Origin of the sequence: Pseudonocardia yuanmonensis (assembly GCF_039542425.1) — a bacterium.
In the GTDB taxonomy this organism is placed as follows: Bacteria; Actinomycetota; Actinomycetes; order Mycobacteriales; family Pseudonocardiaceae; genus Pseudonocardia; species Pseudonocardia yuanmonensis.
On record NZ_BAABIC010000033.1, the window covers coordinates 1 to 55,981 of the forward strand.

The window sequence follows — 55,981 nt, forward strand, 5'->3', positions numbered from 1 at the left end:
GGCCGGGGAGATCGTGCTGTTCGACCGGTCCTGGTACAACCGGGCCGTCGTCGAGCCGGTCATGGGGTTCTGTTCGGACCGGGAGTACGAGGAGTTCATGGCGCAGGCGCCGAACCTGGAGCAGTCGTTGGTCGACGACGGGATCCACCTGGTGAAGTTGTGGTTCTCGGTGTCCCGGGCGGAGCAGCGGACGCGCTTCCTGATCCGGGTGATCGATCCGTTGCGGCAGTGGAAGCTCAGCCCGGTGGATCTCGCCGCGTTGGAGAGGTGGGACGAGTACACCCGCGCCAAGGAGGCGATGTTCGAGCGCACGGACACGCCGGAAGCGCCGTGGACGGTGGTGCGCAGCAACGACAAGCGCCGCGGCCGGATCGCCGCGTTGAGCTGGGTGCTCTCGACGCTGGACTATCCGACGAAGGATCCCGAGGCGGTCGGGGAGCCCGATCCGCTCGTCGTCGGGCCGCCGTCGCAGGTCTACGAGGCCAGCGAACGCCTCTGAACGCGGGGCGGCCAGTGGCTGTCAGGAACGTCGGAGATGGGGACGGCGGGCCACGTAGGTCAGGGCCGGGGGGACGTTGCGCCAGATGGTGCGGCTGACGATCACCTCGTCGTAGGCGTCCCGGAGTTGTTCGTGTTGGCGTCGTGACGGCGTGGCCCAGCGGCTCCAGGTGTAGGTGAACTGGGTGAACGCGCCGGCCGGATGGAGGGTGGTGGCGATGGTGTCGATCAGGCGTCCTCCGGCACGCCCCGAGAAGGCCGCCCACGGCAGTCCGCTCACGACGGCGTCGGCTGTGGCAATGCCACGGTCGGCCAGGATCGCGGGGAGGTCGGCGGCGGCCGCGACGACGACCTCGACAGAGGGGAACCGCTCGGCCAGGACCTCGGCCAAGTGCGGGTTGAGGTCGACGGCGATGTGTCGGCCGCGGCTCCCGAGGCGTTGTTGTACGGCGGCGGTGAACGCTCCGGTGCCGGGGCCGAGTTCGACGACGATCGGTTCTCCGCTGCTCGGGACCGGTGCGGTCATGGTGGCGGCGAGGGCGGGGGAGCTCGGTGTCACCGAGGCCATTCGCAACGGGTTGCGGACGAACTCGCGCAGGACGAGGGCAGTGCTCATCTCGTGGGCTGCTTCCTGCCGGCGCGCCGGCCTGTCGAGGTCGCGGACCACGAGTGATCGTGCAGCGGGTTCAGGTCGGCGGCAACGGCGGCCGCTGTGGGGCACCTGAGAAGGGCCGGGACAACTGTGGCGGTGGTCGCCCGGCGGGCCGGGCACACGGCCGACGATCCCGGCGGGCCGCTCACCCGGCCCGGTGCACGGACTGGCGGTAGCGCCAGGCGCCGGTGATGTCAGGGAGCTCCTCGACGCGCTTGTAGACGGCACCGCGACCCGAGAAGGCTCGTCCACGTCGTGGCTGATCGGTGAAGGGCGTTCATCTTGACGTGCGGCCACCGCGTGACCGTCCGCCCGAACGGCGAGCTCGGGGCCTCGTCCGGACGGCGGACTCGTCGCCGGCTCGGCGCGCGGCGGGCGGAGCGTCACCGCAGGCGGCGGAGCTCCGGACCGTGCGACGACGGGCGGGGATCGGTTCGGGCCGCCGAGGCGGTCGGCTCGGTCCAGTCGGACTCGCGGTTCGGCACCTCGGGCACGTCTGCGGCTCGAGGGGCGTGCCGGTCACGCCCCCCGGTACCCGATGATCAGCGGTTCTCCACGCGGCCTCCGCGAGTGATCAGGAGTGCCGAGCCGAGGCGGCGAGTGCCCGTGCGGCCTCGGGGAGGCCGGTATAGCGGGGGAACGCGGTGACCGTCGCCCGGTCCTCGGGCGGCAGCACCTCGAACAACGTCCGGTGTCCGACCACGGCGAACGACGCGGACGTCCGGCTCGTGTCCCGCCCGGCCTGGATGACGGCTTCGAGGCCGAGGCTCGTCGCCCGGTCGACGAGGCCGAGGTCGATCACCAGACACCGAGTGACCTGGTCGCGGCCGCACCTGACAAGCGTCAGTCGTGCGTTGACGAGCCGTCTCAGGCGGAGACCGATATAGGCGTCGAGCGTGCCGTCGATCGTGACGGCGTGGATTCCGGGCTCCGCCTTGCTGATCAGCATCCGAGCGCGACGAGTGCGAGCCACCGAGCCTCCCGGGTGAATGGGGCCCGGACGGCGTGTGCCCCCCGCCGCCCGGGCCGGCGCCACTGGTGCACCATCGGCCACACGCCTCATCGACGTGTTGCCGGGGCCCAGCCCACCCGCCGAGAGCGAAGATCGGTAGGTCCTCAATCGATCTAGTAGCCGAGCGTTCAGCTCGCCGTCGCCTGCCGGAGGCTCTGTCGCGGGTGGACTGCCTCTCGCAGCCGATCGGGCCTCGTTCGTGTGGTCCACCGCGGTCGCGGTCCGGGCGGTGGTGACGGCCGCGGTGACGCCTTCGTCCGCAGCGCCGGGCTCGATGCGGCGGGTCTCGCGGACCTTGCCGTCGTGGCCCTGCACAACGACGAAGCCGCCCTCGTCGAGCGTGTCGCGACCCCGTTGCCGAACAATGGCTCCCAGCCGACCACCGCGGGATGCCGGATCAACGTCCGGTCGTCGCAGGGCCCGCAGGGGCGTGACGATGCCGGTCAGCGCGGCCCCGGGCTGATGTCGGCGTGCGGGACGCTGTCGCGGATCGCGTCCATGATCCGTTCCAGGTCGCCCTTCGGCAGGCCGGCATCGCTGCTCTGCGAGTCGAGCTGCCGGTGTGCGTACGCGATGAGGTCGAGTGAGACCGAGCCCGGCTCGTCCGCACCTGCGCCGTGGGTCGCGCGTACGCGCCAGCCGTCGAGCTCGAGCCGGGTGAGGTGCGGGTAGAGCAGGTCGTCGAGGTCCTCGGGCGCGTGGTGCTCGGTCACCCGGGCGAGTTCGGAGTCGAGCTCGTCGAGCCCCGCATCGAGTGCGGCCCGGTACTCGGACCAGCGCTTCGCGTCGGCACGTCACAGCGCTCGTGGATGCCGTGGAGCCGCGATCGCAGCCCGTCGAGCGCAGTCCTGGTCCGCACGCGGTGAGGACGGGCACCGGAGGTCACGCGAGCAAGGGCGCTGTCCACCTCGGAAAGGCGCTCGTCGCGCATGCTGTGCCCGAGGGCGGTCGCGCTCATGGCGTGACGGTAAGCGGGGCCGACGACGAGGAGACCTCGGTCCGGCCAACGGACGATGGCCGTTGCGCGTCGTCGACGAGGTCTGGTGGCGCTGTCACGCCTCGACGAAGATCAGCTCCTCGGCTGGGTGGGTCATGCGGACCTGTTACCCCCCTGAAGGGGCGGCGCCGACGATCCGGAAACCGCCCTTGATCAGCGTCAGTGGCACGGGGTTCCTCCCCGGTCCCTCGGGCCGGGCGAGTCTCGGAAGGAGTCCGTCACGGGCTGTTCATCCACTCGTCCCGCGCGCCGGTTGCTCACGGGGGCGACCGTGCGGGAGAACTGGAGGAGTGGAACGTGTACTGACTCCGGGGGAGACGCGGGCCGAGGCGGCCGCGATGTTGCTGGGCCGGCTCGAGGACCTCGTCGTCGCCTACGCCTCGTTGCCCGCCGACGAACGGTCGGAGGTGCTGAACCGGGACGCCGACCGGATCACCGGCGAGGTCGCCCGGTACCTCCAGGCCGCGCGGCACCAGATCACCGCCTCGCCGCGTCGCTGAGGCCGCCACCCCGACCCGAACCCCGGATCATCGGAGCCCTGAGCGCACGAAGCCGTCGACGAGGCGGCGCTGCAGGGCGAGGCAGAGGACCAGAACGGGCAGGCAGGCCGGCCCGGCGGTGGCCATGAGCGGGCCCCAGTCGTTGCCCTCGGTGCCCAGAAGCTGCGCAGGCCGAGCTGGAGCACCGCGTTGGTGCGCTGCAGGACGAGCGCGGGCCAGAAGTACTCGTTCCAGGCGTTGACGAACAGCAGGACGCCGAGGGCGGCGAGGGCAGGGCCGAGATTGGGCACGACGACGGTCCACAGGACGGCCCAGGCGCTGCGGCCGTCCATGCGTGCGGCTTCGAGCAGCTCGCGCGGGACGCTGCGGACGTGCGCCGCAGCATGATCACGGCGAGGGCGGAGCAGAGGGTGGGCAGCACGACCCCGGCGAGCAGTCCGGTGAGCAGCTGGCCGAGCGCGATCATCGCGGCCATCACGGTGGTGTTCACGAGCAGCCGCGGGATGTCGAGCGCGGTCCAGGCCGCGGTGTAGCCGGCGCCGGACAGCGGCCAGGGGAACGGCGTGAGCGCGTAGACGTCCTCGGGGGCTCGCAGCGAGGTGGCGTAGAGCACTGGCTGCAGGAGCCCGCGGACCCGGCGGGCCGGCCCCGCCTGTCGCGGTGGCGGTGACGCGGTCGGCGTAGGCGCCTTCCTTCCCGGTCGCGGCCGCGATCCTGCCGGCCGATGCCGGGTTGACGCCCAGGTGTCGCCGGCGCACCGCCCGGTCGAGGGCGGCGTGGAGGATGTGGTGGACCTTCCGGGTGGTGCTGCCCGCGAGCGGGCGGCAGGTGTGGCCGGCGCGCGGGCGCCCGTTGCACAGCTCGCGGAAACCCTGTAGCCGGGCGTAGAGACGCTCGAGCATCTCGGCGTCGAGTTTGGCCGCTCAGAGATCACCGAAGACGACCCGTGCCGTGGCCAGCGGGGTGGGCTCGGGTGGCCATGCCTCGATCATCTCGTCCGGCACTAGACCGGCGAGCCTGCTCGCCGACCGACCTCCTCGACGCCCGAGGACCTCGGGCTTGATCAGCCGCATCGCTAGGGAAACGGACCTGCGCGGTAGAGCTGTCCGGTGAGCTGTCTGCCGAGCGTCTTCTCCAGCCATTCGGCGACGCGGATGACCTCGTCGATGTCCACGCCGGTGTCGACGCCCTCCTTGTCGAGTAGGTAGAGCAGGTCCTCGGTGGCGATGTTGCCGGTGGCCCGCGGCGCGAACGGGCAGCCGCCGATTCCGCCGACGGAGGCATCGAGGACGGCGACACCTGACTCGATCGCGGTGTAGGCGTTGGCGTATCCGGTGTTGCGGGTGTTGTGCAGGTGCAGACCCAGGGGCTTCCCAAGTGGTCGGGCCCCGACCAGCAGTGCGCGGACCTGGCTGGGGACCCCGACGCCGATGGTGTCGGCGAAGACGATCTCGTCCGCGTCCGTCACCTGCTCCGCGAGCCGGAGGGCCACGCCGGGATCCACCTCTCCCTCGAACGGACACCCGAAGGAGGCCGCCAGGGTGACGGTGGCTCGGCGTCCGTCCGCGTGGGCAGCGGCGATGATGCCGCGGGCCTGCGCCAGGGACTCGGCGACCGGGCGGCCCTGGTTGCGCTGGTTGAAGGTCTCGGTCACGCAGAACGCGACGTGGACTTCCTCGCACGCGGTCGAGCGGAGCCGCTCGTAGCCGCGGTCGTTGAGCACCAGGGCCGCGCGGGTCAGGCCTGCCCTCGCCTCGACTGCGGCCAGCACGTCCTCGGCACCCGCCATCTGAGGAACACGCGCGGGATGGACGAAGCTCGCCGCTTCGACCCGCTGCACCCCGGTGCGTGCCATGCGGTTCGCGAGTTCGGCGCGGACGACAGGAGGGAGCACGTCCGGCTCGTTCTGCAGCCCGTCCCGAGGGCCGACCTCGCAGATCGTCAGGGGCGACATCAGTGGCGTAGCCCGGCCTGCTTCAGCAGCGGCAGGACGTTGTCGCCGAAGTAGTCGATCTCCTCGTGGTAGTCGAGCATTCCCATGATCATCCCGTCCATGCCGCCGAGGTCGTGGACACGCTGCATCTCCTCGACGACCTGCTCCGGGGTGCCGACGATCGGGTAGCCACCCCAGCCCGCGATGAAGCGCTCCTGATAGGAGGCGAGCTGGGAGGCGAATGACTCGCTCTGCATCCCGAGGACCTTCATGACGTTGTTCGCGCCGTCGCGGTCGCCCATGTCGACGATGTGCTGGAAGTCCCGCTTGGCCTCGTCCTCGGTGTCCCGGCAGACGACCAGGCCGTAGGTCATCGTCTGGATCTCGCGCTGGTGGGCCTCGCGCGCCTTGGCCTTGAGGTCCGAGGTGTAGCCGTTCATCGTCTCGACGGTGTCCATCGCGGCGAAGTTGACGTCGACGTTCCGGGCGGAGAAGTCGACGCCCGACTTGGAGTTCCCGGCGTTGATGAGCGCGGGGCGCGGGCCCTGGTAGGGCTTCGGGTAGGACTCGACGTCGAGGCTCTGGAAGTCCTGGGTGACGAAGTCGAAGGAACCCTCTTCCGTCCAGAGCTTGTTCACGAAGTCGATCCACTGTTGGCCGTACACGTAGCGCTGGTCGTGCTCGCGCTGCTCGGCGCCGAACATCTCCATCTCCGGGGTGAACCAGCCCATGACGAGGTTGAGACCGAAGCGGCCGTGGGAGACGTGGTCGGCCGTGGTCGCCATCTTGGCCGCGACGATCGGGTGCAGCGTGGGCAGGTGCGACGTCGCGAAGATGCCGATGTTCTCGGTCAGCGCGGCCAGACCGGTCGCCCACGTGTAGGTTTCGAAACAGGTGCCGTTGAAGTTCGTCGTGCTTCCGAAGCCGCGCCAGCGGGCGACCGGTACGAGCGCCTCGAACCCGAGCCGATCCGCCTTCTGCGCGATCTTGAGGGTGTGATCCCAGGTCGGTTCGTAGGTGGTCTCGGCGTGGCTGATGGTCAGCCCGTACGAGCAGTTGGTGCCGAACAGTCCGAGCTTGAGCGGCTGGTCGTTGAAGATCGGATGCGTGGTGCGGCCGTCGGCCACCGGCGTGCGCTGGCTCTCGGGTCGCGGGGTGGCGGGGACCAGACCCAGTCGCTCTGCTGCGCTGCTCACGAATGCTCCTCGGTACGTGTCGGGGATGGGGGGTCAGCGAGTGGAGTAGCCGCCGTCGATGTTGAGCACGGCGCCGGTCATGAACCCGGCGTCGTCGCTCGCGAGCCACAGCGCCAGCGAGACGACCTCCTCCGGACGACCGAGCCGACCGGTGAGGTGCTCGTGGTTCCAGCTCTCGAAGATCTGGTCGCGGTCGTCCATGTCCTTGGTGAAGTTCCGGGGCATCGGGGTGTCGACGACGCCGGGGCAGATCGCGTTGACCCGGATGTCGGGCGCGAACTCGACCGCCGCGACACGCGAGAAGTGTGCTGCCGCGGCCTTGGCCGCACCGTAGGCACCCATGTTCGCAAACGCCACGATCCCGCCGATGGAGGAGACGTTCACGATCGATCCCTTGCGGCCCGCCATGAGCGGGACGAACGCCTTCGTGGCGAGGAAGATGCTCTTGGAGTTGATCCGCTCGATGTGGGCCCACTCGTCCTCGGTGGTCTCGAGGATCGGCTTGCCCGCGATGATTCCGGCGTTGTTGTAGAGCACGTCCACACCGCCGAACTCGGCCTTCGCCCTGGCCGCCAGCTCCGCGACGCTCGCCGCCGAGGCCACGTCCACCTCCGCAAAGCGGAAGTCGAGACCTTCGTCCCGCAGGCGGGTCTCCAGTTCCTTGCCCGCCGTCCCGTCGAGATCGGCGCCCAGCACTCGCGCCCCCTCGGCACAGAACATGCGACACGCCACCTGCCCCATGCCACCTGCCGAGCCAGTGATCACCACGACCTTGCCGTCCAGCTTGCCCATCGTCGCCTCGAATCCTCATGCTCCGGCGTTCATGTCAGCTGCATCCGGCGCCCCGGTGCGGCCAAATGCATACAACAAGACCTCTTGGTGTGTGTCAAGCATCATGCCGAGCGAGCGATCCGGACGGGCTCCTCACTCCGGATGCACCACGCCACTGGTGCCCCAGGCGAGGGACAAGGTCACGTCTTGTGCGAGCTTCAGCGCTGCTCATGAGCATCATCAGAGCGATTGGCGCCAGAGGGAACCTCGGCGTGACGCTCCGGGCTCAGCTCTGCGCAGACAGCTGTCGGTCGAGGCGAGAGAGTTGACACTCCGCGCGCAGGTGCGCTTGCATGTATGCAAATTGGCACGAGCTCATCCCAACGACGCGAAGGAGACCCGTCTCATGGCCGGCACCTACAACCGCCCCTCCATCACCCTCGAGTTGGCTCAGCAGATCGTGCGCGGGGCAGTGGCGAAGGCCGAGGCGGACGGCGGCGCCTTCGTCGTGTCCGTCGTCGACGAGTCGGGAGTCCAGAAGGCGTTCGCGCGGATGGACGGCGCGCCGCTGCTCTCTGTGCAGGTCGCCCAGGACAAGGCCTACACGGCTGCCGGGTTCCAGATGCCGACCGACGGCTGGTTCGACTTCATCAAGGGCGACGAGCCGCTTCGCGTCGGCGCCCCGACCGGCATCGACCGACTCGTGGTGTTCGGCGGCGGCTACCCGATCACCGTGGACGGCGCGGTCGTCGGAGGCATCGGCGTCAGCGGCGGGCACTACACACAGGACATGGAGGTGGCCCAGGCCGGCCTGAGCGCCGTGGACGGCCTTTCCGGGGGCTGATCACCAGAACGGATGGCCGTGCCGGAGCTCGTGGATGCTGGGGTCCGGATCAGGCGACCGGCGCCGGCCATCCGTGGCCGGCGCCGAGGGGCACACCATCTGACGGGGAGAGACATGGCCGCCGCCACAGAACAGACCGTGACGCAGCTTCGCCGACTGATCATGGAGGGCGAGCTGGCGCCGGGGAGCCGGCTGCAGGAGGTCGAGCTCGCGACCCAGCTCGGGGTGAGCCGCACCCCCGTGCGCGAAGCCTTGCGGACGCTGTCGTCGGAAGGCCTCGTCGAGGTCCTGGCCAATCGCGGCGCGCGCGTCGCCCGGTGGTCGGTGGAGGACCTCCACGAGATCTACGACCTGCGGATCATGCTCGAGGCCCACGCCGCGGAGCGGGCCGCGGGCCGGATGCACGCCGCCGAGACCGACCGGCTCACCGAGCTGTGCGAGCAGATGGAGGCCTGTGCACAGCGCAGCGACGCCCACGACCTCCTCGCGCTCGGCGACCTCAACACCCGCTTCCACCGCCTGATCATCGACGCCGCGGACAGCCCGAGGCTGGCCACCATGCTCGGCTCTGTGGTGCACGTCCCCTCGGTCATGCGCACCTTCTCCCGCTACACACCCGACGCACTCGCCCGCAGCATGGGCCACCACCGCGAGCTGACCGCGGCCATCCGGGCAGGCTCCCCGGAGTGGGCGGGGTCGGTCATGCGTTCTCACATCATCGCCGCTCGCGCCGCCCTGCTGGGGGCGGATCTCAACGCAGACGGCACAGCGAACTCCGAAAGAGGAACGTGATGACCACCGAAGCGCCCCGGGGTGCGCTGACCGGCATCCGCGTCGTCGAGATGGGCCAGCTCATCGCCGGGCCGTTCTGCGGCCAGCTCCTCGGCGACCTGGGGGCCGACGTCGTCAAGGTCGAGTCACCCGGCGTCGGTGACCCCATGCGCCAGTGGGGACAGACCACGTCCGAGGGCGACTCCCTGACCTGGCCGGTGATCGCCCGCAACAAACGCTCGATCACCCTCGACCTTCGCGTCGACGCAGGCCAGGACGTCGCCCGACGGCTCCTGGACCAGTCCGACATCCTCGTCGAGAATTTCCGACCGGGAACCCTCGAACGCTGGAACCTCTCCCCCGAACGACTCTGGCAGACCAACCCCGGCCTGATCATCGTGCGCGTCACCGGGTTCGGGCAGACCGGCCCCTACGCCCCCCGTGCGGGCTACGGATCGATCGGGGAGGCGATGGGCGGGCTGCGCTACCTCACCGGCGAACCCGACCGACCTCCGTCCCGCGCCGGGATCAGCATCGGCGATTCCCTCGCCGGCACCTATGCCGCACTCGGCGCCCTCGCCGCGCTCCACGCGCGGACCGTCACCGGCCGCGGCCAGATCGTCGACTCGGCGATTTACGAAGCGGTCCTGGCGATGATGGAGGCCGCGGTCACCGAGTGGGACACCCTCGGACACCAGCGCGAGCGCACCGGAGCCATCCTGCCCAAGATCGCCCCCAGCAACGTCTACCCCACCGAGGATGCCGCGAGCATCCTCATCGCCGCGAACCAGGACACCGTCTTCCGGCGACTCGCCGCATCGATGGGCCGCCCCGAACTCGGCGTCGACCCGCGCTACGCCACCCACCACGCCCGGGGCGAACGCCAGGAGGAGCTCGACGAGCTCATCGAGAGCTGGTCGAAGGGCTACGCGGCCGACGAACTCCTGGAACTGCTGCACGCAGGCGGCGTACCTGCAGGCCGCGTCTACCGGACCGAGGACATGGTCGCCGACGAACACTTCGCCGCCCGCAACGCGATCATCCGAACGCGCAACACCGCGGGCCAGGAGTTCGCCATGCAGAACGTCGCGCCCCAGTTGTCCGCCACTCCCGGCGCGGTCCGCTGGGCAGGCCCCGGGCTCGGCGAGCACACCGACGAGGTCCTCACCGAACTCGGCTACGACGCCGTCGAGATCGAGAAGCTCCACGACGGCGCCATCGCCTAGCTCCCGCACCTGACAAGGGCACAGACGGTCTGCGCATCCAAATACGCCCGACTACCTCGAGTTCAAGCAACCGCAGGTGTCGCGCGGGCGGAGGCCGACGGTTCTGGCACGCCCGCTGATCGACACAACACCTGAGCTGAAGACCCGGCGCCAGCGCCCTGGTCAGGCGCTCCGTTCACCCCTCGTTCCTGCCCGGCGTGGTCACCTAGACCCTCACCGTGCCGCTGCTGGTCGCGGTGCTGCTCAAGGTGGTGCTCAAGGCAGTCTTGTTGCTCAAGAAGCGGGTGGTCGGCCGGTTCCGGGCCGCCTCCGGCGTGCCAGGCAAGATCGGCGCCGGGCTGCTGCTCTGGCTCGTCCTGTTCGACAGCGAGTTTGCCGTGCTGGAACTCGTCGACCTGGTGTTCGGCGACCGGGCGAGTCTGAGTGGATTTCTCTCGGTGACGTCGCTGATCGTCGTTCTGATGTTGTCCCGGGCGCTCGTCAGGCGGGTACTGCGCGTGGATCGCGAAGACGACGGCGCTTGCTCCACGACCTGGATGGCCTGGTCGTGGATGACGGGCAGACCCGCGAACCGGCAGGCGTGCGCCGTCGGTCAAGGCGACCGGGTCTCCTTGTCGGGCGTCCAGACAGTGACGTCGAATACCAGATTCGCTCCCATCCGGCTCCCACGCTGGCTGACAAGATCGACCGCACCCACGCTGACCTGTGCCCCCGGCAGGATCCGAACCTGCGACACCCGCTTTCAGGAGCGTTTTCCTATCCGTCCACCGCGTCATCTAGCTGTGCATTCCTCGTCATTCCTGGAACAGTGAGGGCGTCGGTAGCTCCCCAGCATCAGCGATTCGCTCCCATGATGGCTCCCAGGGAGAGACCGTCGGCCGAGCGGCCGCTTAAAGGCTGGCATCCAGCTTGTCAGCGCGTTCGACTAACCTAATACTGCAACGGCAGTTGATCGGTCCGGTAGTCGCTCGTCGCGGCGTCGGTAGTGACGCTCCTATGGTTCGTCAAGCCGTTGCTGGTGGGTGTTCGAGCTGGCGGTGGAGCTGGCGGGTGATGTAGCGCTTGAGGCAGCGGCCGATTTCGGGGTCGCTCTTGCCTTGGGTGCGGCGGCGTTGCACGTAGGCGCGGGTGTCGGGATGGAACCGCATCCTGGACACGGCGATGGTGTGGATGGCGCTGTTGAGGCGCCGGTCCCCGGAGCGGTTGAGCCGGTGCGGCCTCGTGGGTGTCGGCCTCGTCCTGCAGCACCATGATCCGGCGGGCGATGGCGCGTAGCGCCGACAGCGCGGTGAACAGGTGCACGTCCCCGGCGTGGCGGGCGGGCCGCAACGTGGCCGCCTTGGCGAGCAATGCCGCGGTCTTGAGCCCACGGAACCTGGCCCGGACCTGTTCCGGAGCGCTGATGGCCAGGGCGTGGAGCTGGTTCTTGGTCTCGGTCACCCCGTCGACCGCGGCCTGGCGGGTCGACAATCGGATCCGCAGCGCGGCCCGCTCACCATCCGCGCGGGGGCGCCGACCCGGGCCCGGCCCAGCGCGTTCCGGGCGGCGCGGACCGCGTCGATCGGATGGCCTTCGCCCCCGCCCGCCGCGCCGGACGGGTCGGGCGGTCGAGCTCGACGACCAACTCCCCAGCCCCGGCCAGGTGACGGGCCAGGCCCGCCCCATAGCCACCCGAGCCCTCGACCGCCCACCCCCACAACACCCATGGGCCCGGCCGAGGTCGAGCAGCTCGGCGTAGCCGTCTGGATCCGCGGCCACGGTGATCTCGGCCAGCACCGCCCCGGTGCTGTCGACCACCAACCCACCATCACCGAGTCGGCTCCGCCAGCTTCACAGTCAGCCGCGGGTTCGTTGTTGGCGTTTCGCGCCGCCATGTCGGCCAGCGCATGATTTCATCGGGATCGTCCGCGACCGTAGGCTCAACAGCTCCTGCGCCCCGACGCCGAGCGGGCCCGCGATGACACGCAGTCGGCGAAGCTGGGCGCGGCGGCGGTCGCAGCCCCGGCTTGGCACCCGCCGCCGCCAAGCCCCAGCCGAGCAGGCCGGTCGGCGTCGGGCCGTCCGCTGCCACGCGGTCGGGCCGTCGAGCGACCCGGTCGGCTCCCGCACCAGCCACGTGGAGGCCTACCCCGTACCGGCTCCCGCATCATCTGCGGAGGCGAGTTCGGTGAGCCGCGCGCGCGCGGTCTCGATCACCACCTGCACCGCACCCGACGGCGTTCGTCCGGTCGGCGTGACGCCGACCAGTTCGCGTCGAAGCGGCGGTGCGAACGACGCAGCGATCAGCCGACCGGCCGCCAGGTCCTCCCGGATGTAGGTGACCGGCAAGACCGAACACACCTCGCCGCGCAGGACCATGTCCCTGACCGTGTGCACCGAATCGATCTCCGAGGTCAGCGGGCTGAGCATCTCGGTGAGGTCGCGCCGCTCCTCAAGCAGGAGGAGGAAGCCCGGGGTCGTCACCAGGGGCAACTCCTGCAGGATCCCAGCACACCGAGCGTAGTCGGGAACCCCGTTCCACCGGGACCGGGTCGCCGCGGCGCCCGCCGCCGTCAGGACCACGCGCTCCACGCCGATCCGCCGGTAGGTCAGCTTGGGGACCGGGTCCGTCCCGGGCGCCGGCCATCGGGTGAACAGCCCGACGTCGAGCCGGTACGACTCGAGCCACTCGTTGAGGAACATCGGGAGCGCTTCCACGATCCGTACCGACAGAGCCGGATGGCGCTTCTCCAACTCCGCGGACAGCGGCGCCGCCAGCGCCGGCATCAACGTCGGTGATATCCCCACCGAGACCGTGCCGGAGATCCCCCCGGCGGCCGCCTCGCGAACCGCGTCCTTGATTCCGGAGACGTGCACGAAGATGTCACTCAGTATTCCCTCGAGTCGCCGCCCGGCGGGCGTAGGGACGACGCCGTCCGGACCCCGGAAGAGCAGATCCACACGCAGTTCCCGTTCCAGGTTCCGGACCTGCTTGCTCAAGGCAGGCTGACCGACGTGCAGCGTGCGGGCGGCCCGGCTGAATCCACCTTCACGCACGACGGCCAGGAAGTATTCGAACTGCCTCAATTCCATCGCACTGTCCGTCCCCGCTGATGTGACCATCTCTCGGTGACCACGAAACCACCCTATTCTTCCATAGAATAGGGGTAATGACAAGATGGAACTTCGGGTGGGGCCCGCGAACTGTTAGGCTGCCACTGTTCGCCGCCGGGAGAAGCAATCGTCCGCTTTCACCGACGAATCGGCGCACAGACCCCACGGCAGAGCGGCACGACGAGGAGCAGCGTGGTCGAGATTGAGAACACAGTGGACACCGCGCCCGTCCGGAGCCGCGGAGTCGACCCGACGGCGACGCTCGCCCGGGAGGGCGGACACGACAGCCGACTGCTCATCAAGGGCGGGTCCGTCGTGAGCATGGACGACTCCGTCGGCGATCTCGGGCGTGGCGACGTCCTCATCGTCGGCGACACGATCGCCGCCGTGGCGGAGCGCATCGACGCGCCCGGGGCGGTCGTCATCGACGCGCGGGATCACATCGTCATTCCGGGCTTCTGCGATCCGCACATCCACTGCTGGGAGGGCGCACTTGGTCGGCTGCTCCCCACGAACATCCCCCAGACGTCGATCGACGCGGTCGAGGGGGCCCCGCGGGAGAGTCGCAGCTACATGTACGCGGCCCACCGCCTGCTCGGGCCCGCGTGCCGTCCCGAGGACGTCTACGCCGGCACGCTGGTGACCTTGCTCACCGCCCTCGAGGGCGGTATCACGACCGTGGTCGACAACATGCACAACGCCCGCTCACCGGAGCACTCCGACGCCGCGATCGCGGCGATGGCCGACGCGGGGGTGCGGGGCACGCACGCCGTGGGACGCCCCCGCCACGGCGCCTGGGCACACACGTTCCCGCAGGACGTGAAGCGCTTGCGGGAGCGGCACTTCAGCAGTGACGACCAGTTGTGCGATCTGCGACTGTATGCGGCCGGAAACGACGATCTGGACGATCTGCTGCGCCTTCGCAAGGATCTCGACCTCTGGTTCTCGTTCGACAGTGGGATCGAGCACCAGCCACTCGACCGTCTCTATTCGACCGGCTGGTTCGACGGACGCGAGGCGATCAACCACGCCAACCATCTCACCCTGGAACAGCGTCAGACGATTGTCGACGGCGGCAGCCAGGTGAACGTCTGTCCTCGTATCGAGACACAGTTCCGATACGGCGTCGTCCCGTATTCCGAGTGGGTCGAGCTGGGTCTGAGGCCGGGAATCAGCAATGACAACCCGATGACCTACGGGATCGACATGTTCAGCGAGATGCGGGCCCTCTATCTCGTCCAGCGTCTCGACGAGCACCGGTCGGGGGTACCGTCCGCCTCGCTTCGCGACATCCTGCGGTCGGCGACCCAGAAGGGCGCCGACAACTGCGGCCGCGGCGAGACCGTCGGCTCGCTGACGCCGGGGAAGCAGGCGGACGTCGTGCTGCTCGACACCCAGAAGCTGCAGCTCACCCCCCGGAACAACGTGATCTGCTCGATCGTCCAGGCCGCCGACATCGGCTGTGTCGACACCGTTCTCGTCGCGGGCCGCGTCGTCAAGAGCGGCGGGCGGCTCGTCGGGGTCGACCACGGACGGGTCCGCCGACTCGTCGAGGAGTCCCAGCAGTACCTGCTCGGCGCCGTCGGATGGCCGCACGAGCTCGTCGACTTCGACGACTAAGCGCACCGGTCCGTCGGTCCGGTGCACGCACACGACAAGGAGCTCCATTCGCATGGCATTCGATTTCAGGCGCGTCGTGACCGGCCACGACGAGGAGGGGAGAGCCGTCGTCGCCCTGGACGAGACGCTCTCGTCGGAGCCTCGTCTGGAGGGCTACGACGCCAAGGTGGTGTGGTGCACACCGGCGTTCCCCCCGTCGAACGACGGCTTCTCGGTCGACGACGACGCCTCGGGCCCCTGGGGCGGCCGGGTCCTCTTCCGGGTCGCCGAGTTTGAACCGGGCACCTTCACCGCGGCCAACATGCACCGCACCGAGACCCAGGACATCGCGATCGTCGTCTCGGGCGAGCTGGAGATGGAGCTGGACGGCGGCGATCGCGTCGAGCGCCTGGGACCCGGTGACGTCGTCGTCCAACGCGGCACGATGCACTCGTGGGCGGTACGGAGCGGCGAGCCGGTCCGCGTCCTCTTCGTCCTCATGGACGCCCCACCCGCCCGGGTCGGGGAACGCGTCCTGCGCCAGGACGTCTCCGTCTTCGACGGCAAGGTCTTCCCGATGCCGCCGGTCGACTGACCTTTCCCCGGACCGACCTGTCGGTCAGCTCTTCCACCACCGGCCGGCACGACCGCCGGCAGGTGCAGTCGAACCTCTCTCGAAGGGTGTCGCAATGGTGCGCACGACCTCCCATCCGAGCCATGCGGCTTCTCGACGAAACATCCGCCTGGGGTCACTCGGTGCCGCGCTCGAGTACTACGACTTCGTGGCCTACCTGTACGTGGCCACATTGATCGGCCAGGCCTTCTTCCCGGCCGAGACGTCGGACACGATGCGCCTGGTGCAGACGCTGTCGGTCTACGCCATCGGCATGGTGGTGAGACCCCTCGCCGGGGTGGTCATCGCTCGCGTCGCCGACCGGGTCGGCCGCAAGAAGATGTTCATCCTCACCGTGGTCATGATGTCCGTGTCGACCCTGGTCATCGGAGTGTCCCCCACCTACGAACAGGCGGGGTGGATCGCTCCCGCCCTGCTCGTGCTGATGCGGATCGTCCAGGGATGCGCGGTCGGCGGCGAGCTGCCCGGGGCGGCCGTGTTCGTCACCGAGCACGCCCGACCCGGATCGGTCGCGCGGGCAGGCGCGTTCCAGCAGATGACGGCCTACTCCGGCTTCCTCCTGGGTGCGGCTGCCGCATTCCTCTCCGGCCTGCTCGTCGAGCACCTGCTCCCCTCCCTACCCTCCCTCGCGTGGCGGCTCCCGTTCATCATCGGCGGGGTGCTCGGCCTGATCACCCTCTATCTGCGGCGCCGCCTCGACGAGACTCCGGAGTTCGTCCAGGAGACGGTCGACGGGAAGGCCCGGCCGACCCCGATGAGGGTGGCCCTGGCAGGCCACGGCCGGGCCATCGGTCTTTCGGTCGTGATCGTCGTCGCCCTCGCCCTCGCGAACAGCACCTACTTCCAGTTCTGGCCCACCTACCTGCAGTCCTCCCTGCACCTGGCCGCCACTCCCGCCCTGTTCGCCAGCCTGATCGGGATCTCCGCAGCCATGCTCTCGATGCCGGTCTGGGGTCTCGTAGCCGACAGGTACGGCTGGCGGACCGAGCTCGGGCTCGCCGCGCTGCTGACGGCGGCGACCACCGTCGTCCTGCTGCTCCTCGTCCCGGCCACGGCCCAGAGCCCCGGTGTCGCGCTCTGGATGCAGCTCCCGGCCGCGCTGGCGGTGGGCGGGCTCGTCTCCGCGGTGCCCGGTCTGGTGTCGGCCGTCTTCCCGACCGCGGTACGGCAGACCGGGTACGCCCTGTCCTACAACCTCGTCGTGGCGGTCGTCGGTGGCCCGTTCAACGTGGTGATGGTGTGGCTCATCGCCACCCTCGGCGTCTCCGCCCCGATGTACGTCGTCCTGGTCGCGTCCGCCCTGACCCTCCTCGTCGCCCTGCTCGTCGGGCGGGTCCGCCTCCACCTCGGCCCGGGCGCGGCACCGGTCACGGACGGGCCACTCGGCGACGCCGACGACACCCGCGAGGCCACGACCCACACGTAGGGGTCGCGGTGTCGCGCCTCGTCACCGCGACCACGCGGTGACCACTTCGACCCAAGGAAGTCTGCATCCATGCGCTGGATCACCTACTCGCACCGTGAGGTCCCCACCGGCGCGCCCACGCCGACCTCGGCCGGGCTCGTCGTGGACGACACGGTCCTCGGCACGGCGCCGGGGACCCGGGTACGGGACCTCCTCGCCGATCCGGACCCGCTGGAGGTCATCGGCGAACGCCTGGTGAAGGACCCGCACGAGGTCGTTCCGCTCGCGGGCGTCCGCCTGCACGCTCCGATCCCCGACCCTCCCACCGTGCGGGACTTCGTCACCTTCGAGCGGCACATCGAGGGCGCCATCAAGCTGGCGGGCGGCGACCCGCCGGTTCCACCCCAGTGGTACAAGGCGCCGACGTTCTACTTCACCAACCCCTACTCTGTTCTCGGGCCCGAGGACGACGTGCCGCTGTCCCCCGGCACCACGCTGTTCGACCTCGAGCTGGAGGTGGCGGTGGTGATCGGCGAACCCGGTCGCGACATCAGCGCGGACCGGGCCGAGCGGCACATCGCGGGCTTTTGCATCATGAACGACTGGACCGCCCGCGACCTGCAGTTCGCGGAGATGGAGGTCCGCCTCGGTCCGGCGAAGGGAAAGGACACCTCCCTGACCCTGGGACCGATGCTCGTCACCCCGGACGAGCTCGCGGCCCGTCGCTCGGGCACCGCCTACGACCTCGAGATGACCGCGAGCATCAACGGTGAGGTGATCGGCAGGGACAGCTGCAGCTCGATGAACTGGTCGTTCGCCGAGATGATCGAGTACGCGAGCCGGGGCACCGAGGTCCGCGCCGGCGACGTGCTCGGCTCCGGGACCTGCGGCGGCGGGTGTCTCGCCGAGCTGTGGGGGCGCAACGGCCTGGACGCGCACGCACCCCTGCGGCCTGGCGACGTCGTCGAGGTCGCGGTGCAGGAGCTCGGGACTCTCCGGTCCCGCATCGTCGAGTACCCCTCCGCCTAACCCGCACCGACCCCGAAGGACGCGCTGTCGTGCCCTCCCCTGTGCTCAACAACCGGCCCGTCACCGGAATCGACGTCCATGCCCACTACCTCGACCCGGCTCTACGAGACCTGCCCGGCGTTCCCCGGCTGGTCGTCGACCGCGAGGGAGGTGGCCGATACGTGCTCGGTGGACGCACCATCCAACCGCTGCCCTCGGGACTGTGGGACCCCTCCCGAAGGCTCGAGGAGCTGGACGGCTGCGGGATCTCGCACCAGGTCATCTCCCCCGCCCCGGTGGCGATGCACTACGCGTGGTCGGCGGACCCCGCCTACGCGCGAGCCGTCAACGACTCGATGGCCGCGGTCGCCGAGCAGTCGGACGGACGGCTGATCGGCCTGGGCTGCCTCCCGTCCGCGTCGGCGGTCGAGGAGGTGCACCGGTGTCGTGAGCTGGGGCTGTCGGGCATCGAGGTCGGGACCAGGATCGGGGATCTCGACCTGGACGCGCCGGAGCTGGCCGAGGTGTGGGCCGCCTGTGAGGAGACGGGCTCGTCGGTGTTCGTCCACCCCATCGCGCAGGGCCGCGGCGTTCTGCGCCGGGACCACCGGGTCCTCGACCTCGGTGTCGGCCAGCTCGCCGACACCGCCATCGCTGCCTCCTCCCTGCTCCTGGGCGGCGTCCTGGAGCGCCATCCCGGCCTGCGCGTGGCGTTCGCGCACGGCTGTGGGGCGTTCGCCTGGTGCTACCCCCGGATCAGGGTCGGGTCCCGCTTCAGCGGACAAGGGAACGGGGACGAGTGGGACCAGGTCGTACGGCGGATCTACGCGGACGCCCTCGTGTTCGACGCCGAGCACCTGCGCATCGTCGCCCATCGTTTCGGACCCGACCGGATCCTGCTTGCGAGCGATGCGCCGTACCTGTCGGGTCAGCTGGCGAAGTCACTGGCGACGATCGACGCCGCCATCGAGTCCGGCGCGCTGCCGTCGGACTCGCGGGACATCATCCTCGTGGACAACGCCCTCGAGTTCCTCGGGCTGCAGTAGTGCCGTCCCGCTCCCGACGGGGTGAGCTCTCACGGCCGTGCGCAACGCCACCGGCATCTACACCGTCCCCCTCGTGATCTCTCTCGGCTCGCTGTTGCTCGCCGCCGTGCTGCTCGGCACTGCCCCACGCTTCGGTCGGGAGCCGGACGTCTCGGTGACGAATCCGGGCCCAGACGCCCCGCAGGTGATCGGCTGAGAGTCCTGCAGGCGTGCCCCGGTTCCGCGACTTGGAGCCGGGGCACGCGGCACGCTCGAAGATTGCGAAAGAAGTCTGCGATGACGCGACAGGAACGCGATGATCGGTCACTCCGTCGGTTGAGCCGTGTGGTCACTACTCGTCTTCGCTGTCATCCTCCACGAGCTGTTGTCGCGACGCGTGAGTAGCGCCCGGACCGTGAGCTCGCCCCGGCAAAGCGGGAGTCTCGATCACCTCCGCGGTCTGATCACCTGGGACCTGTGCGACGCCGCCGCCCACGCCTGACGAATGCGGTGAGAAGTGTCAGACCGCCGGCGACCCTTCATCGTGTCGGTCACTGCCGATCGTTCCCGGACACGCCCGGACTTCCAGATAGTTGCCGCGGACACCAGATTTCGCTCCCATCTGGCGCTCACGCTCGAGAGCAAGATCGACGAAACCCGCGCTGACCTGTGCCCCCGGCAGGATTCGAACCTGCGACACCCGCTTTAGGAGAGCGGTGCTCTATCCCCTGAGCTACGAGGGCTTGCGAGCAGCATCCTAACGGCGCCGCGCGCGGGCCGTGGGTGACCCGTCGAACACGCGGAAGTGCCTGATCGGGGCCTACGCTGGACGAGTTCGGCTTTCGAGGTGCGTAAGGGGGTCACCGTGCGGTCGGTGCGCATCGCGCTGCTCGCGCTGGCGCTGGGGGCGTTCGCCCTCGGGACGGGCGAGTTCACCGTCATGGGGCTGCTCCCCGAGGTGGCCGGAGACTTGCGGATCTCCATCCCCGAGGCGGGGCACCTCGTGTCGGCGTACGCGATCGGCGTCGTCGTCGGGGCGCCCCTGCTGATCGCGGCGGCGACCCGGCTGCCGCGCCGCCGGGCGCTGATCGTGATGATCGGGCTGTACGGCGTGGCGCACCTGCTGTCCGCGATCGCGCCGGGCTACCACCTCGTGATGCTCGGGCGGTTCCTGTCGGGGCTGCCGCACGGCGCGTACTTCGGCATCGCGGCGATCGTCGCGGGCTCGCTCGCGGCCCCCGACCGGCGGGCCCGCGCCATGGCTCTGATGTTCGCGGGGCTGACGGTCGCGAACATCGTCGGCGTCCCGCTCTCCACCCTGCTCGGCCAGCTCGTGGGCTGGCGGTGGACCTTCGCGGCGGTCGGCGTGATCGGGCTGGCCGCGGCGGTCCTGATCCGGTTCGTGGTGCCGGACGTCCGGCCCGAGGGCGGGCGCCCCCGTCTCGCCGACGAGCTGCGCGCCCTGACCCGCCGCCCGGTCTGGCTGACGCTGCTGATCGCGGTGCTCGGCGGGGCGACGCTCTTCGCCAGCTACAGCTACGTCGCGCCGATGCTCACCGAGGTCGCCGGCTTCCCGGCCGCCGCGATCACGCTGCTGCTCGCGATGTTCGGCGTCGGCATGACGATCGGCAACGCCATCGGCGCGCGCCTGGCCGACATCGACCCCATGCGCGCGATCCGGTTGGTCCTCGCCGCCGACGCGATCGTCGCGCTCGCGCTGGTCCCGGCCATGCACCACCCCGTCAGCGCGGCGATCGTGCTGTTCCTGTTCGCCGTCACGACCTTCTCGCTGATCCCCTCGGCCCAGCTGCGGATCATCGACGGCGCCGCGGGCGCCCCGCACATGGCCGCGGGCTCGATGCACGCGGCGTTCAACCTGGCCAACGCGCTCGGTGCCTGGCTCGGCGGTGTGGCGATCGCGCTCGGCTTCGGGCTGACCTCGCCCAACGTCGTCGCCGCCCTCCTCGCGCTCCTCGGCCTCGGCGTCGCGACGGTCTCGGCCATGGTCGAGAAGCGGAGCGCGCGGCGGGAGCCGGTCGCCGTCTAACGGCCGCTGCGCAGGGTCAGCAGGGTGATCTCCGGGGGTGATCCCACCCGCACCGGCGGGCCCCAGAACCCCAGGCCCCGCGTGACGTAGAGCCAGGTCCCGCCGATTCTCGTCAGGCCGGCGAGAACCGGCTGGTCGAGCAGCGCGACATGCGTGAGCGGGGTGAGCTGCCCGCCGTGCGTGTGCCCGGAGATCTGCAGGTCGACGCCCGCCCGTGCGGCCCGGTCGACCATCACGGGCTGGTGGGTCAGCAACACGACCGGCGCTTCGGGGTCACGCCCGGCGAGCGCACGGTCGAGATCGAACCCGTGCCCGGGCACGCCCGAGGCGGCGGCCGTGCGGTCGTCGCACCCGGCGAGGTCGAGCGTCGCCGCGCCCCGGCGCAGGGTCACCCGCTCGTTGCGCAGCACCCGCACCCCGAGCGTCGGCAGGAACTGCGTCCACTCGGCCGCGCCGGAGAAGTACTCGTGGTTGCCGGTCACGAAGTAGGTGTCGGCGGTCAGCTCCCGCAGCGGCGCGGCGTACCGCCCGAGGTCGGCCACCGACCCGTCGACCAGGTCCCCGACGACGGCGACGACGTCCGGCCCGGCCGCGTTGATCGTCGCCACGAAACCGCGCAGGTCCGCCCCGTCGACCAGCGGGCCGAGGTGGATGTCGGAGACGGTTGCGATCGTGAAGCCGTCGAAGGCGGGATCGAGCCGGTCGAGCACGACCTCGCGCCGCTCGACCCGCGGCCGTCGGGCCTCGACGGCGCCGTAGGTGACCGTGCCGAGCGCGACGACGCCCGCGGTCCCCGCGATCGCCCGGGCGAGGAACCGGCGTCGTTCCGGGCTGGACCGCCCGGTCACCCGCAGGACCAGGCGCAGCAGCTCGCCGACGACCAGCACCAGGGCCGCGTACAGCGCCAGGGCGAACCAGAGGTAGCCGACGTGGTGCAGCGGCGCCGCCTGCTCGGCCGTCAGCACGCGGCGGGTGAGGAAGGCGCCCGCGGTGCACAGCCCGAGCACGGTGAGGACGACCGCGCCGGTCACCCGGCCCCGCCGGGAGCGCACGACGTCCCGCACGACTCGCAGATACAGGTACCCGTGCGTCAGCGCGAGGAGGGCGAGGATGCCCGCGACGAAACCCACGACGGGATCCAAGCAGAGCGATCCGGGCGCCCCGGACGAGCGTCACAGGGGGCTCTCAGACGCTTCTCAGAACGCCGCGCGAGACTGGCGGCCATGCGAATCCTCGTCGTCGACGACGACCGTGCGGTGCGCGAGTCGCTGCGCCGCTCGCTGGCCTTCAACGGCTATCAGGTCGATCTCGCGAGCGACGGGCTGGCCGCGCTCGAGGCCGTCGACGCACAGCGGCCGGACGCGATGGTGCTCGACGTCATGATGCCGCGGCTGGACGGGCTGGAGGTCTGCCGGCGCATGCGCGCGGCCGGCGACGAGCTGCCGATCCTCGTGCTCACCGCGCGCGACGCCGTCTCCGACCGGGTGGCGGGCCTCGACGCCGGCGCCGACGACTACCTGCCCAAGCCCTTCGCCCTGGAGGAGCTGCTGGCCCGGCTGCGCGCCCTGCTGCGCCGCCGGACGATCGACGACATCGCGGCCGCCGCGGGGCAGTCCCACGTGCTGGAGTTCGCGGACCTCTCGCTGGACCCGGACACCCGGGACGTGCGCCGCGGCGAGCGCCCGATCAGCCTGACCCGCACCGAGTTCTCACTGCTGGAGCTGCTGCTCTCGCACCCGCGGCGGGTGCTGACCCGCGCGCAGATCCTCGAGCAGGTCTGGGGCTACGACTTCCCGACCACGGGCAACGCGCTCGAGGTCTACATCGGCTACCTACGGCGCAAGACCGAGGCCGAGGGCGAGCCGCGGCTGATCCACACCGTCCGCGGGGTGGGCTACGTGCTGCGCGAGACGCCGCCGTGACCGTGCGCGGGCCCCGGGTCTCGGCCCGGGAACGGCTCGACCGGATCAGCCTGCGCGCCCGCATCGGGATCCTGGCCGCGGGGGTCGCGGCCGGTGTCGTCGTGCTGGTCTCGTTGGCCGCCTTCCTGATCGTGCGGGAGAGCATCCTGCAGACCCTCGACGAGAACCTCTCCCAACGCGCCACCGCCGCGGCGCAGAGCGAGCTCGCCAAGCCCGAGCTGATCTCGACGATCCCGCCGGAGGTGCTGGGCGCCGGGGACATCCGCGTGGCGCTGCTGTACGCCTCCGGGTTCGCCCAGTCCGCGGAGGGCGCCGCCTCGGCGCCGCCGCTCAGCGACACCGAACTCGACGTCGCGCGGGGGGACGAGGAGGAGACCTTCCGCACGGCGGCGGGCTACCGGGTCGTCGCGGTCGAGGCCGGCGAGGGCCGGGCGCTCGTGATCGCGCAGAAGATGGACTCGACGCAGGCGGTGCTGTCCGAGCTGGCCACGGCGCTGCCGGTGATCGGCGGCATCGGGGTGGTGCTCGCGGCGTTCGCCGGCGTCGCGGTCGCCCGCGCGGGTCTGCGGCCGGTGCAGCGGCTGACCGCGGCCGCCGAGCGCGTCACGGCGACGGGGGAGCTGCGGCCGATCCCGGTCAGCGGCTCGGACGAGCTCGCCCGGCTCACCCAGAGCTTCAACGAGATGCTCGGCGCGCTGGCCGCGTCGCAGGAGCAGCAGCGCCGGCTCGTCGCCGACGCGGGCCACGAGCTGCGCACCCCGCTCACCTCGCTGCGCACGAACCTCGAGCTGCTCGCGGCGGCCGACAGGCCGGGCGCGCCGATGCTGCCCGCCGAGGACCGCGAGGAGATGCTCGCGGACGTCCGGGCGCAGGTCGAGGAGCTCACGCAGCTCATCGGCGACCTCACCGAGCTGGCCCGGGAGGACGCCCCGGCCATCCCGCGGGAGCCCGTCGAGATGACCGACGTCGTGGAGCGCGCGCTCGAGCGCGTCCGCCGGCGTGCCGGCGACCTCCACCTCGACGTCACGACGGTGCCGTGGACACTGGTCGGCGACGCCACGGCGCTGGAGCGGGCCGTGCTCAACCTGCTGGACAACGCCGTGAAGTGGAGCCCGCCCGGCGGGACGGTCCGGCTGCGGATGGTGCCGCTCGACGACTGGACGATGGTCGTCGAGGTCGCCGACTCGGGCCCCGGGATCGCCGAGGCCGACCTCCCGCACGTCTTCGAGCGCTTCTACCGGGCCGACACCTCCCGCACGATGCCCGGCTCCGGGCTGGGCCTGGCGATCGTGCGGCAGGTGGCGGTGCGGCACGGCGGGGCGGCCTGGGCCGGCCGGGCACCCGAGGGCGGCGCGCTGCTCTCGCTGCGGCTGCCCGGCCGTCGCGGGGACGTCCTGCCGCCGGAGGAGCGCGCCGCCGGGATGGTCAGCCCCGGCTGATCACCCCCCCGGGTCGATCAGCCCTGGACCGTGTCCGCGAACCAGCGCGTCCACGCCTCGGTCTCCGCCTGCACGTCGATCCCGGACCGGTAGTCGTGGTGCCCGACGGCGACCGGCATCCCGATCAGGGACCGCTCGTGGAAGCGGATCAGCGCGTCCGCGGTCCGCACGCCCAGGTAGTGGTCGGTGCGCTTGTCGACCACGCCGGACGCCCCGAGGACCTCGACCGCGTCGCCCTCCGCGGGGTCGCCGAGGGCGGCGAGGATGCGCTTCCAGGCTTCGGGTGCGGCCGGCGCCTCGGCCTCGACGTACACCGCCGGGCGGCCGGGGAAGTGGCGCAGGTACTCGCCGAGGGTGAAGAGGTAGAGGTCCCAGCCGAAGCCGGTCATGGTCTCGAACTCGTCGCCCCAGTCGTCCTCGGCCATGCCGCTGTGGACGAACCGGAGCACGGTGGTGGCGCCGCTCGCGGCCTCGAGGACGTACTCGATCGCCTGGGTGCCGAAACGCTGCTCGAGCCGGTTCGGGGCGTCCTCGTCGATCTCGGCGCCCACCTCGGCCGGGTCGGGGGAGGTCATGAACCAGCCCGCCTGGCCCTCCGGCGTCGCGATCGCGCGCCAGACCTCCTCGGGGCTCGCGGGCAGGACCACCTCGCGGCGGATCTCGAACGGGCGGCTCACGGCGACTCCTCTGTACGTGTCGTGGACCCGGTGCCGGGCGGCGTCCCGGCGCCCGGTGCGGTCCCGGTGTCGAGCGGGTTCTCGGGGTCGGACGGGTTCTCGTCGGGTGGGTTCTCGGTGTCGGGCAGGGCGGGGTGGACGGCGACGACGACGCGGTGCGGGCGCCCCCCGGGCGCGCCCTCGTCGTGGTAGCGGGCGACGAGCGCGCTCACGGCCTCGCCGAGCTCGCCGACGAACGCCGCGCGGTCGGCGGCGGTGGCGAACCGGATCTCGCCGTCGACGGCGAACGTCGCGATCCGTTTGCGGCCGGCCCGGGTGATCAACGTGCCGACCTCGCGGAGCAGCCGCGCGGCGAGGGCGAGCAGCCACTGGGCGGAGAGCCGGTCCGGCTCGCGGGCCGGGTCGGGCGCGACCAGGGCCCAGGCCTGCGGGGACACGACGTAGGCGCTCGCGGTGGCCCGCAGCACGCGCTCGGTCATGTTCCCCTTGCGGCGCTCCTCGACCAGCTCGACGAGGCCGTGCGCCTCCAGCGCGCGCAGGTGGTAGTTCACCTTCTGCCTGGTCAGGCCCAGCTCGGCGGCGAGCGAGGTGGCCGAACCCGGTTCCCGCAGCGCCCGGAGCAGCCGGGCCCGCACGGGGTCGAGGGCGACCGCGGCGGCCGCCCCGTCCTGGATCACCGCGGTCCGGTCTGTCACGGCGACCACCGTCGCAGCGACAACAATTCTTGTCAAGGCAGGACTTGTTGTCGGAGTCGCCCGGCGCGGAGCCGGCCGCCCCGCCTACCCTGGCGCGGCGGTGGCCGCGGACGCGCCGCCGGAGCGAGGAGCACGGGACCCCGGATGACCGACGACGAGCGCTCCGGCCACGGGGCCGGAGGGCGGCACGCCGCCGGGCGCACGCCCGACGAGATCCCGGGCGAGGTCACCGACCCGCCCGCCGGGCCGGGGGACACGGTGGACCCGGGAGAACCGACGCCGCCGCAGGGCCTACCGGCGCCCGACCCCTTGACGGACACGGGGCGGCACGCCCTGATCGAGCCGGTGTCCCCGCCGCCTGCGGTCGTGACCGGGCCGCAGGGTAGCGGGGCACCGCCCTCCGTCACCCCGGTCGGTCGACCGGCAGCGCAGCACCTGAGCCGCTACGCCCCGCTGGCCGCCGCGGCCGTCGTGCTCGCGCTGCTCGCCGGCCTGGCCGGCGGCTGGATCGGCTGGACGCTCGCGGGCCGCAGTGTGTCCGACGGCGCGCTGGGCCGCCCCCTGCCGCAGGCGGACCCGGCGTCGGCTCAGCTCACTCCGGTCGAGGCGGTGGCGGCGAAGGCGCTGCCGAGCGTCGTGCTGCTCAAGGTCGAGGGCGGCGGGCCCGGCGAGGACGAGGGCTCCGGCATCCTGCTCAGCCCGGACGGCCTCGTGCTGACTAACGACCACGTGGTGGCGGCCGCGGCCACGGGCGGCACCATCACCGCGCTCCTGCAGGACGGTCGTGCCTTCCCGGCGCGGATCACCGGCCGTGACTCCGGCTCCGACCTCGCCCTCGTCCGCCTCGACGGCGCGACCGGGCTCACCGCGGCGGAGCTCGGGAACTCGGAGTCGCTGCGGGTCGGCCAGCAGGTCGTGGCGATCGGCGCACCCCTCGGCCTCGACGGCACGGTGACCACGGGGATCGTCAGCGCGCTCGACCGGGCGGTCAGCGTCGGCGGCGACCAGGGCGGGCAGGCGACCGTGCTCAACGCGGTCCAACACGACGCCCCGATCAACCCCGGCAACTCCGGCGGCCCGTTGGTGGATCTCCAGGGCCGCGTGGTCGGCGTCAACTCGGCCATCGCCAGCACCGGGGGCGGCCAGGGCGGCTCGATCGGCGTCGGCTTCTCGATCCCGGTCAACCAGGCGCGCCGGGTCGCCGACGAGCTGAACCGCACCGGCCGCGCGACGCGGGCGGTCCTGGGGGTCACGGTGACCGGCGTCGGGCAGCCCGCGAGCGGCGGCGCCGTCGTCGGGCAGGTGACGCCGGGTGGCCCCGCCGCGCAGGCCGGGCTGCACCCCGGCGACGTCGTGCTCCGGGTGGCCGACCGCCCGATCTCCGACGGCGACGAGCTGGTCGCCGCGATCCGCGACCACGAGCCGGGTGAGCAGATAGGACTCACGCTCGCCGATCGCCAGGTCACGGTCACCCTGGCGGGTGAGCCGAGCTAGGACCGCCGGGGGAGCGGGGAATGTCAACCGGCGCAGATCCGGCCCGGGAGCAGCGCGCGGGACGCATTTCGGGTCATGATGGTTGCGTCCGTGTCGTGGTGCCCCGCGATGCGGTCACAAGGGCCCGCGTCGGTGCCGGCACCCCCTCCCAGCGCCGGCGCGGTCCCGCTCTCTCTAGACCGGACGGATACCCACCACCCGGGGCGCTGCCCGGTGCCGGGACCACTACGGTGAGCACATGGAGATGGCGACCCCGCAGCTCGGCCGTGCCCTCGTGGTGATCGTGGACGACCGGGTGAGCCACGGCGAGACGCAGGACCGCACCGGTCCGCTCGTCGCCGAGCTGCTCGAGGAGGCCGGCTTCGTGGTCGACGGCGCGGTCACCGTGCCGGGCGAGGCCGTTGCGATCCGCAACGCGCTCAACACCGCCGTGATCGGCGGCGTCGACCTGGTGATCACCGTCGGCGGCACCGGCGTGTCGCCGCGGGACGTCACGGCGGACGCCACCGCGGGCGTGCTCGACCGCCCGATCCCCGGCATCGCCGAGGCGCTGCGGGCCTCCGGGCTCGCCGCCGGCGCCGTCGACGCCGGGCTCTCCCGCGGGCTGGTGGGCATCTCCGGCAGCACCCTCGTGGTGAACCTGGCCTCCTCGCGCGCCGCCGTGCGGGACGGGATGGCCACGCTCTCGCCGCTGGTCACGCACGTGATCAGCGAGCTGTCCCGCCTCGACGCCTGAGCACCCGGCGGCGCCCGGACCGCGCTGCTCGGACAACGCTGCCGAGACCGCGCTGCTCGGACCGTCCTGTCCGGACTGCGGGGTCGTCGGCCGGAGGGCTGTCAGGTGGTCGGGGTCGTGCCGCTGCCCGGCCTCGGCCCGGGCGCGTCCGAGTCCGTGGCTCCCGGGGTCGCGGAGGTTCCCGGCGTCGGAGCGGTCCCCGGTGTGGGAGTGGCTCCCGGCGTCGCGGTGGGCGTCGGTGAGGGCGGTGCGGGGGTGGTCGGCGCCGCGGTCGGCGGGGTGGTCGACCCGGCGGGGCCCGTCGTCCCGGAGGCACCCGCCGTGCCGGTCGTGCCCGCGGTGCCGCTCGTTCCGCCGGTCGGGCCGCCGCTGTGCTTGAGGGCGTCCCCGACCTTGTCCTTCACGGTGCCGATCTTGTCGCTGTACTTGTGCTTGGTGGCGTGGTCGACCTTCTGCGCCGCCTTCTCCACCAGCGGCCCGGCCTTCTCGCGCGCCTGCTCGGCGTACGGGCCGGCCTTCTCCTTGGCCTTCGCGACGTAGGGCGCCGCCTTCTCCGAGGCCTTGTCGAGGTACGGCCCGGCCTTCTCCTGCGCCTGGTCGAGGTACGGCTTGGCCTTGTCGAGCAGTTCCTTGGCCTTGTCCTGCCAGCCCATGGGTCTCCCCCCACTGTTCGCCACCCGGCCACCCGGCCGTCCCGCCATGATGCACCGGATAGCGTCCGCTGTGGCCTGGCACGATGGAGGAATGGCCGAACTGCCGGATCGGGTGCGCCGCAGGCTCGCGGAGGTCTTCGGCGACCCGATGCCCGAGGTGACCCGGGACGAGCTCGAGGACCCGCGCCCGGCCGACCGCGAGCGGGACGAGGAGTGGTACCGGGCGAACCGCCCGCCGCACCACGACCAGGACGGGTAACGAGCGCGGGCGGCGGCGAAGCCCGGATCAGGCCTGGTGGCGGCCGTTGCTGCTGGAGTTGGCCTGCGCCTTGAGCAGATCACGGATCTCGGCGAGCAGCTCGACGTCCGTCGGCTCCGCGGGACCGGGCTCCTCGCCCCGCCTGCGCCGGTTCTTGATCGTCTGGATCGGCAGGACGAAGACGAAGTAGACGATCGCCGCGACGAGCAGGAAGTTGATCGCCGCCGCGATGACCTCGGAGAAGTTGATCAGCGTGCTGGGCTTGTCGGCCTGGAGCTGGATACCCAGGGCGGGCACGTCCGGCGGCGTGATCGCGTTGAGCAGCGGCTGGATGATGCTGCTCGTGAACGCCGTGACGATCGCGGTGAACGCGGCGCCGATGACGACCGCGACCGCGAGATCCACGACGTTGCCGCGCAGGATGAAGTCCTTGAAGCCCTTGAGCACGGTTCCCCTCCGGTGACCGACCGTCTGCTTGATCGCTTCCGTCAGCGGAGGGTAACGGCCACCTGATCGGAGAGCGAAGCGGCCGCGACGCGCGTCGCGAGGTCACGCGGCAGGGCGACCAGTGCCGAACGGCCGCGCGCGCTGGTCCCCGCGGAGGTACCGCCGGGCTCCAGGACGGTCAGGACCACCGCCGAGTCGGCCAGGACCGTGGGTTCGCCGCCCTCGGGCGCGGCGGCGACCACGTCCACCCGGACACCCGGCGTGAGCAACGCGGCCACGTCCGGATCGGCGAGGCGGACCGGCACGGCCGCGGCGTCGGGCAGGCCCGTGGCGGCCGCGGCCAGGGCGGCGCCCGCCAGCCGGAGGTCCGTGAGGGGTTCGCCGGCGCGCAGGGCACCGGCCAGGACGCGGCCCTCGGCCGCGGCGACGCCGACCACCCCGGCGGGCACGAGCTCCGCGGGCCAGGTGACGACGGTCAGGTCGGCCGCGGCGACGACGCTTCCCGGTGGCAGGTCGCGGGCGGCCACGACCACCTCGGCAGTGTCACCGCCGGCGCCGGGGGACAGGGCGAGCACGGCGGCGACGGCGACGAGCACACCCGCCACGCACCGGCGGACCAGGACGGCCCGGCGCCAGCTCGCCCGGCCGAGGAACGCCGCCACGGCACCGAAGGGCCCGGACGGCTCCGTGGGTCGCCGGGGTGAACCCTCCGGGGTGCCGCTGCGGGCCGGACGGGCTCGACGCTCTGCCATGCCCGCGACGCTAGGCCGGGAGCGCACGTGCTCCCGGCGTGATCGCGGGCCTGTGGATGAGCGGGGCGGGGTGTGGACAACTCCCGCCCCGGAGGGCTCAGGAGGCGGCCGCGGCGGGGGCGCTGGTGGACGATGAGCCGGAGTCGGACTTCGCCGAGCCCGAGCCGGAGTCCGACTTGGCGGTGGAGGAGCCCGCGCCGTCCGAGGAGCTCGAGGAGCTCACGGTGCTCGAGCCGGACCGGCTGTCGGTCCGGTAGAAGCCGCTGCCCTTGAACACGATCCCGACCGAGGAGAAGACCTTGCGCAGCTTGCCGGCACAGACGGGGCACTCGGTGAGCGCGTCGTCCGAGAAGGACTGCACGGCCTCGAACCGGTGGTCGCAAGCGGTACAGGCGTACTGGTAGGTCGGCACGTGATCCTCCGGAAACTGGCACTCTGTGTGAGCGAGTGCCAGCATAACCCGTCAGCCCCGCCCGTTGTTCCCCGTCGTGACGGTCCCGGGAGTCGGCAGCACCACACCCGTGACCGGGCGGTCGTGGGGATCGGCCGGCACGTCGTCGATCAGCTCGCCGTCGTGCAGCAGCGCCACCACGGGCACGCCCGGGGGCACGGCGCCGAGGGTGCGGTCGTAGTACCCGCCGCCTCGGCCCAGTCGGCGCCCGGCCCGGTCCACCGCCAGCGCCGGCACCAGGACCAGCACCGCGGTGCGCACGGCGGCCGGGCCGAGCCTCGGGGTCGTGGGCTCCCGCAGGCCGAGCGGGCCGGGGGCAAGGGAGGCCGGACCGGTGTACGCGGCCCAGTCGAGGGGCCCCGGCCGGGGTGGGACCACGGGCAGCAGCACCGAGCGCCCGGCGGCCCGCAGCCCGTCGAGCAGCGCGATCGAGCCCGGTTCGGCGCCGATCGGCAGGTACGCGCACACCGGGCCGTCGCGCAGCTCCTGCGCCAGCTCCAGCACGTGGCCGCGGAGCTCCTCCGCCGCGCTCGCGCGCTCCTCCGCGGTGAGCGCGCGGCGGGCGGCCAGCAGCCGGCCGCGCAGCGTGTCCTTCCGCCGGGCAACGTCGGATTCCCGCCCGTCGTCACCCCGGGTCCGCACCGCGCCCCGTCCGGCGTCGGCGACGCCCGGTTCATGGTCCGTTTCACGCTCCGGCACGGCCCCACGCTAGCGACGCCGATAGGCTCGCGGGATGAGCCAGCCCTCCGTCCTGCGCTCGGCCGTCGTCCCCGCTGCCGGTCTGGGCACGCGTTTCCTCCCGACGACCAAGGCCGTGCCGAAGGAACTGCTGCCCGTCGTCGACACCCCGGGCGTCGAGCTGATCGCCGCCGAGGCCGCCGAGGCGGGGGCGCAGCAGCTGCTGATCGTCACCTCGCCGGGCAAGGAGTCCGTCGCCGGGTACTTCGAGGCGGCGCCCGACCTGGAGAAGACGCTCGAGGCCCGCGGGAAGGAGGCGCTGCTGGAGAAGGTCCGGCGCGGGCCCGGGCTGCTCGAGGTCAAGACCGTCTACCAGTACGAGCCGAAGGGGCTCGGGCACGCGGTGGCCCAGGCGGAGCAGGCCCTGGCGGAGGACGAGCAGGCGATCGCGGTCCTGCTGCCGGACGACATCGTCCTGCCCACCGGGGTGCTCAACCGGATGATCGAGGTGCGCGCCGAGAAGGGCGGCAGCGTCCTGTGCGCCTTCGACATCCCGAAGGAGGACATCTCCCCCTACGGGGTGTTCGACGTCAGCGACACCGGCGACCCGGACGTCAAGCAGGTGCACGGCATGGTGGAGAAGCCCTCCGCCGAGGAGGCGCCCTCGACCTTCGCCGCCGCCGGCCGGTACGTGCTGGACCGGGCGATCTTCGACGCGCTCCGGCGGATCGAGCCCGGCGCGGGCGGCGAACTCCAGCTCACCGACGCGGTGCAGCTCCTCATCGACGAGGGCCACCCGGTCCACATCGTGGTCCACCGGGGCGGCCGGCACGACCTCGGCAACCCCGGCGGCTACGTCCGCGCGTTCGTCGACTTCGCACTCCAGCACCCCGACTACGGCGCGTCCCTGCGCACCTGGCTGCGGGAGCGCCTGGAAAACTGACGCCGTGCGGAGTGTCGACGAGCAGCTCAAACGGGTTCTGGAGATCGCGGTCCGGCCTGCGCCCGTGCGCGTGGCGATCTCCGACGCCCAGGGTCTGCGCAGCGCCGAGGAGGTCGTGACCTCCCGCGCGCTGCCCGGCTTCGACCAGGCCGCGATCGACGGCTACGCCGTGCGCAGCGTCGACGTCGTGGGCGGCAGCGAGGCCGAGCCCGTCGGGCTGCCCGTCGTGGGCGAGATCCCCGCGGGGTCGCGCCAGCCGCTGCGGCTGCAGCCCGGGCAGGCCGTGCGGGTCTCCGCCGGCGCCCCGCTGCCCACGCTCGCCGACGCGGTCCTGCCCGTCGCGCACACGGACGGGGGCTCCGCGCGCCTGCAGGTCAGGCGGGGCGTGCCGTCCGCGGCGTACGTGCGCCGGATCGGCGAGGACGTCCAGCCCGGGGACGTGGCCGTGCGCCGGGACGACGTGATCCGGGCGGCCCAGGTCGCGCTGCTCGCCGCCGCCGGCCGGGACAAGGTGCTGGTCCATCCGCGCCCGCGGGTCTCCATCGTCTCGATGGGGGACGAGCTGGTCGACGTCTCTCGTCCGGCGTCGGCCGGGCACGTGCCGGACGTCTGTTCCTACGCCCTGGCGGCCGCGGCCCGCGAGGCGGGCGCCGAGATCCCGCGCCCACCGCGGCTGGTCCGTTGCGATGCGCGCGAGCTGCGGTCCGCGATGGAGGACCTGCTGCCGTTCAGTGAGGTCGTGGTGGTGTGCGGCGGCGCGGGCGGCAATGCCGGCGCGGAGGCGAAGGCTGCGTTCACCGGGCTGGGGGAGATCGACACGACCAGGGTCGCGATGGCGCCGGGGTCGTCGCAGGCCTTCGGCCGGCTCGGCCGGGACGGGGTGCCCACCTTCCTGTTCCCGTCGAGTCCGGCGACCGCGCTGCTGCTGTTCGAGGTGTTCGTCCGGCCGCTGGTCCGCCTCGGCCTCGGCATGTCGGACCCGTACCGCCGGCTCGTGTCGGCCCGGCTGACCTCGCCCGTGTCGTCGCCCGAGGGGCGGCGCTCCTACCTGCGCGGACGGCTGCTGCGCGAGGTCGCGTCGGGGGACTACCTCGTGCAGCCCCTCGCCACGGGCGGTACGCACCTGCTGGCCACGCTCGCCGAGGCCAACGCGCTGATCACGGTGTCGGAGGAGACCACGGACGTCACGGTGGACGAGCGCGTCGACGTCAGCCTGCTCTCGACCCGCCGGTAACCCCGGTGGCCCACACGCTGCCCGAGTACGCCGGGCGTCACCCCGGCTGGCCGGCGCGGCTCGGCCCGCTCGCCGTCCCGGGCGGTCTGGTGGAGCTCCGGCCGGTCAAGCTCTCGGACGGCGCCGCCTGGTCGGAGATCCGCATCCGCGACCAGCAGCACCTCATCCAGTGGGAACCGTCGACGCCCGGCGGCTGGGCCCGGCGGAACTCTCCGGGGGAGTGGCCCGGCCGCTGGTGGCTGCTGCGCTCGGCCGCCCGCCGCGGGGCGGCACTGCCGTTCGCGATCACGCTCGACGGGCGACTCGTCGGACAGGTCATGATCGGCAACGTCGTGCGCGAGCCGCTGCTGTCGGCCTACGTCGGCTACTGGTGCGACGCGCGGGTGACGAACAAGGGCGTCACCACGGCGGCGGTGGCGCTCGCCGTCGACCACTGCTTCGGGCCCGTGGGGCTGCACCGCCTCGAGGCGACCGTGCGCCCGGAGAACGGGCCGAGCCTGCGGGTGCTGACCAAGCTCGGCTTCCGCGAGGAGGGGCTCTTCCGCCGCTACCTGGACGTCGACGGGGCCTGGCGGGACCATCTCTGCTTCGCCCAGACCGTCGAGGAGCTCCCGCCCGGCGGCCTGGCGGCGCGGCTGGTCGCGGAGGGGCGGGCCTCGCGGGCCTGATCTCACCCGACGGGCGGTCGTGCGCGCCCGGAACGGGGCGTTGTCACGGGCAGTGCTCACTCGTACACCATCCGTCACACCCGTCCCGGGCGAATCAGCGAACCCGGGTGTGATGACGGCGCGTCGCTCGCCGGATCCCACGTCCGGGCTCACTACCGTGGTGTCTCCGGGCGTGATCTTGGCTCCGGCTGCCGGAGCGGGACGCGTCTCGACTGCGCCGTTCGGGGGAAGGAAGCAGCCGTGCCCAGCTCGCTGATCTTCGCGGGTCTCGTGGTGCTGTGGTTGCTGATCCTCGTCCCGGCGGTCGCGCGGCGTCAGCAGGAGGTCGTGCGGCCCAGTCCGGCCGCTCTCTCCGGCCGGGTGCTCGCGCGGCCCGTGCGGCACCGGAGCCTGGAGGTGTACGGGATGGACACGGACGACGAGCGCGCCGGCGGCACCCTCGCGACGAGCACCGGACCCGGCACGGGGGCCCGCGTGCCCGCCGCCCGCGAGGCGGCGCGGGACGAGCGGGACGAGCGGGACGAGCCCGGCGGCCTCGCCGACCGGGACGCGGTCGAGGGCGACGCCGCCCCCGACGCCGCCCCCGCCGGCGCTCCGCACGGCGCGTTCCCCATCCGCCCCGAGACCGACGTGCACGAGGGCGACGAGGTGGACCGGCACGACGAGGACCGGGATCTCGACGATCGGGACCTCCCGGACGGCGATCTCGAGGGCCGTGATGATCTCGAGGGCCGTGATCTCGAGGGCCGTGATGATCTCGAGGGCCGTGATCTCGAGGGCCGTGATGATCTCGAGGATCGGCACATCGACGACGGGGATCTCGACGAGTCGTCCACCGGCGACCCGGACGAGGGGTACGCCGCCGCCGGCTACTACTCCTGGGACGAGGAGGACCGGCACCGCGAGGGCGGGGGCGCCGCGTCGGCCCGGCCCGAGCCGCGGGACCACGCCGAGGCCGAGGACCGCCGGTGGGAGCGCCCGCCTGCCGCCTTCCGCCCGGGCCGCGGCGGGTTCGACCCCGAGGCCGCCGCGTTGGCCGCCCGGGCCCGCTACGCCTTCCGTCAGCGCGTGGTGATCGGGCTGCTGGTCCTGGCCGTCGTGTCCGCGGGCGTCGCCCTGCTCGTGCTGCCCGCGATCTGGTGGGTGCACGGCCTGGTCGACCTCGCGCTCGTCGGCTACCTGGTCTACCTGCGCCGCCAGGTGCGCATGGAGGAGGCGATCCGCGCCCGCCGGGCCGCCCGGATGGCCGGGACCCGCCGCGCCTCCGGCGCGGAGGACCCCGAGCTCGACGACTGGGCGCGCCGGGGCCGCGAGGCCGCCGCCGGACACCGCGGCGCCCACGCGGCCGAGCCGGACGAGGACGGGTACGAGGACGGGCGCGCGGGGCGCTCCGGTTCCGCCGGCCGCGCCGCGGACGACGAGGACGACGACGAGGACGACGACGAGGACGACGACGAGGACTGGACCGCCGACGACGGCGAGCCGGATCGTGTCCGCGGCACCGGCGAGCCGATCGGAGTGCTGCCTGCGAAGCGCCGGACGGTCGCGGGCGACGACGCCGCCGACGCCGGGTTCGAGCCCGCCCTGCCGCGCCTGCAGCCGGCCCCGCCGCCGCCGCTGCCTGCGGGAACGGAGCTGGTCGACGTCGACGCGGACGAGGACGAGCTGCCCCTCGACACCGACGAGGGCCTGCGCGGACCCGCACGGTCCTACCGCCGTGCAGCCGGTGAATAGCGGCTGATATGGTTCCTCCTGCACGGCCGGAAGGCCTGCAGGCCTGGGGCTGTAGCGCAGTTGGTAGCGCGTCTCGTTCGCATCGAGAAGGTCAGGGGTTCGATTCCCCTCAGCTCCACACCACTCCACGAGAACCCCGGCCGGTCCCGGCCGGGGTTCTCGCGTTCTCGGCCCCGGCGGAGCTCACGCCGGGGCGCTGCGAGAAGCGTCACAGCTCGTCCGGCGCGGCCGGGGCGATCGAGGTCGGTGGGACCAACCCCGCGTCCCCCGGCTGCAGCACGACCATCGTGAACCGCACCGGCCCGTCGCCCACGCCGCTGTAGCGGTGCGGCACGTGCGCCTGGAACATCACCGTGTCCCCCTCGCCGAGCTCGTGCTCGATCGCGCCGACGCGCAGCCCGAGCCGCCCCTGCAGGACGGACAGCACCTCGGCGGTGCCGATGGGGTGGGCCTCGCCGTCGAACGCGTCGCCGGCCTGCAGGGTCCAGTCCCACAGCTCCACGACGTCCGGCGGGTCGGTGCCGATCCGGAACACCGCGGTGCTCCCGGCCTCGCTGCTCCACAGCGGCACCGCCTGCTCCGCCCGCCGGACGACGACGCGGGGTGTGGCGTCGCCGTCGACCAGGGAGGTCACCCCGACCCGCAGGGCCTCGGCGAGGTGCACCAGCGTGCCGATGCTGGGGTTGCCGCGCGCGGTCTCGATCTGGATCACCGTGCCGCGGCTGACCCCGGCCGCGGCCGCGAGCGCGTCGATGGTCATCCGGCGCTGCTGGCGGAGCGCGCGGACGTTGCGGCCGATCGCGGTGGCGACGTCGTCGGGGGACTGCACGGAACCATTCTGTCGCACCCGGACGGATACTCGGTTGTACTTCCCCGATCGCCGCCGTACAGTTCAGTGTCGTGTCCCCGCTCGTCCAGTTCGTTGTACCCGCCTGATGGCCGCCGGACTCGCCGCGCCGTCGGCCCTGCTGTCCGCCGCCACCTACGGCTTCGCCGACTTCGCCGGCGGGCTGGCCGCCCGCCGCGCTCCCGTCCTCACCGTCACCGCGGTCGCCCAGATCGCCGGGCTGATCGCACTGTTCCCCGGGCTCCTGCTGGTGCCCGGCTCCCCGAGCCTGCCGGCGGCGTGGATCGGCGCCCTGGCCGGCCTCGCCGGCGCCTCCGGGCTGCTGCTGTACTTCCGCGGCCTCGCCGTCGGGCCGATGGGCACGGTGGCGCCCCTCTCGGCCGTCGTCGCGGCCGGGCTGCCGCTGCTCGTCGGGATCCTCGGCGGTGAGCGTCCCGGCCCCCTGACGATCATCGGGATGCTGGTCGCGCTGGTCGCGATCGTGCTGGCCACCACCGGCTCGCGCCGCGAGAAGGCGGCGCTGAACGGCGTGCTGCTCGGCCTGGCCTCCGGCGCGGGCTTCGGCCTGTTCTTCGTGATCCTCGACGCCACCCCGGCCGACTCGGGCCTCTGGCCGCTCGTCTTCGGGCGGATGGCCTCGGTGACCCTGCTGCTCGTCCTCACGGCGCTCCGGCGCCCGGGCCGCGGCGGCGGCCTCTGGCTCATGGTCGGCAGCGGGGTGCTCGACTCCGCGGCCAACGTGTTCTTCCTGCTCGCCACCCGGGTCGGCGCCCTGGGCGTGACCTCGGTGATCGTGGCGCTCTACCCGGTCGCGGTCGTGCTGCTCGCCCGGGCGGTCCTGCGCGAGCGGCTGACCGCCGTGCAGCTGGCCAGCGTGGTGCTGGCGGTGGGGGCGAGCGTCACCCTGGCGGCCGGCTGAGCTCGGGAGTGCTGACTGCCCTTCTCGCGGCAGTCGCCACTGACCGGATCAGCGCCAGGACGGCAGCCAGAGCTCGGCCTGCCAGTGCTCGGGGGTGATCGGCAGGCCGACGAGGATCGGCCAGAGCCAGGCGAAGTTGGCGACCACCGCGCCCACCCACAGCCCGACGACAAGCAGTCCGGTACGCCGGCGTTCCGAACCCGCCTTCCGGGCCCGACCCAGGATGTCGCCCATGACGAGCACGGTGGCGAGCACCAGGAACGGCGCCACCGGCGTCATGTAGAAGAAGTACATCTGCCGGTCGATGTTGACGAACCACGGCAGGAACCCGGCCGCGTAGCCGACGAGCACGGCCGCGTACCGCCAGTCGGCGCGGGTGACGGTGCGCCAGATCGCCCAGGCCAGGACAGGGATCGCGGGCCACCACAGCGCCGGGGTGCCGACCAGCATCACCGCGCTGGTGCACTCCGTGGCATCGCAGCCGCCCACCGAGGCGCTCGACTCGTAGTAGTAGAGCATCGGGCGCAGGCCCATCGGCCAGGTCCAGGGCTTGGACTCCCACGGGTGCGGGTGCCCGACCGGCGTGTCCAGGCTCTCGTGGAAGTCCAGCACGTGGCCGCTGTAGTACCAGAGCGAACGGAGCGCCGCGGGCACGACCGACCAGGGCCCACCCGTCCCGACCTGGTTGCCCACGGCGTGCCGGTCGATCCCGACCTCGCTGCCGAACCAGGCCCACCAGCAGCTCAGGTACGTCACGACCGGCACCACGAGCAGCGCCCACAGCGCCGGGGCGAGGTCGCGGCGCACGGCCCCCACCCACGGCCGCGCGACTCCGGCCGCCCGCCGGGCCGAGACGTCCCACAACACGACCAGGACGCCGAAGAAGGCCACCCAGTACAGGCCCGACCACTTCACCCCGCAGGCCAGGCCCAGCAGCACACCGGTGGCCAGCCGCCACCAGCGCACGCCGAGCCGCGGCCCGAAGGGCGAGTCGCCGATCCGGTCCGCGACGGAGGCGAGCCGCTCCCGGACGTCGTCGCGGTCCCGGACGAGCGTGCAGAAGGCGGCGAGCACGAAGAAGGCCTGGAAGACGTCGAGCATCCCGACCCGCGACTGCACGTGCGAGACGCCGTCGCAGATCAGCAGCACCCCGGCGATGCCGCCGAGCAGGGTCGACCGGGTGAGCCGCCGCGCGACCCGCACGACCATGAGGATCATCAGCGTGCCGCAGAAGGCCGCGGCCACCCGCCAGCCCACCGAGTCGTAGCCGAAGAGCCACTCGCCCAGCGCGATCAGCTGCTTGCCGAGCGGCGGGTGCGCGACGAGCTCGTAGCCCGGGTTGTCCTCGACGCCGCCGTTGCGCAGCATCTGCCAGGCCTGCGGCACGTAGTGCTTCTCGTCGAAGACCGGGGTGCCGGCGTCGGTGGGGTAGCCGAGCCCGGCGAACCGCAGGACACCGCCGAGCACGGCGAGGGTGGTCGCGAGGAGCCAGCTGCGCGCGATGTCGGTGGGCGGGGGCGGACCGAGCCGCACGACGGGGTCCGGTTCCGGGGGCCGCAGCGGCGGGGGCGTGCCGACGGTGACGGCCCCGGTGATCTCCGGTTCGTCGTCCTCCACCACCCGGTCGGCCCGGACGGCCCGGTCGGCCCGCACCGCGGTCCTGCCCCGCGCCCCGATCGGCTCCACCGGCCCGATCGTAGGCTCAGACCCATGCTCGTTCTCGCCGCCACCCCGCTGGGCGACGCCCGGGACGCCTCGGTCCGCCTGCGTGAGGCGATCGGCACCGCCGACGTGATCGCGGCCGAGGACACCCGGCGTTTCCGCGCGCTCGCCGCGGCCCTCGGCGTTCCGGTCACCGGCACGGTGATCAGCCACTACGACGCGGTGGAGACGGCACGGCTGCCCGGGCTGCTCGACGACCTCCGGGCGGGCCGGACCGTGCTGGTCGTGACGGACGCGGGGATGCCGGCGGTGTCGGACCCCGGCTACCGGCTGGTGGCGGCCGCGGCGGCCGAGGACCTCCCGGTCACCTGCCTGCCCGGCCCGTCGGCCGTGACGACTGCGCTGGTCCTGTCCGGCCTGCCGTGCGACCGGTTCTGCTTCGAGGGCTTCGCGCCGCGCAAGGCCGGCGAGCGGGCGCGCTGGCTCGCCCAGCTGGTGGCCGAGCCCCGCGCCGTCGTCTTCTTCGAGTCCCCGCACCGGCTCGGCGAGACGCTCGCGGCGGCCGCCGAGGTGCTGGGCCCGGACCGGGCCGCCGCGGTGTGCCGGGAGCTGACGAAGACCTACGAGGAGGTCCGCCGCGGGCCGCTCGCGGAGCTGGCCGAGTGGGCCGCCGGCGAGGTGCGCGGCGAGATCACGGTGGTGCTCGCCGGCGCGGCGCCGACGGAGGCCCCGCCCGTGGAGTCCCTGGTGCCGGCGGTGCAGGAGCGGGTCGCCGACGGCGAGCGGCTCAAGGACGCCGTGGCCGCCGTGGCACAGGCCGCGGGCGTGCCCAAGCGCGAGCTCTACAACGCCACCCTGCAGTCCTCGTGAGCGGCAACTGCCGCTTCAACGGCAGTTGCCACTCACGGGGTCAGTTGCCGGCGGTCGGGGCGGGCGCCGGGGCGGAGCGGCGTTGCAGCGCGCGGGCGACGGGCTCGACGAACTTCGCCGCGATCGGGCCGAGGATCGCCATGATCAGCACGTACGCCGTGGCGAGCGCCGCGAGCTGCTCCGGGACGGCGGCGTAGGACACCGCCAGCCCCGCGATCACGATCGAGAACTCCCCGCGGGCGATCAGTGCGGCACCCGCGCGAGCGCGGCCGAGCTTCCCGATGCCCTGCCGCCGGGCCGCCCACCAGCCCGTCGCGATCTTGGTCAGCGCGGTCGCGACGGCGAGCACGACCGCCCAGCCGAGCACCGGCGGGATCGTCCGGGGATCCGTGTTCAGCCCGAAGACCACGAAGAACACCGCGGCGAACAGGTCGCGCAGGGGCTCGAGCAGCCGGGTGGCGTTGTGCGCGGTCGACCCGGAGATCGCGATGCCGAGCAGGAACGCCCCCACCGCGGCCGAGACCTGCAGCGCCGAGGCGAGCCCGGCCACCAGCAGCGCCGCGCCGAGCACCTTGAGCAGGAAGACCTCGCGGTCCGGGCTGTCGACGACCGCGGAGACGTAACGGCCCCAGCGCAGCGCCACCAGCAGCACGACGGCGATCACCGCGAGCGAGATCCCGACGGCCTCCAGCCCGCCGATGAACGTCACGCCGATCAGCAGGGCGGTGAGGATCGGCAGGTAGACAGCCATCACCAGGTCCTCGAACACGAGGATGGACAGCACGACCGGGGTCTCGCGGTTACCGAGCCGGCCCAGGTCGGACAGCACCTTCGCGACGATCCCGGACGACGAGATGTACGTGACGCCGCCCATCACCATCGCACCGACCGGCCCCCAGCCGAGGATCAGCGCCACCGCCACGCCGGGCGCGGCGTTGAGCACGATGTCGAGCAGGCCGCCCATCCACGACCGTTTCAGCCCGGTCATCAGCTCGGCGGCCGAGTACTCCAGACCCAGCAGCAACAGCAGCAGGACGACGCCGACCTCGCTCGCCAGCGACGTGAACTCGCCGATGTCGCCGAGCGGGAAGATCCCGCCGGTGCCGAAGCAGAGCCCGCCGACGAGGTAGAGCGGGATGGGGGACAGGCCGATCCGGCCCCCGAGGCGTCCGAGCAGGCCGAGCCCGAAGAAGACGGCGCCGAGCTCGATCAGTTCGAGCGCGGTGTGGTCCACGGGCTATCCGTTCTTGAGGATCTTGACGGCGTTGTCGAGCCCCTCGGACGTGCCGACGGTGACCAGCAGGTCCCCGGCGGTCAGGGTGAAGTCGGGCGTGGGGGACGGGTGCGCCTGGCCGGCTCGCATCACCGCGACCACCGAGACGCTCGTCCGGGTGCGCAGGGCGGTGTCGCCCAGCGTCCGGCCGTCGTACGGGCTGTTCTCCAGCACCGGGATCTGCCGGGTGTGGATACCGGGGAGGTCCCGGTGCTCCTCGTTGAGCTGCGCGACCAGCTGGGGCGCGCCGAGCAGGTTGGCCAGGGCGGAGGCCTCCTCGGCCGTGAGCGGCAGCTCGGCCAGGCAGGCGTCCGGGTCGTCGGACTTGGAGAGGATCAGCTCGATCTGGCCGTCGCGGTGGGTGACGACACCGACGCGACGGCCGTTGCGCAGGGCGAAGTCCTTGCGCACGCCGATCCCGGGCAGGGGAGTGACCTCCACGTTCACCTCCCCACGGTAACCCGGACGATCGTGACGTCCGGCCGCGGAGGATCGGTGCGTGGGCCGGGTGGGGTGGCTCGCCGGCATGACCGGTCCCGATCTTCCGTCCCAGGTGCTCGTGCTCTTCGGCGCCACCGGCGACCTCGCGAAGCGCAAGCGGTTCCCGGGGCTGTTCTTCCTGTCGCGGGACGGGCTGCTGCCGGCGTCGACGTACGTACGCACCTCTGCGTAGTGCCCGGACCGGACGAACGCCGCGATACTCGACGATCGTCCCCGCCCGCCGGCATCGGAGTCACCGTGGACTACCCGACCATGCGCGCCCTGTTCTTCACCGCCCCCGACGAGCCGCGACCCGTCCCGCCCGCCGCCGCGAACCCGAGCCCGGCGCGGGCCCTGCGCGACGCGGTGGAGCCGCTGGCCTGCCTCTCCATCTGGTCGCCGGAGGCCGCCGAGGCGTTCGCCGAGCTGGGGCTGGACGACTACTTCGCCGCCTACGTCTGGCAGCGCACGGCCGCGCTGGGTACCCCGCCCGCGCCGCTGGCCGTCGTGGCGCTGGGGGTGTTCAGGCCCGACCTGATCGTCCCGCAGTACCAGGCGGGGCGGGCGGCGCTGAGCCGCGACGACGTGATCCGGGTCCGCATCGAGGCGCCCGCGCGCACCCTGCGCCGGGTGCTCGGCGACATCGACGACGAGGCGGCCCGCGTGGTCACGCACCTGCGCCGCGGCATCGACGCCGCGGACCGGACCGCGCGGCCGTTGTTCACCGGCCTGACCGCCGATCCGTGGCCCGACGACCCGGCGGCGGCCCTGGTGCACGCGTGCCACCTGCTGCGGGAGCATCGGGGTGACTCCCACCTGGCGGTCTGCGCGGTCGACGGCCTGGATCCGGTCGAGATGAACGTGCTGACCGAGCTGTTCTGCGGGTTCCCGCTGCGCACCTACACGGCGACGCGCGGATGGTCGGCCGAGGAGATCGACGCCGCCGCGGACCGGCTGCGGGCCCGCGGCCTGGTCGAGGGCGCCCGGTTGAGCGAGCGCGGGCTGTCGCACCGCGCCGAGCTCGAGCGCCGCACCGACGCGATGCAGGAGTCGCTCGTCGAGGCGATCGGGCCCGAGCTCGACACGCTCACCAAGCAGCTCTGCGCCTGGTCGGACGCGCTGGTCGCGGCCGGGGCGGCCCCGCCGGACCCGGCCAAACGGTTCGCCGGCTGACCCGCCGGTCGACGGGGCCGCTCACGGGTCGGGGTGGCTGCGCAGGACCACCCGGGTGTCCCAGGCGGGGCCGCCGTTCGGCACCACCTCCACCTCGGCGACGAGCCCCCCGACGAGTTCGGGGAGCTCGTCCGCGGAGGCCGCGCCGCCGGGCGACAGGACGATCTCGACCCGGCGGGTCCGCACCCCGGGGACGACGCGGGCCTCCAGCACGAGCGGACCGCCCTCGACCCGGGTGGGATGGGTGTGCTGGACGGCGTGGACCAGCGCCTCGACGGCGGCCGTGAGGACCTCGTCGGCGGGGGCGCCGGACCAGCCGACGGTGCCCAGCCACACCCGGAGCGCACCGCGCACCAGGCCCACCGCCCAGGCCTCGCCGGGGACCCGGATCCCCCATGTCGCCTCGGGTGGCGTGCCCGCCCGCGCCCACGTGGGGTCCGCACGGGACCCCGTCCGCTCGAACACCGGCCTCACTCCGCCCGTCGCTGTGGTCTCAACTCCGGCACCGGAAGGATGATCGAGGCACCGGGCGGCCCTGCGACCGACCCCGTCGGGGAGCATCGGCACGGCCGCGCCGGCCCGTTACCGGCGGGCCGGGCCCGCCCGCCCGATCACCCCGGCGTGGGCGGCGGAAACCTCGTTCACCGCCGGGCATACGCTGGTCACATGAGTTCCTCCGTGCTGACCGCCGTGGCGTGGCCGTACGCCAACGGTCCGCGGCACATCGGCCACGTCTCCGGCTTCGGTGTGCCCTCCGACGTCTTCTCGCGCTTCCGGCGGATGGCGGGCGACCGGGTGCTCATGGTCAGCGGCACGGACGAGCACGGCACCCCGATCCAGGTGCAGGCGGACGCGGAGGGTCTCACCCCGCGCCAGCTCGCCGACAAGTACAACAAGGTCATCACGGAGGACCTGCAGGGCCTCGGGCTGTCCTACGACCTGTTCACCCGGACCACGACGTCGAACCACTACGACGTCACGCAGCAGATGTTCCTGTCGCTGTACAAGAACGGGTACATCGTCCCGAAGACGCAGATGGGCGCGATCAGTCCGTCGACGGGGCGCACGCTGCCGGACCGCTACGTCGAGGGCACCTGCCCGATCTGCGGGTACGACGGCGCACGCGGCGACCAGTGCGACAACTGCGGCAACCAGCTCGACCCCGCCGACCTCGTCAACCCGCGGTCGCGGATCAACGGCGAGACGCCGAAGTTCGTCGAGACCGAGCACTTCTTCCTCGACCTGCCCGCCTTCGCCGAGTCGCTGGGCGGCTGGCTGTCCACGCGCACGGACTGGCGGCCGAACGTGCTCAAGTTCAGCGCCAACCTGATCGAGGACCTCAAGCCGCGGGCGATCACCCGCGACCTCGACTGGGGCGTCCCGGTGCCGCTGGACGGCTGGCGGGACAACCCGCTGAAGAAGATCTACGTCTGGTTCGACGCGGTCATCGGCTACCTCTCGGCGTCCGTCGAGTGGGCCCGCCGCGGCTCGGACCCGGACGCCTGGAAGCAGTGGTGGGCCGACCCGGCCGCCCAGGGCTACTACTTCATGGGCAAGGACAACATCACCTTCCACTCGGTGATGTGGCCGGCGATCCTGCTGGGGCACAACGGCGAGGGCGACCGCGGCGGCGAGCCCGGCGCGTTCGGCACGCTGAACCTGCCCAGCGAGATCGTGTCGTCGGAGTACCTGACGATGAGCGGGTCGAAGTTCTCGACCTCGCGCGGCACCGTGATCTACGTCGGGGACTTCCTGCGCGAGTACGGGCCGGATGCGCTGCGGTACTTCATCGCCGTCGCCGGGCCGGAGAACCAGGACACGGACTTCACCTGGGAGGAGTTCGTCCGCCGGATCAACTTCGAGCTGGCCAACGAGTGGGGCAACCTCGTCAACCGCTCGATCTCGATGGCGCACAAGAACGTGGGCGCGATCCCGAAGCCCACGGCGCCCACCGAGGCGGACGCGGCGCTGCTCGCGACCTCGCGGGCCGGGTTCGACGTCGTCGGGGACCTGCTGCGGCGCAACCGCTTCAAGCAGGCGGTCACCGAGGCGATGCGGGTGGTCGGCGCGGCGAACAAGTACATCTCCGACCAGGAGCCGTGGAAGCGCAAGGACGACCCGGACCGCCGGGACACGATCCTGCACACCGCGCTGCAGGTGGTGTCCGACGCGAACACGCTGCTCACCCCGTTCCTCCCGCACGCCGCGCAGAAGGTGCACGAGGCGCTCGGCGGCGAGGGTGTCTGGGCGGCACAGCCGGAGATCCGCTCGGTGGAGGACCTCGGCGACGGGCCGGACTACTCGATCCTGACCGGGGACTACACCGAGCAGCAGGCCGTCTGGGAGTCCCGGCCGATCGAGGTCGGCCGCCCGCTGGCCAAGCCGACGCCGCTGTTCGCCAAGCTGGCCCCCGAGCTCGCCGAGACCGGCCCGGAGTGGGCCCCGATCCAGAAGTGATCCGTGAGTGCCGAGTGCCGCCGGAGCGGCACTCGGCGCTCACGACCCCGCCGACCTGGGAGAACGGTGACCTCATACGGACGCCGCGAGCGGCCCGAACCCCCTGAGCCGCTGGGCGCGCCGACCGTCGACGCCCACACGCACCTCGACGCCTGCGGTTGCGAGACCGCGGAGGACGTCGCCGCCGCCCTGGATCGCGCCGCCGCCGTGGGCGTCACGCGCGCGGTCACGGTGGCGGACGACCTCGCCGCGGCCCGGTGGGCCGTGCAGGCCGCTTACTGGGACGAGCGGGTGGTGGCGGCCGTCGCGCTGCACCCGACGCGCACCGCGGCCGTCACGGACGAGGAGTTCGCCGAGATCGAGCGGCTGGCCGCCGATCCGCGCGTGGTGGCCGTCGGCGAGACCGGGCTGGACTACTACTGGGACTACTCGCCGCCGGAGGCGCAGCAGGCCTCGTTCCGGTGGCACATCGACCTCGCGAAGCGCCTCGGCAAGCCGCTGATGATCCACGACCGAGAGGCGCACGCCGACGTGCTGCGCATCCTCCGCGAGGAGGGCGCGCCGGGGACCGTGGTCTTCCACTGCTTCTCCGGCGACGCCGCGATGGCCCACGAGTGCGCCGAGGCCGGTTACGTTCTGTCGTTCGCCGGGCCGGTCACCTTCCGCAACGCCGCCGCCCTGCGCGAGGCCGCGGCGATCCCGGACGACGACCACCTGCTCGTCGAGACGGACGCCCCGTTCCTCACCCCGCACCCGCACCGCGGGCGGGCCAACGAGCCCTACTGTCTGCCGTGGACGGTGCGTGGCCTGGCCGAAGTCCGTGGCATGCAGGCGGATGAGCTCGCCGCGACCACGGACCGGAACGCCGAGCGGATCTTCGGTCTCGCCGACCTGCCGCCCGTCGCGACTGTGACGTCGCCCGACGGTCGGGCACCGCGCTCGGCGTAGCGGGCGCACCGTTCGGCGCTGTCGCGCGCGTCGGGGTCGAGCCCGACGAGCACGGCCCGTTACGGTTCCGTGATCGCCCAGCCGGGAGGGGCCCGCTCCCCAGCACCGGTGCGGCGACGCGTGACCGGGCGTTCCCCGACGCCGCCAGCCCCGGTCACCGTCGCGCGCCACCCCTGCCCGGTCCGACGAGCGTCTGGAAGCCAGTGGTCGACGTATCTGCGCGCGCGCGCCGGCGCGCGGTCCGGGTCCGCCTGGGACTCGAGTCGCTGGAACGCGCCGAGCGGCCGGTCGCGACGGACGGCTCCGGGGCCGGGTCCGGTCCGGCCCTCCGGACCGGACCGTGGCTGGAGTACGACGACGGGGGCAGCGAGCGCCCCGCGGAGGACCTCCGCGGGTACGCCGACTCGGGGGCCCCGGTCGCGGAGTACGTGCCGGGCTCGTGGTGGATCGAGGACGAGCAGGGCGGGCCCGGGCACGCCGGTACCGATCAGGTCGCTCCCGGGCATGACGCACGCGCCCGGTACGGAGCCGAGGAGACCGCGGCAGAGCGGTTCGGGATCGAGCGATCCGGGGCCGGGTGGTCCGAGTCCGGGCGGTTCGACGCCGAGCGATCCGGGACCGGGCGGTTGGAGTCCGGGCGGTCCGCGGCCGGGCGGTTCGGGACGGAGCGACTCGGGGTCGCGCGGCTCGGCACCGGGCGGACGGCGGACGCGGAGACGCAGGTCGGGCCGACGGGCGGCGCCTGGCTCGACCGGTCCGAGGAGCCCTGGGCGGAGGACGCGGGCCCCGGGGAGCTCCGGGCCGAGCCCTTCACCGCCCCCTTCGCCGCGGTCCCGCCGGTGGAGGCCCCTGCCGGTCCCGGCGCCCTGGACACCGTCCCCGCCGGGGGCGGCTGGTTCGACGAGGCGCCCACGGGCGGGATGCCGCGGGTCGACCCGGCCGACGCCGAACTCCCGGGCCGGGAGGGTGCCACGGGCCGCATCGACACCGGCGGTTTCGTCGCCCTGGAGGACACGGGCCGGCTCGACTCGGGTCGGTTCGCGGCGCTGGAGGACACGGTTCGGCTCGACTCGGGTCGCTTTGCGGCGCTGGAGGACACGGGTCGGCTCGACTCGGGTCGCTTCCCGGTGCTCGACGACACGGGCCGGCTCGACTCGGGTCGCTCTGCGGCGCACGACGACACGGGCCGGCTCGACTCGGGTCGCTTCCCGGCGCACGACGACACGGGCCGACTCGACTCGGGCGGCGTCGCGGTCGTGGAGGACACGGGCCGCCTGGACTCCGGTGCCCTCGCCGTCGTCGCTCCGCCGGCCCCCGTGGCCGAGCCCCGCCGCGCGCCCGGCACCACGCCCGACACGGGGGCCGACACAGGGGCCGACGCCGAGCCCGCGACGGAGGCGTTCGGCGTCGTCGCGCCGCCGGCGCCCGCGGAGCCCGAGGCCCGGCCCCGGCCGCGGACCGTCACCCCCACCCGCCCCGCCACCACGACCCGCCGTGCGACCCCGCCCACCGCCCCGACCGGCCGGAGGTCCGGCGCCGGCGCCCGCGCGGTCGCCGTCGCGGCGCTGCTCACGCTCACCGCGGGCAGCGCGACGGCGCTGGCGATGGACAAGGCCGTCACGGTGACCGTCGACGGCCAGGACCGCGTCGTGCACACCTATGCCGACGACGTCGCGGAGGTGCTCGCCGCCGCCGGCGTCGCCGCGAACCCGCAGGACCGGGTCGAGCCCGCGCCGACGACGGAGATCGCCGACGGCGACCAGGTGATCGTCGACCGGGCCCGGATGCTGACGCTCACCGAGGGCGGGCAGACGCGCAACGTCTGGACCACGGCGTCGTCGGTCGACGCGGCACTCAAGGGCCTGGGCGTGGACGTCCAGCCGATCCAGATGTCGCTCGCGCCGGACACGCAGATCCCGATGGGCGGGCTCAACGTCCGCATCGAGGTTCAGCGCACCGTCACCCTCGCCGACGGCACCAACCCGCCCGAGCAGATCACCACCAACGCCGGCACGGTGGCGGGGCTGCTGGCCGAGAGGGGCATCACCCTCGGCCCGGACGACGTCTCCGTCCCCAGCAGCGACAGCCAGCTCACGGACGGCCTGCAGGTCCACCTGGTCCGCAACGGCGTCGGCGAGGTCGTCGAGGTGCGCCGGACCGACCCGCCGGTGCAGGAGGTCGAGGACCCCGAGCTGCCGCGCGGCCAGCGCCAGGTCGTCGACCCTGGTGCGCCCGGCGAGCAGACCGCCATCATGCGGGTCTACGTGCAGAACGGCCGGGAGGTCCGCCGGGAGCAGATCCGGGCGGGCGCCAGCACGCCGCCACGACCGCGGATCGTCAAGGTCGGCACGAACGACGAGAAGCCGCCCGCCCCGGCGATCAGCGACGGCGCGACCTGGGACCGGCTGGCGCAGTGCGAGGCCGGCGGGAACTGGGCGATCAACACCGGCAACGGCTACTACGGCGGCGTCCAGTTCGACGCCTCCACCTGGCGCGCCTACGGCGGCACCCAGTACGCGCCGCTGCCGCACCAGGCCAGCCGCGAGGAGCAGATCGCCGTCGCGACCAAGGTCCGCGACGACCGCGGCGGCTACGGCGCCTGGCCCGCCTGCGCCCGCAAGCTCGGCCTGCCCCGCTGACGGACCGAGCGAGCGGCACTTTCGCTCACTAGGAATGAGCGAGCGGCACTTTCGCTCACTAGGAATGAGCGAGAGCGCCGTTCGCTCACCGGGTCAGTGCGCGAGGGTCAGAAGGTGCCGGGCGGCAGGTCGAGCGCCTGCTCCAGGTCGCGGAGCGCCTGCTCCTCGCCGGTCACCTTGATCGCGCGCATGCCCAGCGCGGCGGCGGGCTTGCAGTTGATGCCGAGGTCGTCGAGGTACACGCACTGCTCCGGCTCGACGCCCAGCCCGGTGCAGGCCATCGTGTAGATCCGCGGGTCGGGCTTGCGCACCCCGACCTTGCTGCTCTCCACGACGTGGTCGAACCGGGCCATCACGGCGGCGACCGCCTCGGCCCGCTCGGCGGTCGGCGACATCTGCGCGCCGTGGCCGGCCGGGACGTTGTTCGTGATGCACCCCAGCCGGTGGCCGCGCTCCTTGAGCAGGTCGATGGCCGCGACCATGCGCGGCCGGATGTCTCCGGCGAGCAGGGCCAGGACGTCCGCACCGCGCAGCTCGTGACCCAGTGCCAGGGCCTCCTCGGCGAACAGCGAGTCGAAGCGCTCGGCGTCGATCTCCGCGCGCTCGAACAACGCCCACGCGTTGCCGTCGGGATTGGTCGCGTTGATCCGGCGCACGAGGTCCTTCGGCAGCCCGCGCTCGGTCTCGAGCCGGTTGAACGCCTCGAAGGGCGACGAGGTGATCACGCCGCCGAAGTCGAAGACGACGGCCGGGAGGTCGGACATGATGCGACTGTATTACGGCGCGGGCCGTCGCAGAACGAACCGGACACCGCCGAGGTCGAGGTCACGGTCCTCGCGGGCGTCGAGCAGCACAGTGGCCGCGCCCTCCGAGCCCTCCCGGAACGCGATCCGCGCGTCGTCGAGCAGCAGGGTGCCGTCGCGCAGCGCGGCGCCGGTGGCGGCCGACCAGCGCTCGGCCAGGGCCGCCGGGTCGGACCCGTGCACCTCGAGCCCGGCCAGGTCGGTGACGACCTCCGTGCGGACGTGCTCGCGCCACGGCCCCTCGACGACGGTGAAGTCCTCGGGCGGCTCCGAGACGTCCAGCGAGAGGAGGGCGGCGCCGGTGTCGGCCGGGTGCAGGTGCAGGGAGGCCCACCGGCCGCGGGTCTGCGGGCGGTCGAACTCCGCGACCACCCGGATGCCGTGCTCCGCGAGCCGCCGGCGGTGGTCGGCCAGGCCCCCGACCTGGAAGATCACCATGTAGACACCGTCGCCGGCCTTCGCCAGGCGCCGGGCCGCCGAGGTGCCCTCCCGCACCGGCGCACAGACCTCCAGAAACCGGTCCGGACCCAGCGGGTGGACGGCGCTGGACACGCCGAAGCCCTCCAACTCGGGGTCGAACGTGCAGCGGGACAGCCCGAGATCGCGCGTGATCCGGTCGTCGAGGCCCTCCGGGTCACCGGTGAGCAGGGTCAGCCAGCGCAGCCTGAGCACGTCCGCAGTCTGCCCGGCTCGGGCCGACGGCGTGCGGTCACGGATGATGGACGCGTGAGCGCGCCCGACCCCGTCACCTCCCGCCTGCTGGGCCCGGCGGAGGTCCGCGCGCTCGCCGAACGGTTCGGGATCCGGCCGACCAAGCGGCTCGGGCAGAACTTCGTCCACGACCCCAACACGGTGCGGCGGATCGTCAGGGCCGCGGACCTGGGGCCGGACGACGTCGTGGTCGAGGTCGGCCCCGGCCTCGGCTCGCTGACCCTGGCTCTGCTGCCGGCGGTCGCCCACGTGCACGCCGTCGAGATCGACCCGGCGCTGGCGGCGGCGCTGCCGGGCACGGTGGCGGAGTTCGCGCCCGCGCTCGCCGACCGGCTGACCGTCACGAACGCCGACGCGATGACGGTGCGCGAGCTGGATCCCGCGCCGACCGCGGTGGTCGCGAACCTGCCGTACAACGTCGGCGTGCCCGTCCTGCTCCACCTCCTCGGCGCCGCTCCCACGCTGGAGAAGGGGCTGGTCATGGTGCAGCAGGAGGTCGTGGACCGGCTGGCCGCGGGCCCGGGGGGCAAGGTCTACGGGGTGCCCAGCGTCAAGCTCGCGTGGTTCGCCGACGCCCGGCGCGCCGGCCCGGTGCCCCGGGCGGTGTTCTGGCCCGTGCCCAACGTCGACTCCGGGCTGCTCGCCTTCACCCGCCGCGAGCCCCCGCCCGGCGACCGGGCCGAGGTGTTCGCACTCGTCGACGCCGCCTTCGCGCAGCGTCGCAAGGCGTTGCGTCCCGCCCTCGCGGGGTGGGCGGGTTCCGCCGCCGCCGCGGAGCAGGCCCTCCGGGCCGCGGGAATCGACCCGATGGCCCGCGCCGAGACGCTGGGGATCGAGGACTTCGCCCGCCTCGCCGCGCACCGCCCCCGGTGACCGTCGCGCGTCCTGTCGGGGGCGCGGCCTACGCTTTCACGGCGTACCGATCCGCGAGGAGAGTCATGGCCGTCAGCGAGACCGACACCCGGTCCGGCACCCCGCCCACCACCAGCCCGTGGCCGGCGCTGTGGGCCCTGGTGCTCGGCTTCTTCATGATCCTCGTGGACTCCACCATCGTGACCGTGGCCACGCCCGCCATCCAGGCCGACTTCGGGGCGAGCGTCGACGGCGTGGTGTGGGTGACCAGCGCCTACCTCCTGGCCTACGCCGTGCCCCTGCTCATCACGGGCCGGCTGGGGGACCGGTTCGGTCCCCGCCGGGTCTACCTCACCGGCCTGGCGATCTTCACGCTCGCCTCGCTGTGGTGCGGGCTCACCCGGTCGATCGAGATGCTGGTCGTCGCGCGGGTGCTCCAGGGGCTCGGCGCCTCGTTCATGACACCGCAGACCATGGCCGTGATCACCCGGACCTTCCCGGCCGACCAGCGCGGCCGGGCGATGAGCCTGTGGGGCGCGGTCGCGGGGGTCGCCACCCTGGTCGGGCCGATCCTCGGCGGGGTCCTGGTCGACGGGCTCGGCTGGGAGTGGATCTTCTTCGTCAACGTGCCCGTGGGCGTCGTCGGGTTCGTGATGGCGATGCGGCTGGTCCCCGAGCTGCCCACGCACGTGCACCGGTTCGACGTGCTCGGCGTCGTGCTCAGCGCGATCGGCATGTTCCTGCTGGTCTTCGGCATCCAGGAGGGGCAGGCCTACGACTGGGGCGCGGGCGTCTGGGCCCTCATCCTCTCGGGGCTGGCCGTGCTGGGCGGCTTCGTGTTCTGGCAGTCGCGCAACCGGGCCGAGCCGCTGATGTCGCTCGGCCTGTTCCGGGACCGCAACTTCAGTCTGGCGAACGTCGCGATCACGACCGTCGGGTTCGCGGTCACCGCGATGTCGTTCCCGATCATGTTCTACGCGCAGGGCGTGCTCGGGCTCTCGCCCACGCGCTCGGCCCTGCTGCTGATCCCCATGGCGGTGTTCTCCGGGGTGCTCGCGCCGTGGGTCGGGCGGCTCACCGACCGGGCGCACCCGCGCTGGATCGCCGGGTTCGGCATGGCGGCCTGGGCCGCGTCGCTCGTCTGGCTGGCCGCGGTCATGGAGCCCGGCTCGGCGATCTGGCGCCTGCTGCTGCCGATCGCCCTGCTCGGCGTGGGCAACGCGTTCGTCTGGGGCCCGGTCGCCACCACGGCCAACCGCAACCTGCCGCACGCCCGGGCCGGGGCGGGCGCCGGCGTCTACAACACCACCCGGCAGGTCGGCGCCGTGCTCGGCAGCGCCGGGATCGCGGTGCTCATGGAGTCCCGGCTCGCCGCCACCCTCGGCGGCGGGGGAGACAGCCCGGCCGGGGAGAACATCGCCGCGGTACCGCCCGCCCTGCACGAGCCCTTCAGCACGGCGATGGCCCAGGCCCTGCTCCTGCCGGCCGGAGTGCTGGTGATCGGCCTGGTGGCCGTGCTCACCTTCACCGTCAGCCTCAGGTCACCGGTCCGCCGCGGTCAGTAGGGTTGGGTGGTGCTCTCCGCCGTTCGACCGCCGGTCACCGTCCGGGTGCCCGCGAAGATCAACCTCCACCTGGCGGTGGGCGGCGTGCGCGCGGACGGCTACCACGACCTGGTCACGGTCTTCCACGCCGTGAGCCTGTTCGACGAGGTCGCGGTCTCCGCGAGCGACGAGCCGGGCCTCGAGGTGCACGGCGAGGGCGTCTCCGAGGTCCCGGTCGACGACACGAACCTGGCCTGGCGGGCCGTCGAGCTGCTGGCCCAGCGCTCGGGCCACGACCCGGACGTGCGCGTGGTGCTGCGTAAGGGCATCCCGGTCGCCGGCGGCATGGCCGGCGGGAGCGCCGACGCCGCGGGAACGCTGGTCGGGCTCTCGGCGTTGTGGAAGCTGGACCTGAACCGGGACGAGCTGTCGTCCATGGCGGCCGAGCTGGGCAGCGATGTCACCTTCGCCCTGCACGGCGGCACCGCGCTCGGCACCGGCCGCGGCGAGCGGATCGTCCCGGTCCTGTCCCGGCACCCGATGCACTGGGTCATCGCGCTCGCCCGGCGCGGGCTCTCCACCCCGACCGTCTTCGCCGAGCTGGACCGGCTGCGCGGCGGCGACGAGCCGCCCGAGCGCCCGGTGGAGCCCGTGCTCGGCGCGCTCGCCCAGGGCGACCCGCGCCAGCTCGCGCTCTCGCTGGGCAACGACCTGCAGGCCGCGGCCGTGAGCCTGGCGCCGGACCTGCGCCGTACCCTGAGAGCCGGGGTCAGCGCGGGCGCGCTGGCCGGGATCGTCTCCGGCTCGGGCCCCACCTGCGCGTTCCTCTGCTCCGACGCCGAGTCGGCGGTCGAGGTCGCCGCGGAGCTCGCCGGCGTCGGCGTCTGCCGCACCGTCCGCGTCGCGCACGGTCCCGTCCCCGGGGCCCGTGTCGTCGACTCGGACGAGCCCCCACCCGTACCGCCCGCCCCGGGCGGGTCGCCCTGGCCGCCGGCCCGGGCCTGAGAGAGGACAGATGGCCGGACAGAACCTGGTCAACCTGGAGAACGTCTCCGCGCACGTCCCCGGCGACGCGTCGCGGGTGCTGCTCGACGGCGTGTCACTCGGCGTCGAGCGCGGCGAGCGGGTCGGCGTCGTCGGCCTCAACGGCGGCGGCAAGACCACCCTGCTGGAGTTGCTCGCCGGGCGGCGCGCGCCGGACGGCGGGCGGGTCTCCCGCCTGGGCGGGCTGAAGCTCGCCTACCTGACCCAGGGGGACGACTTCCCGGCCGGCGTCCGGATCCGGGACGTCGTGCTCGCCCACTACGACGCCGACCACGAGTGGGCCTCGGACCCCAAGGCGCGGGACGTCCTCGGCGGCCTCGGTCTCCGCGACCTGGAGCGGACCGTCGACGGGCTGTCCGGCGGCGAGAAGCGCCGGGTCGCGCTGGCCCGCGCGCTGCTCGGCGAGCCCGACCTCGTCGTGCTCGACGAGCCCACCAACCACCTGGACGTCGAGGGCGTCAGCTGGCTCGCCGACCACCTGCTGTCCCGGCGCTGCGGGGTCGTGGTGGTCACGCACGACCGCTGGTTCCTCGACGCCGTCTGCACCCGGACCTGGGAGGTCGCGAACGGGCGCGTCGAGAGCTACCTCGGCGGCTACCAGGACTGGGTGTTCGCGCGGGCCGAGCGCGCCCGGCAGGCCGACGCGGCGGAGATGCGCCGGCGCAACCTGGCCCGCAAGGAGCTGGCGTGGCTGCGGCGCGGCCCGCCCGCCCGGACGTCGAAGCCGCGGTACCGGATCGAGGCCGCCGAGGCCCTGATCGCCGACGTGCCGCCGCCGCGCAACACCGTCGAGCTGCTGAACTTCGCCACGAACCGGCTCGGCCGCACCGTCCTCGAGCTCGAGGACGCCACGGTCCGGATCGGGGACCGCACCCTGCTGGAGCACCAGACCTGGCGGCTCGGCCCGGGCGACCGGATCGGGATCGTCGGGGTCAACGGCTCGGGCAAGACCACGCTGCTCCGGTCGCTGACCGGGGAGCGCCCGCTCGACGGCGGGAAGCGGATCGAGGGCAAGACGGTCCAGCTCGCGCAGCTCACGCAGGACCTCGGCGACCTGCCGCAGGACATGCGCGTGCTGGAGGCGGTCGAGGCCGTCGCCAAGTACGTCCGGTTCGGCAAGGAGGAGATGACGGCCTCACAGGTGGCCGAGCGGCTGGGCTTCCCGCCCGCCCGCCAGTGGACGCCCGTGGGCCGGCTCTCCGGAGGCGAGCGGCGCCGGCTGCAGCTCACCCGGCTGCTCATGGCCGAGCCCAACGTCCTGCTGCTCGACGAGCCGACGAACGACCTCGACGTCGACACCCTGACCAACCTCGAGGACCTGCTCGACGGCTGGCCGGGCACGCTGGTGGTGGTCAGCCACGACCGGTACCTCACCGAGCGGGTGTGCGACACCGTCGTGGCGCTGTTCGGCGACGGCAGGATCACCCACCTGCCCGGCGGCATCGAGGAGTACCTGCGCCGCCGGGCAGCCGCCGGGACCTCCACGGCGCCACCGCAGGCCGCGGCGGCGCCGGCGCCCAAGGCCGCCCCGGCGGTGAACGCGGCCGAGCAGCGCGCCGCCCGCAAGGAGGCCGCGCGGCTCGAGCGGAAGATGGAGCAGCTGACCAGGCGCGAGGAGCAGCTGCACACGAGGCTGGCCGAGGCCGCGACGGACCCGCAGAAGCTGATGGAGCTCTCCGCGGAGCTGAAGTCCGTCGAGGCCGAGCGCGAGGCCGTCGAGCTGGACTGGCTCGAGGCCGCGGAGAAGGCCGAGGCCTGACCGACCT

At 72.9% G+C, this 55,981-nt stretch carries 56 protein-coding genes, 2 tRNA genes and 2 pseudogenes; 35 read left to right on the forward strand and 25 right to left on the reverse strand.

Features of this window, described 5'->3' with window-relative positions:
• Window positions 1–499 (forward strand): polyphosphate kinase 2 family protein (locus ABD990_RS31455; RefSeq protein WP_486362912.1); only part of this gene is annotated, 499 nt, incomplete at its 5' end.
• 21 nt (window positions 500–520) lie between these two features.
• Here the strand turns inward: ABD990_RS31455 and ABD990_RS31460 are convergent.
• The 3 genes from ABD990_RS31460 to ABD990_RS31470 all read right to left on the reverse strand — a co-directional run bounded on the left by ABD990_RS31460 (window position 521) and on the right by ABD990_RS31470 (window position 2,875).
• Window positions 521–1,114 carry a class I SAM-dependent methyltransferase gene (locus tag ABD990_RS31460; protein WP_345384435.1) on the reverse strand — a complete coding sequence of 198 codons (594 nt, stop codon included), beginning with the start codon at window positions 1,112–1,114 and terminating at the stop codon, window positions 521–523.
• A 610-nt stretch (window positions 1,115–1,724) separates the two neighbouring features.
• Window positions 1,725–2,186: a hypothetical protein gene (locus tag ABD990_RS31465; protein ID WP_345384436.1), complete on the reverse strand. Its 462-nt coding sequence runs from the start codon at window positions 2,184–2,186 to the stop codon at window positions 1,725–1,727.
• Window positions 2,187–2,605: 419 nt separating this feature from the next.
• Window positions 2,606–2,875, reverse strand: coding sequence for a hypothetical protein (locus ABD990_RS31470; protein ID WP_345384437.1), 270 nt, complete (start codon window positions 2,873–2,875; stop codon window positions 2,606–2,608).
• 574 nt (window positions 2,876–3,449) lie between these two features.
• On the opposite strand from ABD990_RS31470, the gene ABD990_RS31475 reads away from it, so the two are divergent.
• Entirely contained in the window at window positions 3,450–3,659 is a 210-nt protein-coding gene (locus tag ABD990_RS31475) for a hypothetical protein (RefSeq protein WP_345384495.1), read from the forward strand.
• A 254-nt stretch (window positions 3,660–3,913) separates the two neighbouring features.
• On the opposite strand, the pseudogene ABD990_RS31480 reads toward ABD990_RS31475, so the two are convergent.
• Window positions 3,914–3,991 (reverse strand): annotated as a pseudogene (locus tag ABD990_RS31480) (hypothetical protein); the annotation flags it as partial.
• 78 nt (window positions 3,992–4,069) lie between these two features.
• Here ABD990_RS31480 and ABD990_RS31485 point away from each other — a divergent pair.
• Window positions 4,070–4,192 carry a hypothetical protein gene (locus ABD990_RS31485; protein WP_345384438.1) on the forward strand — a complete coding sequence of 41 codons (123 nt, stop codon included), beginning with the start codon at window positions 4,070–4,072 and terminating at the stop codon, window positions 4,190–4,192.
• Window positions 4,193–4,734: 542 nt separating this feature from the next.
• Here ABD990_RS31485 and ABD990_RS31490 read toward each other — a convergent pair.
• Genes ABD990_RS31490 through ABD990_RS31500 form a run of 3 tightly spaced genes read right to left on the reverse strand, consistent with a single transcriptional unit; the run spans window position 4,735 to window position 7,580 of the window.
• On the reverse strand, window positions 4,735–5,613 hold the full coding sequence (locus ABD990_RS31490) for a hydroxymethylglutaryl-CoA lyase (protein ID WP_345384439.1): 879 nt from the start codon (window positions 5,611–5,613) through the stop codon (window positions 4,735–4,737).
• Window positions 5,613–6,788: an LLM class flavin-dependent oxidoreductase gene (locus ABD990_RS31495; RefSeq protein ID WP_345384440.1), complete on the reverse strand. Its 1,176-nt coding sequence runs from the start codon at window positions 6,786–6,788 to the stop codon at window positions 5,613–5,615. The genes ABD990_RS31490 and ABD990_RS31495 overlap by 1 nt, the downstream gene beginning before the upstream one ends.
• A gap of 33 nt (window positions 6,789–6,821) precedes the next feature.
• Window positions 6,822–7,580 carry an SDR family NAD(P)-dependent oxidoreductase gene (locus ABD990_RS31500; protein WP_345384441.1) on the reverse strand — a complete coding sequence of 253 codons (759 nt, stop codon included), beginning with the start codon at window positions 7,578–7,580 and terminating at the stop codon, window positions 6,822–6,824.
• 385 nt (window positions 7,581–7,965) lie between these two features.
• Between ABD990_RS31500 and ABD990_RS31505 the strand changes: the two genes are divergently transcribed.
• From ABD990_RS31505 to ABD990_RS31520, 4 genes are all read left to right on the forward strand, one after another.
• Window positions 7,966–8,403 carry a GlcG/HbpS family heme-binding protein gene (locus tag ABD990_RS31505; RefSeq protein ID WP_345384442.1) on the forward strand — a complete coding sequence of 146 codons (438 nt, stop codon included), beginning with the start codon at window positions 7,966–7,968 and terminating at the stop codon, window positions 8,401–8,403.
• Window positions 8,404–8,517: 114 nt separating this feature from the next.
• Window positions 8,518–9,195 carry a GntR family transcriptional regulator gene (locus ABD990_RS31510; RefSeq protein ID WP_345384443.1) on the forward strand — a complete coding sequence of 226 codons (678 nt, stop codon included), beginning with the start codon at window positions 8,518–8,520 and terminating at the stop codon, window positions 9,193–9,195.
• Window positions 9,195–10,400: a CaiB/BaiF CoA transferase family protein gene (locus ABD990_RS31515; RefSeq protein WP_345384444.1), complete on the forward strand. Its 1,206-nt coding sequence runs from the start codon at window positions 9,195–9,197 to the stop codon at window positions 10,398–10,400. Before ABD990_RS31510 ends, ABD990_RS31515 begins: the two co-directional genes overlap by 1 nt.
• A 218-nt stretch (window positions 10,401–10,618) precedes the next feature.
• Window positions 10,619–11,212, forward strand: a complete 594-nt coding sequence (locus ABD990_RS31520; protein WP_345384445.1) for a hypothetical protein — start codon at window positions 10,619–10,621, stop codon at window positions 11,210–11,212.
• 192 nt (window positions 11,213–11,404) lie between these two features.
• Here the strand turns inward: ABD990_RS31520 and ABD990_RS34605 are convergent, their stop codons facing one another.
• Window positions 11,405–11,770 (reverse strand): transposase, encoded by a 366-nt coding sequence (locus tag ABD990_RS34605; RefSeq protein WP_425569699.1) that lies wholly within the window; start codon window positions 11,768–11,770, stop codon window positions 11,405–11,407.
• Window positions 11,771–12,524: 754 nt separating this feature from the next.
• Entirely contained in the window at window positions 12,525–13,472 is a 948-nt protein-coding gene (locus ABD990_RS31525; protein ID WP_345384446.1) for a LysR family transcriptional regulator, read from the reverse strand.
• 234 nt (window positions 13,473–13,706) lie between these two features.
• Here ABD990_RS31525 and ABD990_RS31530 point away from each other — a divergent pair, with 234 nt between their 5' ends.
• From ABD990_RS31530 to ABD990_RS31555, 6 genes are all read left to right on the forward strand, one after another.
• Entirely contained in the window at window positions 13,707–15,113 is a 1,407-nt protein-coding gene (locus ABD990_RS31530; protein WP_345384447.1) for an amidohydrolase family protein, read from the forward strand.
• A gap of 52 nt (window positions 15,114–15,165) precedes the next feature.
• Window positions 15,166–15,687: a cupin domain-containing protein gene (locus ABD990_RS31535; RefSeq protein WP_345384448.1), complete on the forward strand. Its 522-nt coding sequence runs from the start codon at window positions 15,166–15,168 to the stop codon at window positions 15,685–15,687.
• A 94-nt stretch (window positions 15,688–15,781) separates the two neighbouring features.
• Window positions 15,782–17,152 (forward strand): MFS transporter, encoded by a 1,371-nt coding sequence (locus ABD990_RS31540; RefSeq protein WP_345384449.1) that lies wholly within the window; start codon window positions 15,782–15,784, stop codon window positions 17,150–17,152.
• A gap of 69 nt (window positions 17,153–17,221) precedes the next feature.
• The gene (locus tag ABD990_RS31545) at window positions 17,222–18,160 is read left to right on the forward strand and encodes a fumarylacetoacetate hydrolase family protein (protein ID WP_345384450.1); all 939 of its coding nucleotides are present in this window, start codon (window positions 17,222–17,224) and stop codon (window positions 18,158–18,160) included.
• 29 nt (window positions 18,161–18,189) lie between these two features.
• Complete coding sequence (locus tag ABD990_RS31550) at window positions 18,190–19,185, forward strand: amidohydrolase family protein (protein ID WP_345384451.1); 996 nt, start codon at window positions 18,190–18,192, stop codon at window positions 19,183–19,185.
• Between the two features lie 37 nt (window positions 19,186–19,222).
• A complete protein-coding gene (locus tag ABD990_RS31555) occupies window positions 19,223–19,381 on the forward strand; it encodes a hypothetical protein (RefSeq protein ID WP_345384452.1) in 159 nt (52 codons plus the stop codon).
• A 453-nt stretch (window positions 19,382–19,834) separates the two neighbouring features.
• Here the strand turns inward: ABD990_RS31555 and ABD990_RS31560 are convergent.
• Window positions 19,835–19,907: transfer RNA gene (locus tag ABD990_RS31560), tRNA-Arg, on the reverse strand.
• 131 nt (window positions 19,908–20,038) lie between these two features.
• On the opposite strand from ABD990_RS31560, the gene ABD990_RS31565 reads away from it, so the two are divergent.
• Complete coding sequence (locus ABD990_RS31565) at window positions 20,039–21,211, forward strand: MFS transporter (protein ID WP_345384453.1); 1,173 nt, start codon at window positions 20,039–20,041, stop codon at window positions 21,209–21,211.
• Here the strand turns inward: ABD990_RS31565 and ABD990_RS31570 are convergent.
• Complete coding sequence (locus ABD990_RS31570) at window positions 21,208–22,341, reverse strand: metallophosphoesterase (protein ID WP_345384454.1); 1,134 nt, start codon at window positions 22,339–22,341, stop codon at window positions 21,208–21,210. The two genes, ABD990_RS31565 and ABD990_RS31570, sit on opposite strands and share 4 nt — an antisense overlap.
• 93 nt (window positions 22,342–22,434) lie before the next feature.
• On the opposite strand from ABD990_RS31570, the gene ABD990_RS31575 reads away from it, so the two are divergent.
• Window positions 22,435–23,133, forward strand: a complete 699-nt coding sequence (locus ABD990_RS31575; protein ID WP_345384455.1) for a response regulator transcription factor — start codon at window positions 22,435–22,437, stop codon at window positions 23,131–23,133.
• Entirely contained in the window at window positions 23,130–24,572 is a 1,443-nt protein-coding gene (locus ABD990_RS31580) for a sensor histidine kinase (RefSeq protein WP_345384456.1), read from the forward strand. The genes ABD990_RS31575 and ABD990_RS31580 overlap by 4 nt, the downstream gene beginning before the upstream one ends.
• Before the next feature lie 17 nt (window positions 24,573–24,589).
• Here ABD990_RS31580 and ABD990_RS31585 read toward each other — a convergent pair whose 3' ends face one another.
• Together ABD990_RS31585 and ABD990_RS31590 are read right to left on the reverse strand one after the other, a co-directional pair.
• Window positions 24,590–25,249, reverse strand: coding sequence for an SRPBCC family protein (locus tag ABD990_RS31585; RefSeq protein WP_345384457.1), 660 nt, complete (start codon window positions 25,247–25,249; stop codon window positions 24,590–24,592).
• Between the two features lie 119 nt (window positions 25,250–25,368).
• A pseudogene (locus ABD990_RS31590) lies at window positions 25,369–25,944 on the reverse strand (ArsR/SmtB family transcription factor); the annotation flags it as partial.
• Window positions 25,945–26,088: 144 nt separating this feature from the next.
• Here ABD990_RS31590 and ABD990_RS31595 point away from each other — a divergent pair.
• Window positions 26,089–27,438 carry a S1C family serine protease gene (locus ABD990_RS31595; protein WP_345384458.1) on the forward strand — a complete coding sequence of 450 codons (1,350 nt, stop codon included), beginning with the start codon at window positions 26,089–26,091 and terminating at the stop codon, window positions 27,436–27,438.
• 244 nt (window positions 27,439–27,682) lie between these two features.
• The gene (locus ABD990_RS31600) at window positions 27,683–28,174 is read left to right on the forward strand and encodes a MogA/MoaB family molybdenum cofactor biosynthesis protein (RefSeq protein ID WP_425569700.1); all 492 of its coding nucleotides are present in this window, start codon (window positions 27,683–27,685) and stop codon (window positions 28,172–28,174) included.
• A 101-nt stretch (window positions 28,175–28,275) separates the two neighbouring features.
• Here the strand turns inward: ABD990_RS31600 and ABD990_RS31605 are convergent, their stop codons facing one another.
• Window positions 28,276–28,827, reverse strand: a complete 552-nt coding sequence (locus tag ABD990_RS31605) for an Rv0909 family putative TA system antitoxin (protein ID WP_345384460.1) — start codon at window positions 28,825–28,827, stop codon at window positions 28,276–28,278.
• A 91-nt stretch (window positions 28,828–28,918) separates the two neighbouring features.
• Between ABD990_RS31605 and ABD990_RS31610 the strand changes: the two genes are divergently transcribed.
• Window positions 28,919–29,086, forward strand: a complete 168-nt coding sequence (locus ABD990_RS31610) for a hypothetical protein (protein ID WP_345384461.1) — start codon at window positions 28,919–28,921, stop codon at window positions 29,084–29,086.
• 27 nt (window positions 29,087–29,113) lie between these two features.
• On the opposite strand, the gene mscL is transcribed toward ABD990_RS31610, so the two are convergent.
• From mscL to ABD990_RS31630, 4 genes are all read right to left on the reverse strand, one after another.
• Entirely contained in the window at window positions 29,114–29,533 is a 420-nt protein-coding gene (gene mscL / locus ABD990_RS31615; protein ID WP_345384462.1) for a large conductance mechanosensitive channel protein MscL, read from the reverse strand.
• Window positions 29,534–29,574: 41 nt separating this feature from the next.
• Complete coding sequence (locus ABD990_RS31620) at window positions 29,575–30,285, reverse strand: SAF domain-containing protein (protein ID WP_345384463.1); 711 nt, start codon at window positions 30,283–30,285, stop codon at window positions 29,575–29,577.
• Window positions 30,286–30,382: 97 nt separating this feature from the next.
• Complete coding sequence (locus ABD990_RS31625) at window positions 30,383–30,697, reverse strand: FmdB family zinc ribbon protein (protein ID WP_345384464.1); 315 nt, start codon at window positions 30,695–30,697, stop codon at window positions 30,383–30,385.
• Window positions 30,698–30,748: 51 nt separating this feature from the next.
• Window positions 30,749–31,435, reverse strand: a complete 687-nt coding sequence (locus ABD990_RS31630; protein WP_345384465.1) for a 5-formyltetrahydrofolate cyclo-ligase — start codon at window positions 31,433–31,435, stop codon at window positions 30,749–30,751.
• 34 nt (window positions 31,436–31,469) lie between these two features.
• Between ABD990_RS31630 and ABD990_RS31635 the strand changes: the two genes are divergently transcribed.
• The 5 genes from ABD990_RS31635 to ABD990_RS31655 all read left to right on the forward strand — a co-directional run bounded on the left by ABD990_RS31635 (window position 31,470) and on the right by ABD990_RS31655 (window position 36,111).
• Window positions 31,470–32,357: a UTP--glucose-1-phosphate uridylyltransferase gene (locus tag ABD990_RS31635; RefSeq protein ID WP_345384466.1), complete on the forward strand. Its 888-nt coding sequence runs from the start codon at window positions 31,470–31,472 to the stop codon at window positions 32,355–32,357.
• Window positions 32,358–32,361: 4 nt separating this feature from the next.
• The gene (glp, locus tag ABD990_RS31640) at window positions 32,362–33,591 is read left to right on the forward strand and encodes a molybdotransferase-like divisome protein Glp (RefSeq protein WP_345384467.1); all 1,230 of its coding nucleotides are present in this window, start codon (window positions 32,362–32,364) and stop codon (window positions 33,589–33,591) included.
• 5 nt (window positions 33,592–33,596) lie between these two features.
• The gene (locus ABD990_RS31645) at window positions 33,597–34,259 is read left to right on the forward strand and encodes a GNAT family N-acetyltransferase (RefSeq protein WP_345384468.1); all 663 of its coding nucleotides are present in this window, start codon (window positions 33,597–33,599) and stop codon (window positions 34,257–34,259) included.
• Between the two features lie 240 nt (window positions 34,260–34,499).
• Window positions 34,500–35,993: a divisome protein SepX/GlpR gene (sepX, locus tag ABD990_RS31650; protein WP_345384469.1), complete on the forward strand. Its 1,494-nt coding sequence runs from the start codon at window positions 34,500–34,502 to the stop codon at window positions 35,991–35,993.
• A 45-nt stretch (window positions 35,994–36,038) separates the two neighbouring features.
• Window positions 36,039–36,111 (forward strand) — tRNA-Ala (locus ABD990_RS31655).
• 90 nt (window positions 36,112–36,201) lie between these two features.
• On the opposite strand, the gene ABD990_RS31660 is transcribed toward ABD990_RS31655, so the two are convergent.
• Window positions 36,202–36,822, reverse strand: a complete 621-nt coding sequence (locus tag ABD990_RS31660) for a helix-turn-helix domain-containing protein (protein ID WP_345384470.1) — start codon at window positions 36,820–36,822, stop codon at window positions 36,202–36,204.
• Between the two features lie 106 nt (window positions 36,823–36,928).
• Here ABD990_RS31660 and ABD990_RS31665 point away from each other — a divergent pair, with 106 nt between their 5' ends.
• Complete coding sequence (locus ABD990_RS31665; RefSeq protein ID WP_345384471.1) at window positions 36,929–37,759, forward strand: EamA family transporter; 831 nt, start codon at window positions 36,929–36,931, stop codon at window positions 37,757–37,759.
• A gap of 48 nt (window positions 37,760–37,807) precedes the next feature.
• On the opposite strand, the gene ABD990_RS31670 is transcribed toward ABD990_RS31665, so the two are convergent.
• On the reverse strand, window positions 37,808–39,376 hold the full coding sequence (locus ABD990_RS31670; RefSeq protein ID WP_425569701.1) for a dolichyl-phosphate-mannose--protein mannosyltransferase: 1,569 nt from the start codon (window positions 39,374–39,376) through the stop codon (window positions 37,808–37,810).
• Between the two features lie 93 nt (window positions 39,377–39,469).
• Here ABD990_RS31670 and rsmI point away from each other — a divergent pair, with 93 nt between their 5' ends.
• Window positions 39,470–40,291 (forward strand): 16S rRNA (cytidine(1402)-2'-O)-methyltransferase, encoded by an 822-nt coding sequence (gene rsmI, locus ABD990_RS31675; RefSeq protein ID WP_345384472.1) that lies wholly within the window; start codon window positions 39,470–39,472, stop codon window positions 40,289–40,291.
• Window positions 40,292–40,331: 40 nt separating this feature from the next.
• Here rsmI and ABD990_RS31680 read toward each other — a convergent pair whose 3' ends face one another.
• A complete protein-coding gene (locus ABD990_RS31680; protein WP_345384473.1) occupies window positions 40,332–41,525 on the reverse strand; it encodes a cation:proton antiporter in 1,194 nt (397 codons plus the stop codon).
• 3 nt (window positions 41,526–41,528) lie between these two features.
• Window positions 41,529–42,011 (reverse strand): cation:proton antiporter regulatory subunit, encoded by a 483-nt coding sequence (locus ABD990_RS31685; protein WP_345384475.1) that lies wholly within the window; start codon window positions 42,009–42,011, stop codon window positions 41,529–41,531.
• A gap of 52 nt (window positions 42,012–42,063) precedes the next feature.
• On the opposite strand from ABD990_RS31685, the gene ABD990_RS31690 reads away from it, so the two are divergent.
• Window positions 42,064–42,237 carry a hypothetical protein gene (locus tag ABD990_RS31690; protein ID WP_345384476.1) on the forward strand — a complete coding sequence of 58 codons (174 nt, stop codon included), beginning with the start codon at window positions 42,064–42,066 and terminating at the stop codon, window positions 42,235–42,237.
• A 65-nt stretch (window positions 42,238–42,302) separates the two neighbouring features.
• Complete coding sequence (locus ABD990_RS31695) at window positions 42,303–43,217, forward strand: SCO6745 family protein (RefSeq protein WP_345384477.1); 915 nt, start codon at window positions 42,303–42,305, stop codon at window positions 43,215–43,217.
• A gap of 21 nt (window positions 43,218–43,238) precedes the next feature.
• On the opposite strand, the gene ABD990_RS31700 is transcribed toward ABD990_RS31695, so the two are convergent.
• Complete coding sequence (locus ABD990_RS31700) at window positions 43,239–43,682, reverse strand: hypothetical protein (RefSeq protein WP_345384478.1); 444 nt, start codon at window positions 43,680–43,682, stop codon at window positions 43,239–43,241.
• A 201-nt stretch (window positions 43,683–43,883) separates the two neighbouring features.
• On the opposite strand from ABD990_RS31700, the gene metG reads away from it, so the two are divergent.
• The 3 genes from metG to ABD990_RS31715 all read left to right on the forward strand — a co-directional run bounded on the left by metG (window position 43,884) and on the right by ABD990_RS31715 (window position 49,261).
• On the forward strand, window positions 43,884–45,674 hold the full coding sequence (gene metG / locus ABD990_RS31705) for a methionine--tRNA ligase (RefSeq protein WP_345384479.1): 1,791 nt from the start codon (window positions 43,884–43,886) through the stop codon (window positions 45,672–45,674).
• Window positions 45,675–45,740: 66 nt separating this feature from the next.
• Window positions 45,741–46,622 carry a TatD family hydrolase gene (locus ABD990_RS31710; RefSeq protein ID WP_345384480.1) on the forward strand — a complete coding sequence of 294 codons (882 nt, stop codon included), beginning with the start codon at window positions 45,741–45,743 and terminating at the stop codon, window positions 46,620–46,622.
• A gap of 203 nt (window positions 46,623–46,825) precedes the next feature.
• Window positions 46,826–49,261 carry a transglycosylase family protein gene (locus ABD990_RS31715; RefSeq protein WP_345384481.1) on the forward strand — a complete coding sequence of 812 codons (2,436 nt, stop codon included), beginning with the start codon at window positions 46,826–46,828 and terminating at the stop codon, window positions 49,259–49,261.
• A gap of 107 nt (window positions 49,262–49,368) precedes the next feature.
• Here the strand turns inward: ABD990_RS31715 and ABD990_RS31720 are convergent, their stop codons facing one another.
• Together ABD990_RS31720 and ABD990_RS31725 are read right to left on the reverse strand one after the other, a co-directional pair.
• Complete coding sequence (locus tag ABD990_RS31720) at window positions 49,369–50,025, reverse strand: HAD-IA family hydrolase (RefSeq protein ID WP_345384482.1); 657 nt, start codon at window positions 50,023–50,025, stop codon at window positions 49,369–49,371.
• 12 nt (window positions 50,026–50,037) lie between these two features.
• Complete coding sequence (locus ABD990_RS31725) at window positions 50,038–50,736, reverse strand: VOC family protein (protein ID WP_345384483.1); 699 nt, start codon at window positions 50,734–50,736, stop codon at window positions 50,038–50,040.
• Window positions 50,737–50,790: 54 nt separating this feature from the next.
• On the opposite strand from ABD990_RS31725, the gene rsmA reads away from it, so the two are divergent.
• The 4 genes from rsmA to ABD990_RS31745 all read left to right on the forward strand — a co-directional run bounded on the left by rsmA (window position 50,791) and on the right by ABD990_RS31745 (window position 55,974).
• Complete coding sequence (gene rsmA / locus ABD990_RS31730) at window positions 50,791–51,648, forward strand: 16S rRNA (adenine(1518)-N(6)/adenine(1519)-N(6))-dimethyltransferase RsmA (protein ID WP_345384484.1); 858 nt, start codon at window positions 50,791–50,793, stop codon at window positions 51,646–51,648.
• Window positions 51,649–51,713: 65 nt separating this feature from the next.
• The gene (locus tag ABD990_RS31735) at window positions 51,714–53,192 is read left to right on the forward strand and encodes a DHA2 family efflux MFS transporter permease subunit (RefSeq protein ID WP_345384485.1); all 1,479 of its coding nucleotides are present in this window, start codon (window positions 51,714–51,716) and stop codon (window positions 53,190–53,192) included.
• A 9-nt stretch (window positions 53,193–53,201) separates the two neighbouring features.
• A complete protein-coding gene (locus ABD990_RS31740; RefSeq protein WP_345384486.1) occupies window positions 53,202–54,176 on the forward strand; it encodes a 4-(cytidine 5'-diphospho)-2-C-methyl-D-erythritol kinase in 975 nt (324 codons plus the stop codon).
• A gap of 10 nt (window positions 54,177–54,186) precedes the next feature.
• On the forward strand, window positions 54,187–55,974 hold the full coding sequence (locus tag ABD990_RS31745) for an ABC-F family ATP-binding cassette domain-containing protein (protein ID WP_345384487.1): 1,788 nt from the start codon (window positions 54,187–54,189) through the stop codon (window positions 55,972–55,974).
• Window positions 55,975–55,981: the final 7 nt, after the last annotated feature.

What these genes read in the sequence shown, in the direction of transcription:
- ABD990_RS31460 (WP_345384435.1), bottom strand. Translation starts at nt 1,114, where the DNA reads ATGAGCACTGCCCTCGTCCTGCGCGAGTTCGTCCGCAACCCGTTGCGA.
- ABD990_RS31490 (WP_345384439.1), bottom strand. Translation starts at nt 5,613, where the DNA reads ATGTCGCCCCTGACGATCTGCGAGGTCGGCCCTCGGGACGGGCTGCAG.
- ABD990_RS31500 (WP_345384441.1), bottom strand. Translation starts at nt 7,580, where the DNA reads ATGGGCAAGCTGGACGGCAAGGTCGTGGTGATCACTGGCTCGGCAGGT.
- ABD990_RS31505 (WP_345384442.1), top strand. Translation starts at nt 7,966, where the DNA reads ATGGCCGGCACCTACAACCGCCCCTCCATCACCCTCGAGTTGGCTCAG.
- ABD990_RS31510 (WP_345384443.1), top strand. Translation starts at nt 8,518, where the DNA reads ATGGCCGCCGCCACAGAACAGACCGTGACGCAGCTTCGCCGACTGATC.
- ABD990_RS31515 (WP_345384444.1), top strand. Translation starts at nt 9,195, where the DNA reads ATGACCACCGAAGCGCCCCGGGGTGCGCTGACCGGCATCCGCGTCGTC.
- ABD990_RS31525 (WP_345384446.1), bottom strand. Translation starts at nt 13,472, where the DNA reads ATGGAATTGAGGCAGTTCGAATACTTCCTGGCCGTCGTGCGTGAAGGT.
- ABD990_RS31535 (WP_345384448.1), top strand. Translation starts at nt 15,166, where the DNA reads ATGGCATTCGATTTCAGGCGCGTCGTGACCGGCCACGACGAGGAGGGG.
- ABD990_RS31540 (WP_345384449.1), top strand. Translation starts at nt 15,782, where the DNA reads ATGGTGCGCACGACCTCCCATCCGAGCCATGCGGCTTCTCGACGAAAC.
- ABD990_RS31545 (WP_345384450.1), top strand. Translation starts at nt 17,222, where the DNA reads ATGCGCTGGATCACCTACTCGCACCGTGAGGTCCCCACCGGCGCGCCC.
- ABD990_RS31575 (WP_345384455.1), top strand. Translation starts at nt 22,435, where the DNA reads ATGCGAATCCTCGTCGTCGACGACGACCGTGCGGTGCGCGAGTCGCTG.
- ABD990_RS31595 (WP_345384458.1), top strand. Translation starts at nt 26,089, where the DNA reads ATGACCGACGACGAGCGCTCCGGCCACGGGGCCGGAGGGCGGCACGCC.
- ABD990_RS31600 (WP_425569700.1), top strand. Translation starts at nt 27,683, where the DNA reads ATGGCGACCCCGCAGCTCGGCCGTGCCCTCGTGGTGATCGTGGACGAC.
- ABD990_RS31605 (WP_345384460.1), bottom strand. Translation starts at nt 28,827, where the DNA reads ATGGGCTGGCAGGACAAGGCCAAGGAACTGCTCGACAAGGCCAAGCCG.
- ABD990_RS31610 (WP_345384461.1), top strand. Translation starts at nt 28,919, where the DNA reads ATGGCCGAACTGCCGGATCGGGTGCGCCGCAGGCTCGCGGAGGTCTTC.
- ABD990_RS31620 (WP_345384463.1), bottom strand. Translation starts at nt 30,285, where the DNA reads ATGGCAGAGCGTCGAGCCCGTCCGGCCCGCAGCGGCACCCCGGAGGGT.
- ABD990_RS31635 (WP_345384466.1), top strand. Translation starts at nt 31,470, where the DNA reads ATGAGCCAGCCCTCCGTCCTGCGCTCGGCCGTCGTCCCCGCTGCCGGT.
- ABD990_RS31665 (WP_345384471.1), top strand. Translation starts at nt 36,929, where the DNA reads ATGGCCGCCGGACTCGCCGCGCCGTCGGCCCTGCTGTCCGCCGCCACC.
- rsmI (WP_345384472.1), top strand. Translation starts at nt 39,470, where the DNA reads ATGCTCGTTCTCGCCGCCACCCCGCTGGGCGACGCCCGGGACGCCTCG.
- metG (WP_345384479.1), top strand. Translation starts at nt 43,884, where the DNA reads ATGAGTTCCTCCGTGCTGACCGCCGTGGCGTGGCCGTACGCCAACGGT.
- ABD990_RS31720 (WP_345384482.1), bottom strand. Translation starts at nt 50,025, where the DNA reads ATGTCCGACCTCCCGGCCGTCGTCTTCGACTTCGGCGGCGTGATCACC.
- ABD990_RS31735 (WP_345384485.1), top strand. Translation starts at nt 51,714, where the DNA reads ATGGCCGTCAGCGAGACCGACACCCGGTCCGGCACCCCGCCCACCACC.
- ABD990_RS31745 (WP_345384487.1), top strand. Translation starts at nt 54,187, where the DNA reads ATGGCCGGACAGAACCTGGTCAACCTGGAGAACGTCTCCGCGCACGTC.